The following is a 51,244-nucleotide window of genomic DNA, read 5'->3' on the forward strand; positions in this document are numbered from 1 at the left end:
GCGCAGGCTGCTGTATGCGCTGGCAAGTCAGCCGGGCCGCGCCGTGTCGAAAGAGGACTGCGTCCGGGCGATGTGGGACGCGGACTACGACCCGCGGCTCCACGACAACGCGCTGCGCGTCCACGTCAGCCACGCGCGGGGTCTGCTGGAGGGCATGGAGGCCCGCATCGTGTTCGAGCCTCCTGGCTACCGGCTGGAGACCGCCGAGGGCTTCGTCTTCGTGACGGTTTAGCGCGATTTAATCCGGCTTAACTCGCCCAGGCGCCGCGTCCTCATGACAATCCCAGTCGTCGCGGTCGAGGGCTGCCTGTGTTTGTCGGCGGCGCGCGATGCGACCAGTCAAACCAGAGCTGGGGGTAATCACATGAAGTCGACGTTGATGAAGCTGTTTGTCGTTGCGGCGGCGGTCGTGACGGTGGGTTGTGGGGGCGGCATGGAGGAGGAGGCGCCGTTGGACATGGCGCCGCAGGTCTCCGACGAGGGTGGGGTGGCGCAGCAGGACCTGCCGGTGTGCGGGTCGGGTCTGTACTGCAGCCTCAGTCCGGTCTCGGGCGCCTCGATGTGTGTCCAGACGCCCACCTCGACACTGGCCATCTACTGCTGCCCGTCCGGTCGGCGCATCTATCACACCTCGGGCGGCGGTCAGTTCTGCGCCTGAGCGTGGTGAGTCGCCGTTGAGGTGAGGAGCGGGGGCACGAATGACGTGTCCCCCGCTCCGGCCCCCCCGGGCGCAGTCGCATGCGGCGCCGTGGGGCTCCGCCGGTTCAGGCGGCGCGCGGTGTCGAACTCCGGTATTCCGCGCGCGAATCCAACGAATTCCAGGAGCCCCTGGTGCTCGCAGCGGAGCACGTCGTGGCACCTTGTTTGATTCGCGTGAAACAGAAATAATCCCGCGGCACTTCATCGGGACGGTTTCAACGTTGTTGCGGATTCGTGAGTCGCAGATGAGTTCGTTGCGCAGCGCCGCGATGGACAGCCGCGTCTCGCAGCTCGTCACGGCGCTCCTCGCGGAGCCCTCCGCGGTGGAGCCCGCGTGGACCCGCGAGCGGCTCGAGCCGGTGGTGCGCAGGGTGGTGGACCGGGGCATCTTCTCGCTCGGCGACGTGCGCGTGTACGTGCAGCTCGCCGAGTCGCTGGGAGATGACTTCGAGTCGCAGCGTCCCCACGCGTGGATGCGTGCGTGGCTGGATGACGCCTCCGTTTCGGACCCTGTCGCGCGTCTGCACCGCGTGGTGCGTGAGCGCCGCCGCCGCGAGGACGTGGCGGCGCAGAACGAGCGGAAGGAGGCAGCCTTCCGCCTCCGCCACGCCACGGTCGGCGAGGGCCGCTGACCGTTCCACTCCCAGAGAGGCCTCATGTCCCCTTCCTCGACTTCACGGCAGGACCCGGCGGTTGCTCCCTGTCCCTTGCGCGCGGGCAAGGGGCAGGTGGAGGTGGTCGTCGTCGATGACCGCGAGGCGCCGCTGTCCGGCGTGGCGGTGGAGCTGGCGCGGGGGACGGCGGACGAGGCGCTGCGCACGCGCACCGACGAGCACGGCGTCGCGCTGTTCGAGGGGCTCGAGGAGGGGCGCTACCGCTTCCGGTTGCTCGACGTGGAGCCCGCGCTGTGGCGGGTGCTCGGCCGGCTCCCCCTGCCTCCGCGCGCCGCGGGCGCCGCGCCTCGCTGGGGCGCCGCCTCGCAGCCCAGGCCGCTGTCCTGGACGTGCGAAGGGACGGAGTCGCTCGCGGTGCTGGCGGCGAGGCTGGGGGTGCGTCCCTCGCGGCTCATCGACGCGAGCACGGGGCAGCCGCTCACCCCAGAGGTGGCCCCCGCGCCGGGGACGCGTGTGGAGGTGCGGCCGTTCTCCCACGAGTGGACGACGGTGGAGACCGGCTTCCGGCAGGTGGTTCACCGCATCGGGCTGCCCCTGTCCCTGGTGGTGGTGCTGCGCGACGGCACGCACCACCCCCGCGCGCACCAGCCCTACCTGTTGAAGGTGTGGCTGGACGACGAGGAGGAGCTGCCCGCGCGCGAGGGCATGACGGACGCGGAGGGCCGCATGGCGCAGGTGCTGCCCGCGCGCGCGGCGCGTGGAGAGGTGACGGTGTCTCCCGGCCGCGACGACGAGCGCAAGGTGACGCTGCGCTTCGCGGCGCTGCGCGCGACGAGCGCTCCGGAGGGCTTGCAGGAGCGGCTGGAGAACCTGGGGTTCTCCTGTGGTGGCGAGCGTGGCCAGGTCGGCCCGAAGACGCGCCTGGCCGTGGAGTGGTTCCAGTACGCGCTCGGGCTGCCTCCGAGCGGAGAGGCCGACGAGGCGACCTGCGCCGCGCTGGGCCTGTTGCACCGCTCGTAGCATTGGAGGTCTTTTTCCATGCAGTGCCCCAACTGCGCGCCCGGCACCATGCGCGACCTGTCCGTGACGCCACCTCGCTGCCTGGAGTGCGGCGCCGTGCTCGTTCCGGCGCCTCCCAGCGCGCAGTCCTCCTTCGACTCGATGGAGACCGATGTCGAGGAGGAGGACTTCGAGTTCGAGGAGTACGAGACGTATGAGGACCTGCTGGCCTCCCAGGAAGAGGTCGAGCGGCTGGAGAGCGGCGACTACGACGACGTCCTGGACGACTTCCTGGACGACGAGGAGCCGTACCGGCTCTCCAGCGACGAGATGCGAGAGGAGACGCTCCGGGCCTCGCTGGTCACCGACGACCTGACGCCCCCGGAGTCGCCACCGTCCAACGCGATGAGCGACGACGTCGCCGAGGAGCGCTGTGTCCCGCTGGGCGTGGAGACCACTGTCTCCGACAAGCCGGTGGTGCCGCCGAGCTTCCCGGTGCGGATGCTCCTGTGGAACATCGCCGACCTGGGCGGAGGCCCGAGCGGAACGCTCCCGGTGCGCAAGCAGTGGACCATTGACGCCCTGGCCCACGTCATCCGCACGGCGAACGCCGACATCGTCACCATCCTGGAGCTGAAGAAGAAGGGGGGCAGCCGGCTGGTGGAGCCCAAGCCGCCCGCCCAGATGAAGCAACACACCGGCCGCGGGGGCAGCGGGACGAAGCTGCCGGTGTTGATGCGACTGGCGGCCGCCTTCGTTGAGCCCAGGGGCTACCAGGTCAAGACGGCCTCGGGCGCAGAGGTCGGCCAGGTCGCGGCGCGGGAGGCGGCGCTCCTCAATGACCTGGCGAAGCACTTCTCGGAGCGCGTGCGGCGGACCCTCTGGCCACGAGACGAGCAGGGCGAGGACGACGAGGCGCGGGACCCCGTCCCTATCGATTGGAGCGAGACCTCGCAGGAGCTGGACGCCGACAAGCTGGGCATCATCGAGGGCAGGCTCGATGCGGCCTGGGGGGCATGTGAGCCAGACCTGGTGAAGCGCTTCGGCAGGCCCGCGGCGAAGAAGGCGAAGGACGAGGCCGACGAAGAAGACGAGGAGCCGCCCGAGGCGCTCGTCGCGACATCGATTGACGTGTTGGGCAAGAAGCAGGCGAAGCTGGATGCCTACTGCCTGCTCTGCGTGCGGCTGCTCGTGGAGGAGGGCTACTACGATTGGCTCCAGCCCTACGCGAGCCGCTACACGTCGAAGGAGAAGGACGCGAAGAAGGGCGGGCCGGAGGCGACGGAGAAGCGGAAGCGGGACGAGCTGGCGCAGCTCGGGGTCACGCTGCTGCGCGAGCACTGCGGCATCCTGTTCCATCGCTACCTGGCCGTCGTCGCGGGCATGGAAGCCGACGAGGTCCCGGCCACCAAGCAGCTTGTCCTCGAGAACAGCCTGCACCGCTCCAACGACGCGCATCTGCAGCGCGTCTACGAGAAGAAGCTCGCGGAATATCAAGAGCGCAAGAGTGAGGTGGAGGACGCGCCGGAGGCCCACGCGGGCCTGAGCGAGTTCATCCGCATCCGAAATGCGCTGAACGAGCAGTGCAAGGCGCGCGGTGAGGAGGTCTATGCGTCGTGGCCCGCGGAGGTGCCCGACCAGCCCGTCAAGGGGCTCTACACCCAGGATGAGGCGTACGGCGTCCTGTGGCGCAAGTCCAGGTTGGACGTGGATGAAGCGGCCATCTCGTACCTCAGCGCCTACGTGGCGAAGCGCTCGCAGGGGGGCGAATCCCCGTCGATGGATGTCGACACCGTCAAGAGCCTCTACAGCAAGCGGGAGCCCATCCGGATTCCGGTGCGGCTGGCGCAGGTGCAGAGCGCGCCCGAGGTGAGCGTGGTGGCGTGGCATCCCCCCGCGCCGGGAGACCGCAACAAGAACGCGCGCGGCACGGACTTCCGCGCCTTCCTCCAGTACTGCAAGGACGAGCGCCAGGAGAAGGTGCTCGGCGTGGTGCTCTCGGACCTGAACATCGACACCGCCCGGCCCAAGGCCGAACTCGCGAAGGATGGCACGCCGTACATCGACACCTGCGTGGAGCGCTTGTCGTTCCACCAGTTCTTCCAGACGCTGCTGGGGCCCGAGGCGGACGCGAGCCACCTGTACGCCATGGCGCCGCAGCTCTCGACCATCGCCAAGAGCAAGTTCGGGAGCTGGGCCGTGGACAGCGAGAAGGCGTTTGGAGACGGCTCGCTCAAGACGCTCCGGAGCTTCGTCAACAGCAAGGTGAAGCCGGAGCTGTTCGCCCCCTTCAAGACGTCAACGGGCCGCGAGCTGCGGCCCGCGCTCTCCTCCGCGGAGGACGTGCTGGCCCACATCGAGTCGTTCATCACCCCGCCGCAGCAGCGCTACGGGGCGAGCGGCTACGACAAGATTCTCGTGTACTCGCGGCGGACGGATGGCTGGCTGCTGGAGCAGTCGTCGGTCTACGTCATCCCGTTCCCCATGGTGCTCGCGGACGAGCAGGAGAAGGGGCTCTTCTTCATCCACGGCAACCTGCTGCCCAAGCACCTCCAGCCGTTCTGGCGGCTCATCCAGTTGGAGGACGCGAAGCTGCCCGAGGAGAAGCGGATCTTCGACAACCTGCGCGCCCCGGGCGTGAAGCTCACGGGCTCGGAGGACGCGCGCTGGGAAGCGGTCATGGTCGCCGCGAAGAAGCTGAGCGACCACATGCCGCTCGTCTCCGACCTGCGGCTCGTCTACAGCGGCGAGGAGGCGCTGGTCGTGGAGGAGGTGGAGGTCGCCACCGAGACGGTGTCCACCGAGCTGGGTGCGCTGGAGGCGCTGTGTGCCGCCTATCAGAAATCCCACGCCGCGGATGACGAGGCCACGGAGGCGCTGAGCGCGATTCTGGACGCCGCGGAGAGGGTCCCCGCTTCGGACCATGCCCGCTCCAACGCGCTGGTGGCGGAGGCCATGCAGTGGCGGGAGACGTTCGCCGCGCTGCGGAGCGCGGGCTTCGACCCGGAGGAGTACTGGGACAGGCGGCCCGCGCTGAAGTCGGAGAAGGGGAAGGACAAGGGGGGCGGCAACGGCATCTCGCTGGACACCCACCTGGCCTCCATCCACCAGGGGCGGGTTCCCAACTCGGGCGGAGGGGACTGTCTGTTCCGCGCGCTGTCCCAGTTGTTCTTCGGCACGGAGGAGCACCACCGCGAGGTGCGCCAGGCGGTGGTCAATCACCTGGAAGACCTGCTCGCCGGGCAGTCGCTGGACGGTGGAGGGATGGTGGGGCCGGCGGCAGCGGCGACGTTCCGGCAGGACATGGGGTTGCTGCTCGACTGGCACCGCGTGGCCTGGCCCCACGAGCCCGCATACCGCCGCGTCGCGGGCGTGGACCCCTGGCGGCAGTACCTGCGGGCCATGAGCCGGGACCGGGCTTGGGGCGACCACGTGGCGCTGGCGGCGGCGTCCCACCTGTTCCAGGTGCGCTTCGAGATGTTCGCTCGGACGGGGGCGACTTCGTACTGGACGGACCTGGTGGACTTCGTGCCGCGCACCGAGGGACACGCGGCGCGGCCCCTGCTTCGACTGGCGAACCTGGGCAACGCGCACTACGAGGCGGTGGGGCCCACGGATGCGCCGCTCCCCCCGGCCTCGGCCTTCCCTGCCGTGCTGGAAGCGCTCAGCGCGCGCCGCCGCCGCGACGAGGTGCAGGCGCCTCCATCCGGCTCGAAGAAGGTCGAGTCCCCCCAGTCAGCGACCGCGCCCACGAAGCCCGCCACGTCGGATCCATCCACCGTGGGGCCCGTGTGCAAGTGGACGCACACGCACTACTTCAAGTCCGACACGCCCGCCCACCACCCGCACGCGCTCTTCCTCTTCGGAGAGAACGACGCCTCGAAGAAGAAGAAGCACTCCCAGAGCAACACGCAGGCCGTCATCCGGATGAATCCGAACGCGCTGGGGATTCGCACCTGCTGGATCGCGGGCGTGGGCATGCGGGACACGGACCTCGCGAAGAACCAGGTGGCGATTGATCAGGACTGTGACGAGGCCGTCCAGCTCCTGCAGAGCGGCAAGTACACCACCCTGGTGGTGCCGTGGAACCACGCGCTGGACAGCGTGGACATCGGGACGGGGATTGCCGCGCTGCCCGCGAGCGCGCCCAAGACGTGGGCGCACCTGACGAAGCGCATCGACGCGCTCATCACCTGGGCAAGCAAGCACCTGGGCACGGTGCTGGTCGTCCCGCAGGTGAACGCGCTCGTGCCCACCGTGGTGCGGCAGCAGGCGTCGGACCTCCACATTCAGGAGGTCTCGGACGTGATGAGCCAATCCGCGACCATGGGAGATGACTCCAGCACGAGCGTGCTGGGGCAGCCGAACGTCGTGTCCTTGAGGACGCTGCTCTTCTCCGGAGCGACCTCCCCTGAGACAGGGCTGCTGTCGGACAAGGACTACGAGAAGAACAAGGCGATGCTCGACGAGGACCTGGCCGTGCTCACCCAGAAGGTGGAGAGCGGCCAGTACCGCAGGCTCGTGCTCGAACGAGACGAGGAGGGGGATATCGTCCTGGGCACGGCCCTGGGGAAGCTCGACCAGCACGCGCCCCGGACGCTGGACTATCTGCGCGAGCGCCTGGAGGCGTTGTGCAGGCGCTGTGCGGAGGTCCACGTCGAGGACGAGAACTCGATGCAGGGCATCGAGGCGTCGCAGTCCCTGGACTTCCTGTCCGTTGACGATGGCCGTACTTCTTCCGAAGGAGTCAAGCGCAAGAAGCCCAGCTTCGCCTACGAGGACGAGGAGGACGACGACGCCACCCAGGAGATGGACCCATCGGAACGGATTGCGCCGTCGAATCACAAGAAGCGCAAGTTCATGGGGTCGCCTGCGAGCGCCGAGGAGGATGAAGAGGTGCACCTCTTCGATGACGACGTGCCGCCACCGCCTCCCGTCGTGGAGGAGGGGGATGAGGCCAGCCCCAAGAAGCAGAAGAGGGGGCCGACCGAGTAGGGCCTCGGTATGGGGCCGTCATCTTCGTTGCTGAAACCCACGCCAGGCCTGAGCGCCGCTTCCACGACGGCTTCATCACCGCGCGACCCAGGTGCGGGTGGCCTTTTCATCGGGGGCGGTGTTCACCAGGCGATTGAAGTGCACATCATTGAACCTGAGGACGGAGTCCCCGTGGCCGACCGCCTGCTCCCCCAGGTCCACTGGCAGCCGCCACGCCCAACGCCGCCCTGGAAGACGCCCTCATGGCAAACCCAAGAGCACGCGCCCTCGATGAGTACACCGCCCTTTTGGGGCAGCAGCAGTCGCAGGCCCTGAGTGCCGAGCAGCAACAGCGCCTCGAACTGCTCCGAGACGTCCTCCTGGAGCTGGGGGCGCTCCCGCCTGAAGGGAGCGCCCTTCCCGTCCGGCCGGTGAGGGCGGACGCGGTGCTCGAGCTGTCGTTCGCCACCCAGGACGACATGGTGCGTGCCTTCAGCAAGAACATTGGAGCCGGGGGGCTGGCCATCCGCACCCCGCGCGCGCTGCCGGTGGGCAGCAGGCTGGAGCTGCGAATCACGCTGCCAGATGCTCCCGAGCTCCTCATCGCCCATGGCCAGGTCGCCTGGTCGCGGGAGGAGGGGATGGGCGTGGCCTTCACCCAGCTCCCGGCCGAGGGTGAGCGCAGGCTGAAGGAGCTGCTGGTGAAGGACGCCTCGCTGCTCAAGCGCGTGCGCAACGTCCTGCGCACGGACGTCCGGGAGTTGCTGACGTCGGACGTCCGCGAGCTCGGAAACGCCCCGACCGCCGCTCCCAAGGCAGCGGAGGCGGTGGAGGTGGATACGCGGCCACTCGTCCTGGTGCGCCTCTCCGACGCGCGGCTGATGACGCTGGTCTCGGAGCTGTTCGCGCAGAAGGGCATTCGCGTGGTGACGGAGAGCGACACGCCCGTGCCGCTCGTCGTCGTCGACGCGAGCTCGGCCCTGGATGTCCTCACGTCCGCGGCCCGCATCGGCACGCGCAGCGTCATGGTGAACGTGAGCGGGCCGGACTCGTTGGTGGGCCGGCTCTCCCACCTGAATCCCGCGGCGTACGTGAGGCACCCTGCCAATGCGGCCGCCGTGTTCCACGCCGTGGAGCGGCTGCTCGCGGCTTCGCCAGGACAGTCGGCCCGGGGTTCGCGCAAGTAGGAGAACTTGGGGTGACTGCCTGGCGCACGCCTCGGGGCGCCGCGACCCTGCCAGCGCCCCGATACGCGGCTCAGGCGACGCGGGGGAAGTCCACCTCGGTGCCGGCCACCACGTTGAGGTAATTGGTGAGCACGTTCTGCGCGACGGCGGCCACCACCTCCACCAGCTCCGCGTCGCTCAGCCCCTCCCTGCGCGCCTGCGCGAGCTGCGGGCCCACGTCCGCCGCCCGCGTACGGGCGATGGCGACGGCGAGGTCCAGGATGGCCTGCTCGCGCGGGTCCGCCGAGCGGCCCGAGCGAAAGCCACTCAGCTCCTCCTGCTTCACGCCGTGCCCCTTCGCCAACGCCGTGTGCGCGGAGAGGCAGTAGGTGCAGCGGTTCAGCTCCGCCACCGCGATGGCGATGGCCTCCTGCGTGCGCGGCGACAGCGTCGCGCCGCCCATGGCGTTGAAGTAGCCCGCCACGGCGTCGAGCGCCGCGGGGGAGTGGGCGAAGGTGGAGAACATCTTCGGCACAGTCCCGAACTTCGCCTTCAGCGTGGCGAGCGTGGGCTCGGAGGCGGCGGGCGTATTCGTGGAGCCAACAGGGGCAATGAGGGGCGTCGTCATGGGGTGCTCCCAGGGACAGCGGGTTGTGTGGCAGGTCGATTTGTTTCGACTCGATACCAAATGCGCCCGCCGTCTCCGCTTGTCAAGTAGGTGTCGACACGATACCTTATGTTCATGGCTGGAGACCGCCTCTACGTGCTGCTGGAGCGACTCGGGAACCTGCTCCGTACGGAGGAGCGGGCCGCGGGGCTGCCCCACGGGCTGCAGCCGGTGCACCTGCAAGCGCTGCGCTACTTGCAGGCGTGCAATCGCTACAGCAACACGCCCGCCGCGCTGACGGAGTACCTGGGGCTCACCAAGGGCACCGTGTCCCAGACGCTCCTGTTGCTGGAGGAGAAGGGGCTGTTGCGGAAGGAGGCCGATACGGAGGACCGGCGCGTCATCCACCTGCTGTTGACGGAGGAGGGCCGCGCGGTGCTGAAAGAGGCCTTGCCCCCCGAGCTCTTCAAGCGGGCCCTCACGCGGTTGCCGGGTGATGGCGCGGCACTCGAAGAGGCCCTCTCCGAGCTGTTGAGCTCCCTGCAGGCCGCGAATGACCAGCGCAGCTTCGGCGTCTGCGGCACCTGCAAGCATTTCCAGCGAGAGGGCTCGGGGCGCTTCCGCTGCGGCCTGACGCGGGAGCCGCTGTCACGCGAGGACAGCGAGCTGCTGTGCAGGGAGCATGCGGCCCTCCCGGCGGGCCACTGACGCCCGGATCGAGCCGCTCGCCGGGTTTGATTCGATTCCGACGTTGATGGTTACCAAGAAGCGCAGATTTCTGGCCATGGACGGCGAGGAGTTCGGAAACCGCGCGGCTGGCGCAGCGCAGGGCCGGCACGTCTCCACTGCCTTTTCTGATGTGCCGTCCGATTCGCTCAGGATCCTGGTGGAGTCCCTCACGCCCGGGGTGCGGCGCGGGGAGCTGGGCATCCGCCTGGCGTTGGGCGCGAGGGCGGCGCAGGTGGCTGGCATGGTGGTGCTCCAGTCGCAGTGCTTCACCGTGCTGGGCTTGTTGGGCGCCTTGTCGATGGGGCAGGTGCTGAGCGCGTTGCTCTTCGAGATGAGCCCGACGGACCCGCTCGTGCTGACGGGCGTCTGCGGATTGCTCATGACCCTGGCGGTGGTGGCCAGCTATGCGCCCGCGCGCCCGCCGATCTCCGGGAAGCGCTCGTAGGCCCGCTTCAGCGCGTCCAGGTGCGCGGGGTTGTCCAGGTCGAGCGGCGCATCCGTGAGTTGCACGACCCACCCGCCCGATGCCGTGCGCCGCGCTCGTGAAAGCAGGTCCGCGTCCCGGGCTGGGTCCGGGAACCCGATGGCCTGTGCGGCAGCGGCAGACCAATAGTTCAGCCACGCGAGGAAGCAGGGAATCTCAGGCGCGGGGAGCTTCTCAGGCAGGTTGAGCATGGGAAGCCCACGAGGTGAATACTCGGGTCCATGAGGCGATCGGCGTAACTGCTGCGCGACTTCCGAGCCGTAACCATACCTTGACGCGTGCCCCCAGAACGAGCGCGCCCCCTCCGCCACGGCTTCAAGCACAGCCGCCGCTGCCGCGATCACAGGCTCGTCCAGCGGCGTTTCCGCGTGGACTTCAAACTGGGGCTGCTCGCCTGGGCTGAAGAGTCCTGAACGTTCCCTTCCAAAAACCGTCACGGGGTAACTCTCGTCCCCGTTGCACACAATAGGGAATTCCCCGTCCTCAATACTTTCTACGAGCCATGCGTCGCGCTGTGGCAATGGAATGGGACGCCCGCTGTCTGAGAGCCGCCACCCAAGCCGCAAGCCGGGGAGCGCCTTTTCCATCCCATGGATGACGTCGACCGTGCGTCCGTCTTTGCCTACGAGTGCGGGCGCGTAGACGATGAGGGTGAGCGCTTTACGCCTGGTCATCGTTTGCACCCCGTGACGACGACATTGAGTGAGAAATCCGCTTCGAGCAGCGCTTCTTTGTGAGCCTGAGTGCTCACCCCGATGACGAAGTCATATCCACACGCCATGGCTATGTCTTGCTCCTTCTTGATTTGCTTGAGCTCCTTTGGGATCTCCATCCTCTGGATGAAGGAGTTGTATTTATCAAATTGATGGGTCTTGATCTCCCACAGCACGCGCACGCCGACTTGCAGCGCATCGAAGCGTATTCCTCCCACGCTCACGTCCATGCCGGGAAAACGGTTGGGCGGAAACGTGTCGGCGCAGTCGTTATGCGGACCATCTTTGGATGCGCGCGGCACCGGGACGGGCCTGCACTCCGGGCGGCGATTTCGCTCCAATGGCTCGGTAGGCACCGGAGGGAACCCGTCTTGCCCTGATGGCTCGGGCTTGGGCTTTCGATTCGCGGAGGGCTCCTGCGGCGCGGGCTTCGTTTGGGGCGCGGGCTCGACTTCCTCCTGGCTGCTCCCTCTCAGCTCATACGCATCCAGTGCTTCCTTGATAACGACTCCCACCACCACGACGCCCACGACGATCACCGCGCCCATGACGATTTCGGGAGCAGCCAAGACACAGAGGCCGATTCCCAGGGCCATTGTGCCCGTCGAGGCGACCGCGCATCTTCCCGTCCGGTCGTTGAACCGGACCCGGTCATGGTCGAGGGCTGCAAAGCACCGCTCGGCCAGCACGGGCCAAGGTTGGGAAGCCTCGCGGACGACGCACTGTCCCCCGTCTGTCCACGGCAGCGTCGCCGCGCGTTGGAGGTTGGCGATCCTTGTGTTCCGGGACACGCGTGCTCTTGGGCTCGGTGCCAACGTAGCGCACGCCGAGAGAAAGAGTAGAAGTGCGGCGCAGGCGCGGAGTCGCATGTCACGTCCTTTGAATCAAGTACGGGCGCTGTGGGGCAAGGCAGGTCCGTTCGGAGTATGCCGGCACGCGCCGACGGCGAGATTGCTCAGCGCAGGAGATCACCAGCGGCGCGGAGTTCGGCAGCAGTGGCGCGCGCCAGCAAGCGGCGCGGCAGCGGGCGCGGGGCCTCTCTTTTGGCAGCGCACGACGCTACCGGTCATGTGCGTTCGTGTTCGACTCGCGCGACTCGACCTGACGGGAGCGGACCTTCCACGTTGTGCCGTTAAGGTCATCCAGGCGCCGATGGACCACGCCAACATCGCAATGACGATTCGGTCCGCCCACCTCGCGTTGGATGCCCGGGAGCGCGCGGTGCAGCAGTTTGACCGGCCTGCGCCCCGCCAGCGCACACCGCGCCGGCCAGAGACACAGGGAGCGCACACCGCGGGCACGCAGGAAAAGAAAAAGCCCAGCAACCCCGAAGGATTGCTGGGCTTCATCTAGCGAGGAGTACGGGACTTGAACCCGTGGCCTCCGGCGTGACAGGCCGGCGTTCTAACCAACTGAACTAACTCCCCAGACGGTTACCGCGAGCGGCAGGGTCAAAAACCGAGCCTCTCACTAAAAGGCGAAGGGCCCGGAACCTTGCGATTCCGGGCCCTTCTTATTGGCGAGGAGTACGGGACTTGAACCCGTGGCCTCCGGCGTGACAGGCCGGCGTTCTAACCAACTGAACTAACTCCCCACATCGGTACGACAGTGGGCGGAACAGGGATTGAACCTGTGACCATCGCCTTGTAAGGGCGCCGCTCTACCGCTGAGCTATCCGCCCGTCAGGCGTCCGCCGCGCTTCGGTGAGGCGGGCTTTTATCGGCCTCATCCGACACTGTCAAGCATACGCTTTAGCAGCCCCGATCATTCCGGGAGGCCGCCCGGGCCCTGGTGGGCATCCGGGCGGCCAGCCTGAACGCCGCCTGGCTACGGGATGACCGTGCCGATGTCCCCACCGCTGAAGCCGTTGGTGCTGCCACCCCGGTCGTTCCGGTCGCCGTAGCAGAACGGCCCGCCGTTGAGCGAGTAGCGGTACGTGTAGGACGTCCCGGCCGGCACGCCCGTGGGCAGGCTCACGGCGTACTGGTCATTGTCGCCCTCGTCGCTGAGGTACGTCGCCGCCACCCACGTCCAGCCGGAGACGCCCGGGTCGCTGCTCGCGGGGCCATGGCCGAGCTCCGCGACGACGCCCGCGCCCTGGCCTCCTCCGGGCGTGACGCCTTCCGCCCACAACTGGCCGTAGACGATACGCGGGTCTCCTTCGGCGCCCGCCGCGATTTCAAAGGGCCACTGGAGGTTGCAGTAGCCAATCCCCGCGTGGTTGCCCACCGTGAGGGCGTGCTGCTGGCCCAGCGTGTAGCCGCCCACGTCGCTGCCGTCCTTGTCGCAGTACGTCCACGCGGTGCCATCCGTGGAGTAGCGCAGGCTGACGGCGCGGTCGCCGGTGTAGGCCGGCGTCACGGTGGTGGAGAACTCATCCGTGTCCGCCTCGCCATCCGCCTCGCCGGTGTACTCCGCGGCCTTCCAGGTGAATGAGGCTGCATGGGTGGACGCGTTGGCGTCCGCGGCGCCCACGCCCACCTGGACCTGGATGCCAGCGCCCGCACCAGTCCCCGCGGTGACGCCCGGGATGTGCACCCGGCCCACCACGGTGACGGTGTCGCCGCTGCCCACCGTCGTGCCGCTCACGCTCTGGAGGCGGCAGTAGGCATCCGTGGGCTCGGGGTCCTCGCTCACCGCCAGGCTGCCCGTCAGCGCCGCGTCAAAGCCGTCCGGGCCGGTGCTGTTGCCGTCCGAGTCGCAGTAGAGGAACTCCCCACCGTTCACCTGGAAGCGGTAGGCGAACCGGTAGCCGCCCACCACGCCCGGGTTGGGCAGCGTGGCCTGGTACCGGTCGTTGTCGAAGAAGTCCTCCGCGAACTGGCCCGTCGTGCTCCAGTCCCACGCACCGGACGTGGTCGGGTCCTCACCGGCGGGGCCCCAGCCGAGCTGGCCCACGATGTCCGCGCCCTCGCCCGTGGTGGTGTCGGTGATGCCCGCCACGTTCACGTCTGCGACGATGACGTGGCTGGCCGCCTCACCGGCGGTGTACGCCAGCGACTGCGGCGTGTTGTTCCCGTCCAGCCCCAGCTTGCAGTAGTTGACGACGTTGATGGCCTGCGCCTCCGTCACCGTGAGCGTGCCCGTCAGCGCGGCGTCGAAGCCGTCCGGGCCTCCGCTGTTGCCGTTCGCGTCGCACAGCAGGAACTCGCCGTCGTTCACTTGGAAGCGATAGGCGAACCGGTAGCTGCCCACCGTGCCCGGGTTGGGCAGCGTGGCCTCGTACACGTCATTGCTGCCGAGGTCCGACGCGTATTCGCCGCTCGTGGTCCAACTCCACTGTGAGGACGTGGTGGGGTCCTCACCGGCGGGCCCCCAGCCCAGCTGACCGACGATGCCTTCGCCCTCGCCCGCGGAATTCGTCACGCCCTGCACGAACACCTGCGCCTCCACGCGGCGGCTGGGCGTGGTGGCCGTCGTGTACGTCACCGTCTCCGGGGTGTCGTTCCCATCCGGCCCCAGCTTGCAGTAGCCGATGACGCGCGGGATGACGGGCTGGCCCGTCACGTTGAGCGTGCCGAGTTGGTCCAGCTCGAAGTCCTGGCCGCCGTCGTCCACGCCGTTGCCGTCGCACACGCGGATGGGGCCGCCGTCGTGGCTGAAGCGCACCGCGTAGCGGTACTCGCCGTTGATGGCCGGGTTGGGCAGCGTGCCCTTCCACTGGTCGTTGACCTCGAAGTTGTCCTGGTCGAACGTCAACTGGGCCGACCAGTTCCACAGCGGTGAGGTGCGCGGGTCCTCACCCACGGGGCCCCAGCCGAGCTGGCCCGACAGGCCCGGTCCCGCGCCTTCGCGGTCCGTGACGCCCGGCAGGTTGACCTGGGCATGCACCGTCTTCAGGCCCGAGGTCTGCGTCGTCGTGTAGTTGATGACCTCCGGTGGCGTCTGGTCGAGGCCAATCTTGCACCACGTCACCGGCGGCTTCGGCGCCTCGTCGCCCACGGTGAGCGTGCCCAGCTTGGACAGGCTGAAGGTCAGCTCGCCCTCGGTGCTGTCATTGACGCCGTCCACGTCGCAGAAGCGCCACGCGTTCTCACTGATGCTGAAGCGGTAGGCGACGCGCCAGGTGCCCTCGGTGCCCGGGTTGGGCAGGTCGGCTTCCCACTCGTCGTTGTTGCCGTGGTCCGTCTTGTACGTGGCGTTCACCCACGTCCAGCCGCCGTCGGTGCGCGGATCCGAGTCCGCCGGGCCGTAGCCGAGCTGCGCCACCAGGCCCGAGCCCGCGCCGCTGCCCTGGGTGACGCCCGCCGCGTACACCTGGCCGGCCACCTTGATGAGCGTGGCGTCGCCCGGCCGGTAGAACACGTTGAGCGGCCCGCGGTTGTTGTCCGGGCCCAGCTTGCAGTAGTCCACGCGCGGCCGGGAGATGAACACCCGGCGCAGCATGTCCTCCGACACGCCGTTGGCGCTGCCATCGCCGTCCGCCATCACCCACGTGGCGCCGTTGTCGATGGAGAAGCGCATGGTGATGACCCACTCGCGGCTCTCACCGCCAATGGCCGGCTGGAGCAGCACGGTGCCCTGGTAGATGTCCGCCTCGCGGCTGTCCGAGTCCGCCTCGTAGGTGGCCTCTTCCCAGGTGTAGCCCTCCGGGTCGAGCAGCTCCGCGTCCGCGGGGGCGAAGCCCACCTGCGCGCGGATGCCGCCGCCCTGGCCCGTGCCGCGGGTGATGCCGGCCACGGTGACGGCGCCGCGCACGGTGGTGCCCACCGGCTGGCCGCTGCTGACCGCGTCCACGTTGCCGTTGAGCACCTCGGCCTGGTCGATGTTCGCCGACGGCGCGCCTTCGTAGGTGAAGCCGCCCACCAGGGTGCCGTGGGCGCTGTCGGGGTTCACCACGCGCACGTCCACCACGCCGGAGGTGGCCGTGGGGGTGTAGCCGTAGATGCGGTTGGTGTTGACCACCACCACCCGCAGGGCCTCCTGCTGGCCGAAGTACAGCTTCGCGCCTTCCTTGAAGCCGGAGCCGTAGACGTTGATGAGGGTGTTTCCCGCGACGGGGCCGCCCGAGGGCTGGACCTCCCGCACGATGGGCGCGTTGTCGCTGGGAGGAGGGCCTCCGTCTGAGTCATCGCCACAGGCGACGACCAGCAGAGGCAGGACGAGGAAGAGGGCACGGAGGCAGCGAGACGACATCGACATCACCCCTTGACGCCGCCAGCGGTCAACCCGCCGACGAGGTGTTTCTGGAGAGCGAAGAACAAAGCCATGACCGGCGCGGAGACGATGAGCGCGCCCGCGGCGAACTTGCCCCACTCCACCTTGTGCTCGCCGACGAAGCGCTGGAGCGCGACGGGCAGGGTGAAGCGGGACGGGTCATTGAGCAGCGTGGCGGCGAGGATGAACTCGTTCCACGCCGTCATGAAGGAGAAGAGCGCCGTCACGGCCAGCGCGGGCCGGGCCAGCGGGAGCACCACGCGCACGAACACCTGGAAGGTGGAGGCGCCGTCCATCACCGCCGCCTCTTCCAGCTCGCGCGGCAGCGTGTCGAAGTAGCCCTTGAGGTTCCAGATGCAGAAGGGCAGGGCGGTGGTGGCGTAGACGAGGACGAGCCCCGTGAGGCTGTCCAGCAGGTGCAGCTTCTGGAGGATGCTGTAGATGGGCACCATCATCAGCGTCGCCGGGAACATCTGCGTCACCAGCAGCGCCTGCATCCCGCCTTCCTTGCCGGGGAAGCGGAAGCGCGACAGCGCGTAGGCCGCGGACACCGCCAGCGTCAGGCCCACCAGCGTGGTGGCGCCGGCCACGACGATGCTCGCCAGGAGCTGCCGGCCGAACACCCACCGCCCCGCCGCGTCCGTGCCGGAGAGCACCTGCCGGAAGTGCTCCAGCGTGACGGTGTCGGGGAAGGGGTTGGCGGTGAGCGCCAGCCCATCCGTGGGCGACAGCGCCATCTTCACCACCCAGAGCACCGGGTAGAGCGTGGCCATGCACAACAGCGTCAGCCCGGCGTGGATGGCGGCCATCTTCAAGCGCGAGGGGCGGTTCATCCCATCACCTCCGAGGACGACCGCATCAGGCGCTTGGTGAAGGCGGACCAGGCCAGCAACACCACGAAGATGAGGACCGAGTACGCCGCCGCGAAGCCGTACTGCTCGTTGCGCTGGAAGGCCCAACGGTAGGCTTCGGACACCAGGATGTCGGTGCCGCCGCCCGGCTCACCGCCGGACACCAGGTAGATGATGTTGAACATGTTGAAGGTCCACACGCTGCCCAGGATGACGGCCGGCAGCATGGCGGGCCTCAGCAGCGGCAGGGTGATGCGGCGGAACTGCGTCCACTTGCTCGCGCCGTCCACCTCCGCGGCCTCGTAGAGCTCCTGGGGGATGGACTGGAGCGCGCCCAGCGCCACCACCATCATGAAGGGGAAGCCCAGCCAGGTGTTGGTGGCCACGTTGGCCGCGAAGGCGGTGGAGAAGCGGGTGAACCAGCTCACCGGCTCCAACTCCAGGGCCACCAGCAGGCCGTTGATGGCGCCGAACTGCCGGTGGAACATGCCCTTCCACATGAGCGCGGTGATGTAGTTGGGCACCGCCCAGGGGATGATGAGCAGCACCCGGTAGACCCCCCGCAGCTTCAGCAGCGGATCCTTCAACAGCAGCGCCAGGAACAGGCCGATGCTGACGTGGAGCACCACGTTGACCACCGCCCACAGCAGCGTCACGGCCAGCGTGAAGTAGAAGGACAGGGGCTCGGTGAGGCTGTAGCCGCGGCTGGCCAGGATGTCCACGAAGTTGGCCAGGCCCACGAAGGAGTACGCCCCTGCCTCGTGGTGGAACAGCGACAGGCTGAGGCCCACCGCGAAGGGGACGAACACCAGCACCGCCACGCCGGCCGCCGCGGGGGTGATGTACGCCACCGCCTGCGCCACGTCCGGATACCGCCGCTTGAAGGGCAGCGTCGCCGCGGGGCGCCGCAGCACATAGACGGAGCCGCCCAGCGCCATGGCGCCCACCAATCCCAGCCAGGGCAGCGGGCTGGCCTCGGGCGGACGCTCGCGGTGCAGCGCGCGGTAGCGCCGGTCCGCCAGCGCGCCCGCGTCCTGGGGCTCGGTGCCGCCCTGGAGCACCGCGCGCAGCGCCAGCTTCATGGGCTCCCACACACGCGCCATCTCCAGCGTGTTGGGCATGGGCGTCGCGTGGCGGGCCGCCTCACGGAAGGAGGAGATGAGCGTGTCCTCCCGCACCTCGCGCAAGCGGTACGCGGCCACGTCCGCCGGAATCTGCCGGCCCACCGTGGCGCGCACGCGTGAGGCCTCGCCCAGCGAGATGAAGCGCGCCAGCGCCTGGGCCTGCTCCCCGCGCGCGGAGCGCGAGGACACGTAGGCCGTCTCCACGCCCAGGAAGGGGCGGATGGGGATGTTCGTGGCGCTCACCACCGGCAGCCCCACCACGCGGTAGTCCACGTCCGGGCCAATCTCCCCGGCGAACCAGGGCCCGCTGATGACCATGGCGGCGCGGCCGTCGTTGAAGAGGCTCTTCACCAGCGCGCCCGATGCCTCCTGGGGAATGAAGCGCCGGTCCTGCAGGTCCTTCACGAAGGCCAGCGAGCGGGCCATGCCCTGCGTGTCGAAGCTCGCGCGGCCGGAGGCGTCGAACAGCTCGCCGCCGAAGCCGAAGACGAAGCCCGCGTGGAAGTAGAAGTCACCACTCTCGTACGCCATGCCGAAGCGGCCCTCGCCCGCGTCCGACAGCGCGGGCAGCATCGCCAGCAGCGCGTCCGTCGTCTCCGGCGGCTGGAGCACGAGCTTCGTGTTGACGTACAGCGCCAGCGACTTGAGCGACATGGGATAGCCGTACACCTGGCCATCCACCTCCAGCGCCTCGATGGCATTGGGGAAATAGTCGTCGCGCGCCAGGCCGCTGGCGGGAGCCACCAGGTGCTGCGCGTGGAAGTTGCGCAGCCGCTCGTGGTTGAAGATGAAGACGTCCGGGCCCACGCCATGCGGAATGGCGTTGGTCAGCTTGGCCGCGTAGGCGTCGTAGGGCAGGGCGAGCAGCTCCACCTGGACGCCCGTCTTCGCGGTGAAGAGCTCCGTGGCCTGGACGAGCGCCGTCTCCTCGCCGCCGCGGTACGCGTGCCACAGCTTCAGCGGCTTCGCCGGCTCGGGCGCCGCGTGCGCGCTCAGCGCCGTGGCGAGCAGCGCCAGCCCGAACCACCGGCTCACGACGCGACCTCCAACGGGGCGCGCTGCTCCGGATGGCGCAGCGCCACCGCGCCGTCCTGGGAGAAGACGTGCAGGGCGTCCGCCACGGGGGCCAGGTGCACCTGGTCACCCACCGCGACGTTGACGCCCTTGTCGAAGCGCGCGGCCACCAGTCCGGCCTCCGTGGTGACGAAGGCGTACCCGTCGAAGCCCAGGCGCTCCACCGCGTCCACGGTGCCGGTGAGCGGCCCCTGGGCCCCCACGCGCAGGTCCTGGGGCCGCAGGCCCAGCAGCACCGTGGCGTGCGCGGTGGGCACGTCCGCGGGACAGGGCAGGGTGAAGCCCTTGCCGGTCAACAGCGCCCCCTCGCGCCGCGCCTCCAGGAAGTTCATGGCGGGCGAGCCGAGGAACCCCGCGACGAATCGGTTGGCGGGGCGGTTGTAGAGCTCCAGCGGCGGTCCCACCTGCTGGAGGAGCCCGCCATTGAAGACGGCCACGCGGGTGGCCAGCGTCATGGCCTCCACCTGGTCGTGGGTGACGTAGATCATCGTCGCGCCCAGCCGGCGGTGCAGCCGCGCCAACTCGCCGCGCATCTGGACGCGGAGCGCGGTGTCCAGGTTGGAGAGGGGCTCGTCGAAGAGGAAGACCTTGGGCCTGCGGACGATGGCGCGCCCCATGGCCACGCGCTGGCGCTGGCCGCCGGACAGGGCCTTGGGCTTGCGCTCCAAGAGGTGACTCAGCTCCAGCATCCCGGCCACCTCCTGCACGCGCGCGTCAATCTCCGCCGCGGGGAACTTCCGGAGCGTCAGGCCGAAGGCCAGGTTCTCCCGCACCGTCATGTGCGGGTAGAGCGCGTAGGACTGGAACACCATCGCCACGTCGCGATCACGCGGCGGCACGTCGTTCACCCGGGCGCCGCCAATGCGCACCTCGCCCGCGTCCACCTGCTCCAGGCCCGCGATGAGCCGAAGCAGGGTCGTCTTCCCGCACCCGGAGGGGCCGACCATCACCAGGAATTCGCCTTCGCCCACCTGAAGGTCCACGCCCTTCACGATGAGGTTCTGGCCAAACGACTTCTTGATCCCGCTCAGGGTGACTTCGGACAAGTCGTGCTCGGAAATTGATGGGGAGACGGTCGCGCACCTTACCCGGACGCTCGTCTCTTCCTCAAACCTCCTTGGTTGAACGCACTGCGTCATCCAGGGGTGTGCACCACTGAACGGAGGGCCGCTCCCGAGGTGAAGCCGGGGCCCTGCCTTGTCAGCCACGGAAGGCGCTTGTTATGGAAGCGGAGCTTTATTGCCGGGCCGAGTCATGTCCGGACCTCGAGGTCAGCCTCCCTGATGCGCACTCCCAGAATGTTCCGTCTCGTGGGCGCGGCGCTGTCCACCGCCCTGTTCGCCGCTGGCTGTAGCGAGAGCGACTACGTCCGGCTGTACCACGGTGAGGCTCGGGCCCCGAGCTACTCGGTGGACGACATCGAGTCCCTTCGCCAGATTGGCCCCACGTACGTGGACAAGGGCGTGAACTTCGCCCTGTATTCGGAGAACGCCACCCGGCTGGAGCTGCTGCTCTTCGAGGATCCGGAGAGCAACCGCCCGGCGCGCACCTACGAGATGACGCGCTACGGGGACGTGTGGAGCGTCTACGTGGAAGGCGTGGGCCCGGGGCAGCACTACGGCTTCCGCGCGTGGGGCCCCAACTGGGAGTACGACCCGCGGTGGTTCCCCGGGTCCATCCACGGCTTCAAGGCGGACGCGGACGTCTACGGCAACCGCTTCAATCCGAACAAGCTCCTGACGGACCCGTACTCCAAGGCCCTGCACCGCGACCACGACTGGGGCAAGGGCAGCACGGCCAGTGGCCCTGCCCGCACGGAGGTGACGTACGCGGCCTCCGCCAAGAGCGTGCTCGTCAAGGACGGCGACTACGCGTGGGGCGAGGTGGAGCAGCAGTGGCGCGCCAACCGCCAGGACGAGCACTGGCAGGGGCACGGCTGGCAGGACCTCATCGTCTACGAGGTCCACGCCAAGGGCTTCACGGCGGACCCCGCCAGCGGCGTGCGCTTCCCCGGCACCTACCGCGGCTTCGGTGAGAAGGCGGCCTACCTGGCCGAGCTGGGCATCACCGCGGTGGAGCTGCTGCCCATCCACGAGAAGCCGCTGGACGGTGGCTACTGGGGCTACCAGACCATCAACTTCTTCGCGCCCGAGGTGTCCTACGCGGCCTTCAAGGAGCCGCACCAGGTCATCAACGAGTTCAAGTGGATGGTGGAGCAGCTCCACAAGCACGGCATCGAGGTGCTGGTCGACGTCGTCTACAACCACACCGGCGAAGGCGGCCTGTGGCGCGAGAAGCTGGAGACGGATGACGTCATGCCCGGCGAGCCGCTGGAGTCCCTGGACCCCGCGGAGACGGCCGGCCTCTATTCGTTCCGCGGCATCGACAACCAGGCGTACTACGCGCTCAACCCGGACCGCCGCACGTACTGGAACAACACGGGCGTCGGCAACCAGACGCGGCCCAACCACCGGCCCACGCGCAAGCTCATCATCGACAGCCTGCGCTTCTACGTGGAAGAGCTCCACGTGGACGGCTTCCGCTTCGACCTGGCGCCCATCCTGGGCGAGCGCGACGGCGACTACAACCGCTGGGACGACCCGCGCAACACCGTGCTCCAGGACGTCATCGACGACCCGGTGCTCCAGAAGTACAACACCCGCATCATCGCCGAGCCTTGGAGCGCGGGCGGCTGGTACTGCATGCCGCTGGGCGAGTTCCCCAACGCCAGGACGCAGCCGGGCAACGGCTGGTACGAGTGGAACGGCCGCTTCCGTGACTGGTGGCGCGCGTTCATCAACCAGGACGGCTGGAAGCTCAACTCCAACGAGGGCTCGCTGTGCGGCCGGCCCGGCACGGTGGACGGCGGCTTCCTGATGTACGGCAGCCAGGAGTGGTTCGAGCGCAACGGCCGCCGCCCGTATCACTCCATGAACTTCATCACCGTGCACGACGGCTTCACGATGTACGACCTGTTCGCGTACGACGAGAAGCAGAACCGCTGCGGTCCGCTGAACCCGGTGTGCTGTGACAACCCGAACAGCCCCTTCTGCGACAAGGTCAGCGGCGAGGAGCACAACCGCTCCCGCAACTGGGGGCCCATTGGCGACGAGCGCGCGGAGAGCATGCGCCGGCAGATGATTCGCAATGCCTTCATGTCGATGATGATCAGCCACGGCACGCCGATGATTCTCGGCGGCGACGAGTGGATGCGCACGCAGCTGGGCAACAACAACGCCTACTCCACGCTGTCCGACAACGCCTTCAACTGGTACCAGTGGGGCGCGTACCTGGCGCGCGACGAACGCCACCGCATGTTCGAGTTCGTGAAGGCAGCCATCCGCCTGCGCAAGGAGCACGCCTACGCCTTCGCGCCGAAGGACTACGGCACGGGCGCGCCGCTGGCCTGGAAGAGCGCCCAGAACACCGAGGCGGCGTGGGACAGCAAGCAATTGATGATTCACTACCACGACGCGTCCTACGGGCCGGAGCTGCTGGTGCTCATCAACATGGAGCCCCGCGCGGTGGAGTTCACGCTGCCCGAAGGCCGCAAGTGGACGCGGCTCATCGACACGCAGGCGTACTTCGACAGCCCGGCCTATCTCACGACCGCGGGGCTGGCCAGCCGGTCCACGGGCAACGCGTGGCTGGATGTCCCGTCGCCCGTGAACGGCCCGACGTATGGGATGCCGGAAAGAACCATCGTCGTCCTGCGCGCGGAGTAGGGCAGGCAGCCGAGGTTGCGCTATAAGCAGGGCCCGCCCATGCGAGTCCTGCCTGCGCGCCTCGGCGCCCTCCTGTTGACGTTCCTCCCACTCGTTGCCCTGGCCGATGCTCCTCGGGATCGCTTCGGGGCCGCGGGTTACTTCCGCATCATGACCCGCCCGGACTTCTCGGGCGGCTCCGGTCAGTTGGGCTATTACTGGCTCTACGGCCGGCTCCTCAACGAGAGCCCTTACGGCGAGCTCAACCTCCGGCTGGATGCGCTCCAGGCCACGCCGGGGTCCGATGAGGTGTGGGCCGAGGTCCACTCCCGCATCTCCGGCACTTCGTTCCGTTCAGCGGACCCCGGCAACGGCTCGCTGGTGAACTTCAGCGCCGACTACCTCTTCGTCCGCGCCGGCAACATTCTGCTGGACCGGGTGACGTGGCAGTTGGGCACGCTCGAGGACCGCTGGAACGACCTGCACATCTACGACCAGCGTCCCGGCACGGTGCTCTGGGACACGGTGGGCCTGTCCGGCACGTACCAGGGCGACCGCTACGACGTCCTCCTGGCGGTCGGTGACAGCGGCTACACGCTGCGGCCCCGGAACTACAACACGGTGCTGACGGGCGCCGCGTCGTTCCGCTACCGGCTGATTCCCGGGCACCTGGAGGTGGGTATCCGCGGCCAGGTGGGCTACGAGCCCGCGGTGAGCGGCAACCGGAACGCGCTCTACGCGTCGCCCAATACCAACTACGAGAACTTCGCGCGGCGCGAGGTGGTGCGGCGCTACTTCGAGGCAAACCCGGGCGTGGAGGACCTGGTCCCGGACCTCCAGGCGCGCAGCGCGCTGTCCTACCGGGCCATGGGCTACCTGGGCTTCGGCAATGTGGGGCCGCTGGTGTGGAGCAACATGTACCTGACGTTCGAGAAGCGCCACCCACAGCCCTTCTACACGGAGAACTTCCGGGGCCGGGACTGGACCGTGTATGTCACGGACCAGACCGACGAGCGCTACGACGCCAACCTCGGCAACGAGGCCTACCTGCGTATCATCCCCGACAAGCTGGAGGCGCTCTGGGGCGTGTGGGCCGGCTACTCGTTCAACAAGGACAACGAGATTGTCGCGGGCGAGGACAACCGCGTCATCGCCTCCACGGTGCTTCGCCTCCAGTACTTCCTCACCGACAGGGTCCACCTCCTGGTGGAGAGCAGCCTCGCGCGCGAGAAGAGCCTGAACGGCAACCTCTACCGCAACCACGTGGACTCGGTGTTCACCAGCACCGGCGGCATGGCGGACGCGCGCGGCCTGGAGTTCGGTGACAGCGACACGCGCGACACCTGGCAGTTCAAGGCCGGCGTGGTGCTCAACCCCACGGGCCGCAGCATCTACGCCCGCCCCAGCCTGCGGCTGCTGTACGGGCTCCAGCGCTCCACCCAGCACGCGGCGTTCGGCAACTCCTTCGTGGACAGCCTGGACCAGTACAACGTTTACGTCGGCCCCGAGCGTCACTGGCACTCGGTGGTCGCGATCGAGGCCGAAGGATGGTTCTGACAAGGCGATGGAGCGTGGTGGTCTCCCTCACGGCGGCGCTGGCCGCGGTGACGCTGGCGGCGTGTCTGCCCCGCGCGGCGCCGCCGCCCCTGGCGCCTATCGGCACGGTGGTCGCCGTGGCCTACGTGCGGGATGACGCGCGGCGGGCCGGCGTGGTGGCGGACGTCCCGGAGGGGCTCAAGCAGCGCATCGCGGAGACCCTGGCCAAACGCAACCTGCGCGCGGAGGTGGTGCCCTACGCGGACTACGCCGCCTACTTCGCGAAGGTGCGCGACTCGCAGCGCCGCTTCGAGATGCTGAAGGCGCTGACGCCGGAGGCGCCGCTGCACCTGCTGGTGGAGACGCGGGTGACCTTCTTCAGCCAGGTGGGCGGCCGCTTCTCGTGGGACATCTCGGTGCGGACCACGGGCGCGCGCGCGGACTCCGCCATGGCGCCCACCGTCGTCAGCCAGGACTACGGCGCCGCGCTCCAGTTCGACCAGCAGCGCGAGGACGACGCGCAGCTGGAGGTGGCCCCGCAAATCGCCAGTCAGGCGGGCGCGCTGTTCGACTCCTTCCTGGCCTCGCCTTTCCTGGTGCCGGACACGGACGGTGGTCCGGGCACGGTGCCGGGCCTCAACGCGCCGGCCGGGCCGGGTATCGAGCCGGGCAAGGGCACGCCGCCCACGCCCGCGCCCTACCGCGGCTCGTGGGAGCCGCCGGCGGGAGACGCGGTCTACTTCGTGATGGTGGACCGCTTCTCCAATGGAGACCCGAAGAACGACGGCGCAGTGGACCTGGAGGACGCGCAGGCCTTTCACGGCGGAGACCTGCAAGGTGTCATTGACCGGCTGGACGGGCTTCAGCAGCTCGGTGTCCGCACGGTGTGGCTTTCACCTGTCTTCCAGATGCGCACCGACACGTTCTACGGGTACGGCGCCTTCCACGGGTACTGGGTGGAGGACTTCGGCCGGGTGGAGCCGCGCTTCGGAGACGAGGCGCTGCTGAAGACGCTGTCGGCGGAGCTGCGCCGCCGGGACATGCGGCTGGTGCTGGACGTGGTGCTCAACCACGTGGGGCCGGAGACGCGCCTGTCGCGTGAGCGGCCCGACTGGTTCCATGGCCAGGGCCCCATCAAGGACTGGAGCGATTCGCGTGAGCTGGTGATGGGGGACGTGCACGGCCTGCCGGACCTCGCCGTGGAGAAGGAAGAGGTGTACGCGCACCTGCTGGCGCATTCGCGCCGGTGGGTGGACGTGCTCAAGCCCGCGGGCTTCCGGCTGGACGCGGTGAAGCACATGCCCACCTCCTTCTGGGCTCGCTACAACGACGACCTTCGCCAGCACGCGGGGCCGGGCTTCCTGCTGCTGGGGGAGATGCTGGACGGCGACCCGGTGCTGCTGTCGGACACGATGAAGGAAGGTCGCTTCGGGACGATGTTCGACTTCCCGCTGGCCTTCGCGCTGGTGGACGTCTTCTGCAGGGACCGCTCCCCGTCGCACCTGGGCGCCATCCTCTTCAACGACCGGCTGTACCCGGCGCCGGGCGCGCTGGTGACGATGGTGGACAACCACGACCTGCCCCGGGTCATGAGTGAGTGCGGCGGCGACGTGGAGCGGGTGAAGCGGGCGCTGGCGGTGCAGCTCACCGCGCGCGGCGTGCCGGCGCTCACCTACGGCACCGAGGAGGGCCTGACGGGCGCGAAGGAGCCGGAGAACCGAGGCGACATGCGCTTCACGAACCACCCGCTGCGGTCGTGGATTGGCGGGCTGCTGGCGTTGCGGCGGGGCAGTGAGGCCCTCCAGCGTGGCGAGACGTTGATGCTCGCCGCCCGGGAGGACCTCTTCGCCTACGCGCGCGTCACCGCCAACGAGGCCGTCGTCATCGCCGTGAATACCCGTGACAGCGCCGTGGACGTGCCGCTGCCGGACGGGCTGGCCGGCTCGAAGCTGGAGCCGCTGGCCCTGGCGCCGCCGCTGGCCGCCGGAGATGTGGGCTCCGTGCGCGTGCCCGCCGGTGAGGTGGCCCTGGCGCGGCTGACGCCCCAGACGGCGGGCGGCTTCGCCCCGGCGGCGAAGCTCGCGGGCCTGCGGTGGCGGGGGATGGGCTCGCGGCGCAGGGTGGAGCTGGCCGTGGAGGACCCGGCGGTGCGGCTGGTGGGCAGCGGGCCGGAGCTGGGCGGGTGGAAGCCCGAGCGCTCGCTTCGTCCAGGGCCTGACGGCTTCGCGCTGTCGCTGCCCGTGGGCGCCGTCTTCGAGTACAAGCTCCTGCGCGACGGCTCCCAGGGCACGTTCGACTGGGAGGACGGCGCCAACCGCCTGTTGTTCGTGGACGAAGGCACCGGACCGCTGCGCCAGACCCTGGCGTGGAGCCGGCGCTGACCGCACCTGCTTCCTTTCGCCCCGCCTGGAGCGGGGCCCACTCCGAGGTTCGAAGTGAACGACCGACTCCTCCGCGCGGCGCGCCGCCAGCCCACTGACACGACGCCGGTCTGGTTGATGCGCCAGGCCGGCCGCTACCTGCCCGAGTACCGGGCCATCCGCGGCAACATCGCCTTCCTGGACCTGTGCAAGCACCCGGACCTGGCGGCGGAAGTCACGGTGCAGCCGGTGACGCGCCTGGGCGTGGACGCGGCCATCATCTTCTCCGACATCCTCATCCCCGTGGAGGCCATGGGCATCACCCTGGAGCTGGGGGACAAGGGGCCGCACTTCCCCAATCCCGTGCGCACCGCGGCGGACATCGACAAGCTGGGCGTGCCGGACCCGGTGGAGGGCACCGGCTTCGTGGCCGAGGCCATCCGCCGCACGCGCAAGGCGCTCAATGACTCCGTGCCCGTCATCGGCTTTGCGGGCGCGCCCTTCACCCTGGCCGCGTACATGGTGGAGGGGGGCGGCTCCAAGAGCTACATCCTCATCAAGCGGCTGATGTTCGAGCAGCCCGAGCTGGCGCACCGCCTCTTCGGCAAGCTCACCGACACGCTCATCCCCTACCTGAAGATGCAGGTGGAGGCGGGCGCGAGCATCGTCCAGATTTTCGACTCGTGGGGCGGCGAGCTGTCGCCGTGGGACTACGAGCGCTTCTGCATGCCGTACCTCAAGCGCATGGTGTCCGAGCTGAAGGCCACCGGCGTGCCCGTCATCGTCTTCGGCGTGGGCATGTCCACGCACCTGTCGCTGCTCAAGAGCACCGGCGCGGACGTGGTGGGCCTGGACTGGACGCTGCCCATGGACGAGGGCCGGAAGGTGCTGGGGCCGGACGTGGCGGTGCAGGGCAACCTGGACCCGCTGCACCTGTTCCTCCCCCGGGAGGAGCTGGACGGCCGCGTGAAGGACATCCTCCGCCGCGCGGGCCCGGTGGGGCACATCTTCAACCTGGGCCACGGCATCCTCCCCCCCACGGACCCCGAGTCCGCGAAGTTCCTGGTGGAGGCCGTCCACCGCCACGGCGTGGCGCTGCGCCAGGGCACGCTGGGGGCGTAGGGTCGCTTTCACCCCCACGGGCAGCCCCGTAGGGAGTGTCCACCGATTGATTTTTGAATCAACGGACGATTGACGCGGCGCATTGCCGCTCGTTAGATGCCCACCTCCCGACGTCGCAGGAGGTGAGGCACACATGGCAAGCGAGAAGCGCAACGGCCCCCGAAGGGTGGCCATCGTCCGCGGCCTGCGGACCCCGTTCGTCAAGGCGGGCTCCGTCTTCTCGGCGCTGACGGCGCTGGATTTGGGCCGCTTGGTGGTCCAGGAGCTGGTGCAGAAGACGGACCTGGACCCGAACGTCATCGACCAGGTGGTGTTCGGTCAGGTCATCCCCACGTTGACGGCGCCGTCCATTGCCCGCGAGGTCGTCATCGCGGCGGGGCTGCCGAAGACGATTGATGCCTTCACGGTGTCGCGCGCGTGCGCCACGTCCATCCAGGCGATGACGACGGCGGCCAACGCGATTGCCATGGGTGAGGCGGACGTCATCATCGCCGGCGGCACCGAGTCCATGTCGGACGCGCCGATCTTCACCAGCCGGCCGCTGGCCCACGCGCTGGTGGCGGCGTCCAAGGGGCGCTCGCTGCCGGACAAGCTCAAGCCCTTCCAGCGCCTCAAGGCCAAGGACTTGCTGCCGGTGCCCCCGGCCATCGCCGAGTACTCCACCGGCATGACGATGGGGGAGAGCGCGGAGAAGATGGCCAAGGAGAACGGCATCTCCCGCGAGGAGCAGGACCGCATCGCCTGGAACTCGCACCGCAACGCGGCCAAGGCGTGGAAGGACGGCCTGTTCGACAACGAGGTCATGCACGTCGTCGTGCCGCCGAAGTTCGACAAGACGGCGGAGCGCGACAACATCGTCCGTGAGGACGCCAGCCTGGAGGCGCTGGGGCAGCTCCGGCCGGCGTTCGACCGCAAGTACGGCACGATTACGGCGGGCAACGCGTCGCCGCTGACGGACGGCGCCGCGGCGCTGCTGCTGATGAGCGAGGAGAAGGCGCGCGCGCTGGGCTACGAGCCGCTGGGCTTCCTGCGCAGCCACGCCTACGCCGCCACGGACCCGGGTGACCAGCTGCTCCAGGGTCCGGCCTACGCGGTGCCCACGGCGCTCAAGCGCGCGGGCATGAAGCTTTCGGACATCGACCTGGTGGAGATGCACGAGGCCTTCGCCGCGCAGGTGGCCAGCAACCTCCAGGCGCTGGCGTCCCCGGCCTTCGCGAAGAAGGCGGGCTGGAGCGCGCCGGTGGGCGAAGTCGACCGCGAGCGGCTGAACGTGACGGGCGGCTCCATCGCCATTGGCCATCCCTTCGGGGCCACGGGGGCGCGCATCGTCACCCAGGCCCTCAACGAGCTGAAGCGTCGGAACAAGAACACGGTGATGTGCACCGTCTGCGCGGCGGGCGGCCTGGGCGCCGTCGTCATCCTGGAGCGTGCGTGATGGCCACCAAGGCGGAAGAGCTCGAGGTGAAGCAGGGCTTCTCGTACCAGGTGGAGGACGGCGTCGCCGTCATCACCTTCGATTTGCCGGACTCCCCGGTGAATACGCTGTCGCCGGAGACGGGCGAGGCCTTCCTGCGCGTCATGACGCGCGCGGAGCGCGAGCCCGAGGTGAAGGCCGTCGTCTTCACGTCCGGCAAGAAGGACTCGTTCGTCGCCGGGGCGAAAATCGACTTCCTGCAGACCATCAAGACGGCGGAGGAGGCCACCGCCATCAGCCGCAACGGACAGGAGGGCTTCGACAGGCTGGACGCCTTCCCCAAGCCCGTCGTCGCGGCCATCCACGGCGCCTGTCTGGGCGGCGGCCTGGAGTGGGCGCTGGCGTGTGACTACCGCATCGCCACCGACAGCCCGAAGACGTCGCTGGGTCTGCCGGAGGTGCAGCTGGGCCTGATTCCGGGCGCGGGCGGCACCCAGCGGCTGCCGGCGCTGATTGGCGTGCAGGCGGCGCTGGACCTCATCCTCACCGGCAAGAGCCTCAAGCCCGCGAAGGCGAAGAAGCTGGGCGTGGTGGATGAAGTGGTGCCGGCGCCCATCCTCCGCGCCATCGCCGTGCGGCGCGCGAAGGAGCTGGCCGAAGGGAAGCTGAAGGTGGACCGCCGTCACGGCCAGGGCTTCAAGGGCGTGGCCGCGAGCGGCAAGGCGAAGGGGCTGGCGGGCTTCATCCAGGGCCTGGCCAACAAGGAGCTGTGGGCGGAGGTGGCGCTGGAGGACAACCCGCTGGGCCGCAAGGTCCTCTTCGACCAGGCGCGCAAGCAGCTCCTGAAGAAGACGCGCGGCAAGTTCCCCGCGCCGGAGAAGGCGCTTCAAGTCGTGCGCGTGGGCCTGGAGTCCGGGCACAAGGCGGGCCAGGAGGCGGAGGCGAAGGCCTTTGGCGAGCTGGTGGTGTCGGACGTCTCCAAGCGGCTGGTCGAAATCTTCTTCGCCACCACGGCGCTGAAGAAGGAGAACGGCACCTCCAACCCCGACGCGAAGCCGCGCGAGGTGAAGAAGGTGGCGGTGCTGGGCGGCGGGCTGATGGGCGGCGGCATCGCCTATGTCACCAGCGTGCTGCAGGGCGTGCCCGTGCGCGTGAAGGACAAGGACGACGCGGGCGTGGGCCGGGCCATGAAGCAGGTGCAGTCCATCCTGGATGAGCGCGTGAAGCGGCGCTCGCTCACGCGCCGCGAGGCCACGGCGAAGTCCGCCCTGGTGACGGCGGGCACGGACTACAGCGGCTTCAAGTCGGCGGACCTCGTCATCGAGGCGGTGTTCGAGGACCTCAAGCTCAAGCACCGCATCATCGCGGAGGTGGAGGCCGTCACCGGCGACCAGACCATCTTCGCGTCCAACACCTCCAGCATCCCGATTACGGAGCTGGCCAAGGGCAGCCGCCGGCCGGCGCAAGTCATTGGCATGCATTACTTCAGCCCGGTCCACAAGATGCCGCTGCTGGAGGTCATCACCCACGCGGGCACCGCGGACTGGGTGACGGCCACCTGCGTGGAGGTGGGGCGCAAGCAGGGCAAGACGGTCATCGTCGTCAACGACGGGCCGGGCTTCTACACCTCGCGCATCCTCGCGCCGTACATGAACGAGGCGGCGTACCTGCTGGCGGAGGGCGCGGACATCGCGGAGCTGGACCGGGCGCTGGTCGAGTTCGGCTTCCCCGTGGGCCCGATTACCCTCCTGGACGAGGTGGGCATCGACGTGGCGCAGAAGGTGGGCCCCATCATGGAGGCCGCCTTCGGCAAGCGCATGGCGGCGCCCAAGGCCCTGGAGAAGGTGGTGGCCGACGGCCGCCTGGGCCGCAAGACGCAGAAGGGCTTCTATCTGTACGAGGACGGGAAGAAGCAGGAGGTGGACAGCTCCATCTACGCCTTGCTGCCGCACGGCACGGAGCGCCGCTCCTTCGACCGCGCGGAGATGGCGGAGCGCGTGGTGCTGCAGATGGTCAACGAGGCCATCCGCTGCCTGGGCGAGGGCATCCTCCGCAGCGCGCGTGACGGCGACGTGGGCGCCATCTTCGGCCTGGGCTTCCCGCCCTTCCTCGGTGGCCCCTTCCACTACGTGGACAGCCGCGGTCCGGCCGAGGTGCTGCGCAAGCTGGAGCACTACCACGACAAGCTCGGGGAGCGGTTCGCCCCCGCGCCGCACCTGGTGGAGATGGTGAAGGCGGGCAAGACGTTCTACCCGCGCTGAGTCATTCCAGTGTCTGCATCCGGGAGCCCGCGTATCAGGGGCTCCCGGGCTTGACCGGAGGCCGTCACTGGCCCGAGCCTCCCGGGCCGAATGGCACGCTCCGCGTCCCGCACCATCGCCCTCGTCGTCCTGTCGGCAGTCGTGGCCTGTGGCGCGGCCGCCACCGCCGGGGCCTGGCGCTTCTTCCACAAGGACCCCAACCACCCCGTCGTCCGGCTCGACGAGTACTTCACCATGGGCTGGGTGGCCTGGGATTCCAGCTGGTACATGCGGATTGCCCAGGAGGGCTACCAGTTCGTCCCGGGGCAGCAGAGCTCGGTGGCGTTCTTCCCGCTGTACCCGCTGCTCATCCGCGCGGTGGAGTCGCTGGGGCCCAACGTGTACCAGTCCGGCGTGTTCATCACGCTGCTGTGCGGCCCGCTGGCGCTGGTGCTCTTCACCGTCTGGGCGCGCAAGCTGACGGACGAGGACACGGCGCTGAAGGCCGGGCTGCTGATGGCCTGCTACCCCTTCACGCTCTACTTCTACGGCGCCATGTATTCGGACGCGCTGTTCGTGATGCTGGTGGTGGCGGCCTTCCTGCTGCTGGAGCGCGGGCACCTGGGGCCGGCCGTCCTCGTCGCGGCGGTGGCCACCGCGGCCCGGCCCGTGGCGCCCGCGGTGGTGCTGGGCCTGCTGGTGCGCCGGCTGGAGTGGAAGCACGCGCGAGGCGAGAAGTGGAGCGCGGTGGACTTCCTGCCGGTGCTGTCGGGCCTGGGCTTCGGCGCGTACATGCTCTTCTTGTGGCACCAGTTCGGTGACCCGGTGGCCTTCGTGAAGGTGCAGGGCGCGCCCGGCTGGGAGCAGATTCCCGGCTGGCACACGTGGCTGAAGGTGAGCTGGTTCGAGCGCGTCGTGCTGGCGCCGCGGGACACGCGCGAGGCCCTCCGGCTGGCCGCGCACGCCTTCTTCACGGTGCTGGCGCTGGCGCTGGTGTGGCCCACGCGCAAGCTGCTGGGGTGGGGCTACGCCGTCTACGTGCTGGCCATCGTCGGGTTGCCCGCGTGGTCCACCAAGGACTTCATGGGCATGGGGCGCTACCTGCTGTCCGCCTTCCCCGTCTTCCTCACCGCGGCGATGCTGCTGCGCGAGCGGCCCTTGCTGCTGCGCGGGGCGCTGGCGGTGGGCGCCGCGTCGCTGCTCGTCCTCTCGTGGGCCTTCGGCGCGGACTACTACGTCTCATGAGCGCACTCCTCGAACAGGCCCTCCTTCGCTACGACGGGCTGCCCGTCGCCGAGCGCTTCCACGTCCACGCGCGGGCCTTCTCCGCGCCGCTGCTGGCCATGGCCGCGCGCACGCCGGGCGGCACCGTGGCGGACATCGGCTGTGGGCATGGGCTGCTGTCCGCGCTGCTGGCCCTGGAGGACTCGGGCCGCATCGTGCATGGCGTGGACCCGGACTCGCGCAAGGTGGCCTGGGCTCGGCGGGCGCTCGCGGGCCAGCCCAACGTGCGCATCGAGGAAGGCACCGTGGAGGAGACGCTGGCCCGAGGGGCTTCGGGTCGCTTCGACGCGGCGGTGGTGTGCGACGTGCTGTACCTGCTGCCGGAGTCGAAGTGGCCCGGCTTCCTTGCCACCGTGCGGGGCCTGCTGAAGCCCGGCGGGCGGCTGCTGCTCAAGGAGGTGGAAGGAGACGGCTCCTGGAAGCACCGCAAGGCGCTGGCGCAGGAGTGGGTGATGGTGTCGTTGCTGGGCCGAACGAAGGCCAGCGGCGGTATGGCGCTGAAGCCGCGCGCGGAGATGGCGCGCTACCTGGAGGACGCGGGCTTCGAGGTGCGTGAGGTGGTGGACCTGGGCCAGGGCTACACCACGCCGCACGTCCTCTACGTGGCGGAGAACAGCGTCCCGTAGCTGTGAAGCTCGATGCCGCGCTCACGTAGCCGCGCCTTCACCCGCGGGCTGGTGAGCGCCGCCAGCTCCGCTTCCCAGCCGTAGCGCCACGCCGGGTCTTCGGGGACGTCTGGCGTGCCTTCACCCGGATGGCAGCCCAGCTCGAAGTCGCCCGCGGGCAGCGCGTCCACCACCGCGAGCAGGGCGGCCTCGTCCAGCATCCCCGCCTCGAAGACGCCGCCCGCGCTCACCCGGCGCACGCCCTGGGGCGCGCGAGGCGCGGCGTGTGCGAGCACGGCCAGCACCGTGGCCTTCAGCGCGGGGCCCGGCGCCTTCAGCCAGCGAGGGCGGGGGAGGGCGTCCGGCCAGCGCAGGGGCAGCCCTTCGCGCGCGGCCAGCGCCTCCACCAGGGGGCGCACGCCGGGCAGCAGGTGCAGGTGCTGGTGTCCGTCCAGGTGGTCCACCGCCACGCCCAGCGCGCGGGCCCGCTGAAGCTGCGCGGAGAGCTCGCGCGCCAGCTCGTCCCGGCGCACCTGTCCGGTGAGCCACGCGCGGGCGAAGTCGGCCCAGCCGCCCCGCATCCGGCCGTCCGGCGCCACCGTGGGCACCTCATGCGCGGGCGCCGCGGGAGGCAGCCGCGTGGAGAGGGCCAGATGCAGTCCCACCGCGAGCCGCGCTTCCTTCGCGCGGGCGGCGGCCTCGGGCGCGGTGGGGCCCGTGGCCAGCAGCGTGGCGCTGGTGACGATGCCTTCGCGGTGCGCGCGGAGGATGCCCGCGTCCAGTGAGGCGTGGAGCCCCAGGTCGTCCGCGTTCACCACCAGGCGCGTGAGGGGGCGCGTCATGCGAAGGGCTCAGCCTCGCGCCGTGCGGCCCGGCGGCGCCGCGTGGAGCTGCTGCACGGAGGGCGGCAGGCGCACCGGGTGTACCGGCGGCTGCGGCGCGCGCATCTTCGGGTAGAGCCGCATCAGCTCGCGCACCATCTTCGCGATGACGGAGGGCGAGGCCAGCGTGGACACGCCGCGTGTGCGCGGGAAGTAGTCCACGCCCATCTGGAACACGCGGAAGCCCTGGCGGATGGCCTTCACCACGAGCTCCGCGTCAATGAACGAGCCCTGGCTGTGCAGCTCCATGGCCTCCAGCACGCGGCGGTGCATCACCTTGAAGCTGAAGTTGACGTCCTTTATCTGGATGTCGAACAGCGACCGGATGAGCATGTTGTAGACGAACGAGTAGACGATGCGCTTGGGGCCCTCGCTCGTGCGGTCGAACCGGAAGGCGCAAATCATGTCCGCCTCCAGGTACGACATCAGGTGCAGCGCCCGCTCCAGCTCGCGCATGTCCCAGGGCAGGTCCACATCGGAGTACACGACGATGTCCTTCGTCGAGGCCGCCAGCCCCGTGCGCATGGCGCCACCCAGCTTCAGATTCACGGGGTGGTGGATGACACGCAGCTGGGGAACCTTCAGGGCCAGCGCCTCGCAGACCTCACGGGTACGGTCCGTGGACGCGTCGTTGACGACGATGATTTCGAAGTCGTCCGTCAACGCCGGGAGGACCTCCAGCGCCCGGCTGACGGCACGCTCGACGTAGTCCTCTTCGTTCCAGGCGGGGAAGAACAGGCTGATGCTCGGGTATTGGGCCACGGGCGACCTCGGCGGACGGACCTGCGGAGTTGGCGGCTCGCTAGCAGAGAATCCGGTTTTTATCCATTGGCAGGGGTCGCACTCCGTCGCACTTCTGTGCTACCGTGAAATCATCATTTTGCGGGGACACTGTGAACTCCAGGCCCTTCACCCTGCTGGTAGTGGACGACTCGCAGTCGACGTTGCCTCGGTTGGCCCGCGCGCTGGGCCCGGAGGAGTTCGCCCTCCGAATCACCGCCCACGGCCCGGAGGTGCCGAGGTTGGCGCGGGAGGTATCGCTGGTGGTGCTCTGCCCGGGCGAGGACGCCCAGGCCAGCCTGGACCTGCTCGAACGCCTGATACCCGGGGAAGGCCCGGTGGGTCCCCCCGTGGTGCTCCTGGCCCCACCCGAGCCCAGGGAACTCGGGCTGGAGGCCCTGCGTCGCGGCGCTGAGGTCATGTTTGACCCATGGGCGCCGGATGAACTGGTGGCGCGGGTGCACCGCGCCCTGTCCGCGCAGACCCGGATGGAGGCGCTCGCCGCCCAGGTGAGCGAGCTGCAGCGGCTGTCGTCGACGGACGGCCTCACGGGCGTCCACAACCACCGGCATTTCCAGGAGCGGCTGAGGGAGGAGTTCCGCCGCGCCCAGCGCTACGACGACGCCCTGTCGCTCATCCTGCTGGACTTGGATTACTTCAAGGAAATCAACGACAAGTACGGCCACTCCGCGGGCGACGGCGTGCTGCGCGACGTGGCCGCCGCGCTCACCCGGGGCGTGCGCGAGACGGACCTGGTGGCCCGCTATGGCGGGGAGGAGTTCGCGGTGCTGCTGCCCCGCACCCACCTCACCGGGGCGCTCACCGTCGCCGAGCGGGTCCGCCGCGAGCTGCGGGCCCTGCGGCTGGAGGTGGAGGACGGCCTGCAAGTCACCGCCTCATTTGGGGTTTCCTGCTTCCCCCACCGCACCGTCCTCACTCCGGAGCAGCTGCTCCTGACGGCTGACGAGGCCCTCTACCAGGCCAAACGGGATGGCAGGGATCGCATCTGCCTGCATCCCCAGCTCCCGGTCGGTCCGCTCGGAACCTAGCCCGGGTCAAAGACCCGGGGTCTGAATTGACCCATTTGGTGGGGATGGGTCTAATGAGACTCGGTGTTGTTTCGCGCCAGGGAAATGTCAAGGCCCGTGATTCCAGACTGTTGGGCAGGGAGTTTCTGCTGGCAGGGTCATTGCACTTGTCCAGAGGCGGAAACAATTCATGGGTTCTCAAGCCGCACATGTCCACGGCCAGCCGGCCGAATCGCCACGAGGGCGGCTGCTCCTGGTCGACGACGAGGAGAACATCCTCAAGTCCATCCGCCGGGTGCTGCGCCGCGGCGACTGGGACATCGAGACGGCGACGGACGCCGAGCAGGGCTTGCGGGCGGTGGAGGCGTTCCACCCCGAGGTCGTCATCTCCGATTTCCGCATGCCGGGGATGAATGGCGTCGATTTCCTCACCCGGGTGAAGCAGCAGGAGCCGCGGGCCCAGCGCATCATGCTGACGGGCCAGGCGGATCAGCAGGCCATCGAAGAGGCCATCAACCGGTCGGAAATCTTCCGCTTCATCTCCAAGCCCTGGAACGACAGCCACCTGGTGCTGACGGTGAAGAGCGCCTTCGAGCAGTACGCGCTCCAGGCGGAGAACGAGCGGCTGTACACGGTGACGCAGGCGCAGAACGCGGAGCTGAAGCTGCTCAACGCGGACCTGGAGGAGCGCGTCGCCCAGCGCACGCGCATGCTCAGCCAGGCCAAGCGCGAGTGGGAGCTGTCCTTCGACTGCATGGAGACGCCGCTGTGCGTGGTGCGCGCGCGGGACTTCGCGGTGCGGCGGGCGAACCTCGCGTACGCGGACGTGGCGGGGCGCTCCATCGAGGAGATTCCCTCCGACACCACGTGCTACCGCTACCTCTTCGGCCGCAACGAGCCCTGCACGGGCTGCCCGCTGCCGGCGGCGGTGGAGAGCGGCAAGGGCGCGCGCGGTGAGGTCCGCCAGGGCGGGCGCACCTTCGTGGTGGCCGCCTACCCCATGGCGGGGGACGAGCGCGTCGTCTGCACCTACCGGGACGTCACCGAGGAGCAGTCGATGACGCGGCGGCTCATCGAGACGGAGAAGATGGCCGCGGTGGGCCAGCTCGCCGGCGGGGTGGCGCACGAAATCAACAACCCGCTGGGCGGCATCCTCGCCTTCGCGCAGCTGATGTCGCGCGACGCGGGCCGCAGCAAGGCGGACCTGGAGTCGCTGGGCCTCATCGAGGAGAGCGCGCTGCGCTGCAAGCGCATCGTGGAGAGCCTGCTCAAGTTCAGCCGCCACAGCCGCGTGGAGGACCGGCGGCCCTTCGACTTGTCCAAGTGCGTGGAGGACGCGGCGGTGCTGTTCCGCGCGCAGCTCAAGTCCATGCCCACGGTGGAGCTGTCGCTGGGGCTCGCGGACGGCCTGCCCCAGGTGTACGGCGATCCCGGCCAGCTCGCCCAGGTGGTGCTCAACCTGCTGCAGAACGGCCTCCAGTCGCTGCCCACGCGTGAGGGCAAGCTGAAGCTGGAGACGGGTCGCGAGGGCGACCGCTGCTTCTTCGCGGTGACGGACACCGGCACGGGAATCGAGCAGAAGCACCTGCCGCGCATCTTCGAGCCGTCGTTCACCACCAAGGCCCCGGGTGAAGGCACCGGCCTGGGGCTCTCCATCGCCTACCGCATCGTCCAGGACCACGGGGGCAGCTTCCACGTGGACACCCAGGTCAGCCAAGGCTCCTGCTTCACCGTTTTTCTGCCCATCCCCCTGCAGCTCGAGAGGTTGCCGTGAACCAAGTCAAGCGCGCCAAAGTCCTCGTCGTGGATGACGACTCCGTCGTCCTCAAGGCCGTGACGCAGATTCTCCAGCGCGAGGGCCACCCGGTGGTGGCCATTGACGACGCGGTGGAGGGCCTGACGGCGGCGAAGGACCCCACCATCGACGTGGTCGTCCTCGACATCAAGATGCCCAACCTGTCTGGCATGGACCTCTTGCGCGGCATCAAGGCGGACCGCCCGGACGTGGAGGTCATCATGATGACGGCCTTCGCCACCGTGGAGACGGCGGTGGAGGCGGTGAAGGCGGGCGCGTACGACTACCTCACCAAGCCCTTCGAGAACATCGACGAGGTCAGCCTCACGGTGGCCAAGGCGGCCGAGCGCAAGGCGCTCAAGGACCGCACCCGCGCGCTGGAGGAGGCCCTCACGGTCCGCAGCCAGTTCGAGGACCTCATCGGCCAGTCCACGCAGATGCGCTCCGTCTTCAAGCTGGTGGAGACGGTGAGCCACTCCACGGCCACGGTGCTCATCCAGGGTGAGAGCGGCACCGGCAAGGAGCTGGTGGCCCGCGCCATCCACTACCGCAGCGCGCGCAAGGACAAGCCCTTCGTGGCCGTCAACTGTTCGGCGCTGACGGAGACGCTGCTGGAGAGCGAGCTCTTCGGCCACGTGAAGGGCAGCTTCACCGGCGCCACCGGCAACAAGAAGGGCCTCTTCGAGGCGGCCGACGGCGGCACCATCTTCCTGGATGAAATTGGCGACGTGCCCCCGGCCACCCAGGTCCGCCTGCTGCGCGTGCTCCAGGAGGGCGAAGTCAAACGCGTGGGCGCCAACGAGCCGGTGAAGGTGGACGTGCGCGTCATCGCCGCCACCCACGTGGACCTGTCCCGCGCCAAGGAGCAGGGCAAGTTCCGCGAGGACCTCTTCTACCGCCTCAACGTCATCACCATCGACCTGCCGCCCCTGCGGGACAGGCCCGAGGACGTGCCCCTGCTGGCGCACCACTTCCTGAAGGTCTACGCCTCCAAGGCGGACAAGAAGGTGACGGGCATCTCCCCGCGCGCCATGGAGGCCCTCACCTGCAACCGGTGGACGGGCAACGTGCGCGAGCTGGAGAACGTCATCGAGCGCGCGGTGGTGCTGACGGGCAACGAGGTCATCGACGTGGAGGACCTGCCGCCGGGCTTCCAGTCCTCGCCCCAGCCGGACTCCACGGTGGAGGTGTTCAGCCTGGCACACCTGCCCTACGCCCAGGCCAAGCGCCTGGCGATGCGCGCCTTCGAGCGCCGGTACCTGTCCGCCCTGCTGGAGAAGAACAACCAGAACGTCTCCAGCGCCGCGCGCGCGGCGGGCGTGGACCGCTCCAACTTCCGCCGTCTGCTCAAGCAGTACGAGGTGGCCGGCCGGTCCATGAAGCCCCGCGTGGCCTCCCAGGACGACGGCGAGGCGCTGGAGGCCGCGTCCTGACGTGTGTCAGCCGGCGGGCACCCGGGCGTTTCCCATGCCCGCCCGGGGCCCTCCTGGACTAGAAGGCGGGGTTGCGTGCAGACCCTGGCAATCGTCGCGAAGAGGGACAAGCCCGAGGCGGCAGCGCTCGCGGCTCAAATCCGTGAGCGGTACCCCCACCTGACGGTGCTGGCGGACCGCTCGCTGGCCCATGAGCTGGGCTGGCCACGGGTGGAGGACCGGGAGCTGGTGGCCCGGGCGGACCTGATGGTGGTGCTGGGCGGTGACGGCACGCTCATCTACGCGGCGCGCCTGCTGGGCGGCCGCGGGGTTCCCATTCTGGGCGTCAACCTGGGCAGCCTGGGCTTCATGACGGAAGTCCCGGTGGAAGAGCTGTACCCCATGCTGGACCAGGTGCTCGCGGGGCGCTCCCAGGTGGACTCCCGGATGAAGCTCACCTGCCGGCTGCTGCGCGGCGGCAGGGTGCTCATCGAGGACGAGGTCCTCAACGACGTGGTCATCAACAAGGGCGCGCTGGCGCGCATCGCGGACCATGAGACGGCCATCGACGGGGTGCCGATTACGACCTACAAGTCGGACGGCGTCATCCTGGCCACGCCCACCGGCTCCACGGCGTACTCGCTGTCGGCGGGGGGGCCCATCGTCCATCCGTCCGTGGACTGCACCGTGCTGTCGCCCATCTGCTCGCACGCGCTCACGCAGCGCTCCATCGTCGTGCCGGCGGACCGGACCATCCGGGTGACGCTGCGCAGCGAGACGGCGGACACGTACCTGACCATTGACGGGCAGACGGGCCACGGGCTGCAGGGCGGGGACTGCATCGAGGTGGTTCGCTCGCCCAACCGGGTGAACCTGGTGCGCAACCCGAAGGTGGCCTACTTCTCCATCCTCCGGCAGAAGCTCCACTGGGGCGAGCGCTGAGGGGCGCCGGGCGCCGTGTTCCTGTTCCTGTCAAAGGTGCTGGACCTGCTGCTGGCGCCGCTCTCCTGGGCGCTGCTGCTGTGGCTGGCGGCCTGGGGGCTGCGGCGGCGCCGTGAGCGGCTGTCGCGGGTGCTGAGCGTGCTGGGCGGGGGCGTGCTGTACGCCTTCTCCACCGAGCCGGTGGCCATGGGGCTGATGCGGGCGACGGAGGCGGGGGCGGCGCGGACCTTCCAGCCGGGCACCCCGTATGACGCCGTCATCGTCCTGGGCGGAGGGTTGGACCCGGCCGCCACGGAGCGCACCGGCGTGCCGGAGTACAACGCGGCGGTGGAGCGGGTGCTGCGGGGCTTCGAGCTGCTGCGCGAGGGCCGGGCGCGGCAGGTGCTCATCTCCGGCGGTTCGCTGGACCCGAGGCCCGAGGCGGTGGTGGAGGCGGACGTGCTGCTTCGGCAGCTCCAACAGTGGGGCATTCCGGAGGGGCGCATCGTCACGGAGGGGCGCAGCCGCAATACGCGGGAGAACGCGGTGGAGTCGGCGCGCATCATCCAGGAGCGCGGGTGGAAGTCCCTGCTGCTGGTGACGAGCGCCGCGCACATGCCGCGCGCCGCGGGGTGCTTCGCGGCGGTGGGGCTGCGGCCGGACCTGTTGCCGGTGGACTCACGGGCATCGAAGACGCCGCTGCGGCGAATGAGCTGGTTGCCGAGGGCAGGGGCGCTCAACCTGAGCACCGACGCCCTGCGCGAGCTGGCGGGGCGCGCGGTGTATCGCGTGCGAGGCTGGACGGCGCCTTGAGCGCCGCGCCCGTCCTACTTCAGCGGCGCGAGCGGCTGACGCGCGTCAGGCGCCAGTGCGCCGGTGCCAAGCCGGGAGATGCGGCCATCCGCCTGGGCATGCGGTGACGGCGTGCCGGTGCGGAACGCCTCCGCCAGCACGTCCAGCGGCGAGTTGCCCGTCAGCCTGGCCGGCGTGGACGGCTGGTTCTTCAGCATGTCGTAGCCGTCCTTTCCGCTGGCGAGGAAGCTCAGCGTGGCCAGCCGGTACGTGGCCGCGGTGTCCAGTGGCTTGCCGCCCACCTTCACGCCCAGCACCCGCTGTCCGGCGGGCCGGTCCGAATCGAAGGTGAACGCCAGCCCGGACACCTGCGGAAAGCGGCCCGGGCGTGAGTCCTCGCGGCTGAGGCTGACGCCGTTCTCCAGCGCCGCGCGCAGCGTGTCGCCCTTCACCTCCAGCACCACCAGCTCATCCGCGTAGGGGAAGATGGCGTGCAAATCCCGCCGCGTCACCCGGCCCGCGGGCAGCACCGCGTCCGCGCGCAGCGCCCCGGCGTTGACCAGCGCCACGTCCGCCCCGGCCGCCGCGCGGAAGGCATCCGCGACGAACGAGCCCAGGTTCGTCTCCTGCGTGCGCACCAGCGCGGACCGCGCCTCCAGCGCCACCGGGGTGCGGCCCACGTGCTCGGACAGCCGGTTGAACAGCGCGGCATAGGGCTGCATCGCCGCGTTGAAGGCCGCGTCCTCCGGCACCTGGCGCGTCACCGGCAGCGTCTGCCACGTCACCTGGCGCACCGTGGCCGTCGCCGCGTCCACGTCCAGCGTGAGCCGGCCCAGGTCCACCGCGTCCGCCGCCACCTTGAAGATGGGCGTGCCCGTGCCGCGGTCCTCCAGCGCCTCGTGGTCATGCCCCCCCAGCACCGCGTCCACCTTGACGCAGCGGGCGAGCGCCCGGTCCTGGTCCGCCGTCAAGTGGGTGAGGGCCACCACCACCTGGGCGCCGGCCTCGCGCAGCTTCGCCACCGCGCCCTGGGCCGCCTCGCAGACGTCCCCGAAGTGCGTGTCCTTGCCGGCCTTGGTGGTGCCCTTCGTCTCCTGGAGCACCACGCCGAAGAGGCCCAGCTTGATGCCACCCAGCTCGCGCACCGCGGAGGCCCGCACTCCCGCGAAGAGCCCCCCCGACGTCGCGTCCCGCACGTTGGCGCCAAGCCACGTGAAGCGGGACTCGCGGATGCGCTCGCGCAGCACGTCGTCGCCGAAGTCGAACTCGTGGTTGCCCAGCACCGCGTAGTCCAGGCCGAACGCATTCCACGCGTCCACCATGTGCCGTCCCTTGAGCGCCTTGCCGTCCACCTCCACCAGCGACTCCACGGAGGGAGACAGCGTGTCGCCCCCCATCACCGTCAGGACGTGGGGCGTCTCGCGAAGCACCTGCTTGCGCAGCGTGGCGGCGCGGGCCATTCCGCCCCGTCCTCCCTCGTCGGCCTGCACCTGGTAGACGTCCGCCAGGTGCAGGAGCGTCAGGCGCACCGTGCCGGAGGGCTGCGTGGGTGTAGGGGAGGGGGCGCTCGTGGCGCATCCGCTGGCAAGGACGGCGGCCAACGCGAGCAGGGCCTCACGTCGGGCCAGCGCGGTCTTCTTCGTCATCGTGCGTCGCTCTCCCCAGCGCGCTCCCTGGGTGGGGCGCAACGTGCGGGGCGTATCGCACTCAGGCGTGGATGGCGAGCACCGGGGCCTTCACGCGCCGTGTCACCCCGCGGCCCGGGTGGGCCGGCTGATACCTCCCTCGTGACTCGGTATGGTGGAAAGTTACAGATTCCGGGCAGAGCCGTTTGCGCTGGATTCACGCCGGTTGCTAGGACGCTCCCTGACCAAGGGAGGTTGTCATCCATGATGCACTGCAACAGGTGGGGCGCGCTCCTGCTGGCCGGTCTGGTGGCCGGCTGCGGGGAGTCCGCGTTCGAAGCGCAGCAGGGTTCGACGGAAGAGACGGCCGTCATCAGCCAGCAGCTCAGCTCGTCCACGCGGCCCGGCATGGGCGCCACCGTCTATGCGGGTGGCACCACGTTCCGGACCTGGGCACCGCTGGCGAGCCGGGTGTTCGTCTCCGGCGATTTCAACGGCTGGGGCACCTGGATTGAGCTGGGCAACGAGTTCAACGGCAACTTCTCCGGCGACGTCGCGGGCGCGGTGAAGGGCCAGAAGTACAAGTTCATCACCCGCAACCAGTGGGGCAGCGACGCGTGGCGGGCGGACCCCCGCTCGGCGTGGCAGGAGAACTCCACTGGCTCCAGCATCATCTACGACCACGGCGAGTACTGGTGGAACGCGCAGCAGTTCAGCACGCCGGCCTTCAACGAGATGATCATCTACGAGCTGCACGTCGGCACGTTCAATGACTCGCCTGGCTGGGGCCCCGGCAACTGGAACAGCGCGATTGCCAGGCTCAACCACATCCGGGACCTGGGCGCGAACATGGTCAAGGTCATGCCCGCGTACGAGTTCGCCGGTGACTTCTCCTGGGGCTACAACGCGGCCTTCCCGTTCGCGCCGGAGAGCGCCTACGGCCACCCCAACGACATGAAGCGCTTCGTGGACGAGGCGCACATGCGCGGCATCGGCGTCATCTTCGACGTGGTGCACAACCACTACGGCCCCAGCGACCTGCCCATGTGGTGCTTCAGCGGTGACTGCCTGGGCTCGGGCGGCGAGTACTTCTACAACGACTCGCGCAAGAGCACGCCGTGGGGGGACACGCGTCCGGACTACGGCCGCCCCGAGGTGCGCGCGTACATCCGCGACTCGATGATGAACCTGCTCCACAACTTCCGTGGCGACGGCCTGCGCTGGGACGCCACCAAGTACATGCGCACGCAGAATGGCAGCGACGCCACCGCCATCCCCGACGCGTGGCGCGTGTTCCGCTCCATCAACCGGGAAATCAACTCCACGCAGCCCTGGAAGATCAGCATCGCCGAGGACTTCGGCGGCGGTGACTCCATCACCAACGGCTCCTCGTCCGACACCTCGGGCGGCGCGGACTTCGACTCGCAGTGGGGCGGCGACTTCGTGCACGCCATCCGCGCGGCGGTCATCGCGCCGAACGACAGCGGCCGTGACATGAACTCGGTGAAGAACGCCATCACCCAGCGCTACAGCGGGCGGCACACCGCGCGCGTCATCTACTCGGAGAGCCACGACGAAGTGGCCAACGGCAAGGCGCGCGTCCCGGAGGAGATCTGGCCGGGCAACGCGGGCAGCTGGGCCGCCAAGAAGCGCTCCACGCTGGCCGCGGGCGTCGTCTTCACCTCGCCCGGCATCCCCATGATCTTCCAGGGGCAGGAGTTCCTCGAGGACGGCTACTTCCAGGACACGGACCCGGTGGACTGGGGCAAGAACAGCACCTACGGCGGCATCCGGACGCTGTACCGCGACCTCATCCGCCTGCGCCGCAACTGGTTCAACAACACGCGCGGCCTGCGCGGCGGCAACGTCAACGTCCACCACGTCAACAACAGCGGCAAGGTGATTGCGTACCACCGTTGGGAGAGCGGCGGGCCGGGGGATGACGTCGTCATCGTCGCCAACTTCAGCGGCACGTACTTCCCCAGCTACAACATCGGCTTCCCGCGCGGGGGCATGTGGTACACGCGCTTCAACAGCGACTGGAACGGGTACTCGGGCGACTTCGGCAACACGGCATCGATTGACACCGTGGCCTACAGCGGCGCGAAGGACGGCCTGTCGCACAACGCGTCGTTCGCCATCGGTCCCTACTCGCTGGTCATCTTCTCGCAGTAGCGCCTGACGGTGCCGGGCGCCCGGGGTGGAGTCTCCCGGGCGCTCGCTTGCGCCTCAGACGTTGTAGCGCCGGCCCTGCGCGAGCGGTTCAATGACGCTCGCGCTGGTGTCGAAGTCATCCGGGTAGTGGATGAGCCGCATCCGGGCGCGCAGCTCGGCGGGCAGCGCCGCCAGCTTCTCGTAGGGTGTGTGCACGCCATGGTTCGTCTCATGGATGATGAGGTCCGCCTTGGAGAGCCAGTCGATGAGGCCCTCGTCGTAGGCGGTGTCCGCGCTGTACCCCAGGCAGCGGCCCCCCGCGTGGATGCGCAGCGCGGTGGTGGGGACGTGGTGGTACGTCATCCGGCTCTCGATGAGGAAGGGCCCGTGCCGCACGGCGGCCTCCGTGGAGAGCGGCGTGTGGTCGAAGTAGTCCTCGAAGTGCTTGTCGTTCGGCGGCTCCCCGCGCCGCTCGATGAGGCACTCCATGCCCGCGGCCAGGTTTCCTTCCCACAGTCGGTCCGCGACGGCGGGGTGGGCCAGCACCTCCAGCTTCCGCTGCAGGACGAAGAAGGAGAAGTAGCCCAGGCTCTCCAGGCCCGACGCGTGGTCCGCGTGCAGGTGGGTGAGGGCCACGGCGCTGACGCGGTCCGCGTCCAGGGGCACGCCGGAGGACTCGGACGCCTCGCGCATCATCTTCCGGATGGGGTGCGGGCAGTCCACCAGCAGGACCTGGTCCTCCGCCTCCACGGCGAAGCAGGACGAATAGCGCAGGGCGGAGAAGGCGTCGCCGATGCCAAGGGTGATGAAGGACATGCTCAAGGCAGGCTCCGGAGGGAAGGGTCGAGTCGCTCCCGAAGCTTCGCCGCGACGGCCGGTGGACAGAAGGCGGAAACGTCCTCGCCGCGCGCCACGCGCGCCTTGAGTCCGCTGCTGCTCACCTCGGCCAGGTGGGCTTCGGCTGGAAGGAAGAGGGTGGACAGCTCGGGCGCCAGCGCGCGGTTGTTCTGCGCCAGCGTCGTCTCGAACTGGGCGTCCGTGGCGCCGCGCACGCCTCGCAGCAGGACGCTGGCGCCGATGTCCCGCGCGAAGTCGACGATGAGCCCCTGCGTGCGGGCCACGGTGACGTTGGGATGGTGCGCCACGGCCTCGCGCAGGAGGGCCACGCGCTCGTCGGCGGACAGCAGGCCCTCCTTGTCCGGGTTGACGGCCACCACCACGACGACGTGGCCGAAGAGGCGGGCCGCCTGCCGGACGACGGACATGTGGCCGGCGGTGACGGGGTCGAAGCTGCCGGCGTAGACGGCGATGGTCATCACGACACCTCGGGAGCGGCCTCGGAGGCCAGGCTCCGGGGCGGGTGGAAGGTGAGGGCGGCGTACAGTGTGCCCGCCGCGCACAGGAACGCGGCCAGCGTGAAGTGGCCGGCGTAGCCCAGGGCCTGGGCGCTGAAGCCACTCAGCGCGGCGGCGGCGCCCGTGGCCAGCACCACCAGGGAGGCCTGCACGGTGTAGTCCGTGGCGGCGTGCTCCGGGCGGCAGGCGTCCATCATCGCGGTGAAGACGGCCGCGGTGGCCATGCCGCTGGCCACGTGCTCGACGCCGCAGACGAGGGTGAGCACGGGCAGGGACGTGGGGCCTTGGGCCGCCAGGGCGTAGAGCAGCACCGCGCCGGCCTGGAGGACGCCAAAGACGAGCAGCGCCCGGCGCCGTCCGAGCCGCACCACCAGTCCGCCGCCCAGCAGCGCGCCCACGAGCCCCGCGGTGAAGCCCACGCCGCCGAGCATCCAGCCGATGGACGTCAGCGACAGGCCCACGTCGACCAGGAAGGTGCGCAGCATCCCGGTGGCCAGGGCTTCACCCGCCTTGTAGACGACGAGCAGCGTGAGCCACGCGCCAGCCCCTGGACGCTTCAGCCACCACCGCAGTCCCAGGCTCTGCGCGGGCGGCGGCGCGGTGTGCGGCTCGCGGAAGCGGGCGATGGGTACGGTGGCCAGGAGCAGCAGCGCGCCCAGCGCGAGGAACGTGGGGCGCCAGCCCACCGCGTCGAAGACGGCGAGCATCACGCCTCCGCCCAGAATCATCCCGACGCGGTAGGCCGCCACCTGGACGCCGTTGCCCCAGCCGCGCTCGGATGGCGCGAGCAGCTCCACCGCCAGTCCGTCCGTGGCCACGTCCTGCGTGGCGGCCAGGAGGTTGATGCCCAGCACCGCGGCCATCAGCAGTCGCGTGTCCAGGCCGCCTTCGGGGAGCGCGAGCGCGAGCAGGAGCCCCGATGACAGGCACTGCAGCGGCAGGATGTAGCCGCGCCGCCGGCCCCACCTCGCCGAGCCGTGCCGGTCCATGGGCGGGGCCCAGAGGAACTTGAGCGCCCAGGGCAGGGCCAGCAGGTGTGCCAGTCCGATGGAGGGCAGCGACAGGCCCTGGTGGCGCAGCAGCACGGGCAGGGCCTGGGTGAAGAAGCCGAACGGGAGCCCCTGCGACAGGTAGAGGCTGGAGAGCAGCCCCAGCTTGGTGGCCATCCTCATGCGTCCTCCTTCGCGCCGGCCGAGTCCAGCAGCCCCGCGGCCATGCGCTTCACCGTGCTGGCGGCGGAGCCCGCGGGAACGAGCCCCGGGACGCTGGCGGCGAGCACGAAGTAGCCCTGCACGGCGGCGAACAGCCCGGCGGCCAGCGCGGGCGCCTTGCGCCGCCCCACCACGGCGGCGACGAGCGACGTCAGGTGCTCCAGGTCGGCGCGCACCACCTGCTCGTAGACGGCTTGGACTTCGGGCTGACGGATGGCCTCCGCGCTGATGGTGACCCAGCTCGCGACGGCCGCCGGGGCCGCGTCGTCGCCCGTGGCGAGGAAGGCCTCCACGAAGGCCTCCACGCGGGCTCGGGCGTCCGGGCCCTTCACCCGCTCCAGCCGCGCCGCCACCCGCTGCCGCGCCCGCGCCGCGAGCTGCTCCACCAGCGTGAGGAGAATCTCCTGCTTGTCGCTGAAGTGGTAGTGCACCAGCCCCGGGCTCAACCCCGCCGCCTTCGCGATTTCACCCACGGAGGCGCGCTCGTAGCCGCGCTCCGACATGACCTTCAGCAGGCCCGCGACAATCTGCTGACGGCGCTCCTCGGTGTTGGATGGACGGGGCATGATGGCCTGTTTATTGGTTGATTGACCAACCTATAAACAGGGCAGGGCCGGACGTCAATCCCACCTGCCCCCGGGGGCGAGTGCCCGAATATGGATGGCGTCCCAGGCGCTGCTAGCGTGGGGTGCATGACACGAACCGCCCTCCGCCGCCGCACGGTGATGCTGACGGGAGTCATGGTGGGCCTCTGCCTGGGCGTGCCGGGAGCCACCTGGGCCCTGCCGCCGCCGTGCGGCCCCAATGACCCGCCTGTTTCCTGCGACGCGAAGATGGTCGCTCTGAAGGTACAGGATGGCCGGGGGACAACCGCCCTCCGCGTCGAGTCCGGAAACGAGGTCCATGTGCGCTGGCCTGACTGGAAGGGCACGTTGCGCGTGGTGACGACTCGCAATGATTCTGGGAGCTACGAGGTCTCCGTGGGATTGCCGGGAGAGACTGCGTCCCTGAAGCGCGCGGTCCTCAAGAAGAAAGGAGCGGCGCTCACGCTCGTTCCCGGCAAAGACGTGCCCGCGGGCTACTTCGGCGCGGCGGGGCACCCCGTGAAGTTCATTCTCGATGAATGAGGTGTGGCCATGAAACTGCTTCGCTTCGCGCTCCTGGGGCTCGTCGTGGCCTTGGCATTCTCCGCCGGGGTCTGGTTCAGCAGTGATTCCGTCACGTCGCAGGTGCCGGCCGTGCCGGCCGGGGAAGCCGCCGTCCAGGCCTCCGCCGCTGTCGCACCCGCCGCGCGCCCCGCACCTCGTCCGTCGGAGGCTCCGAAGCGGGCCGCGTCCGTGACCGCGCCGGCGGTGGCACGTGAAGCCACCGTGCTTCGCAGGCTCCCGGAGCCGGTCACGCCTCCCTCGGTCGAGCCCAAGTCCGAGCAGGACACGGCGCCCGAAGAACGGCCCCTCGCCTTCGCGCCCGAGCTGCCCGAGCCCTTCACGCCCAAGGGCTTCGAGCGCGTGGCCTTCCGTGCCGCCAACGAGTGCGGGATGGGGCTCGACGTGGTGGCGGTGGACTGCTCCGAATTCCCCTGCATTGCCTGGACGCAGGCGAAGGACGACACCGTGCGGAAGTTCTCCATGTCGGAGTGCGCCCCCTGGGAAGAAGCCTTCGAGCACCGGACGATGGTCGTCGCGAGTACGCAGTCCAAAGAAGGCGGCTCCGGTGCCCGGTACCTGGCGTGGATGCCGCTACCCGTGGACCCCGAACTCCGGCGCATCGCCATGCGGCGCGCCCGGGAGCGCACCGATGGCATGAAGGAAGCCCTGGGGTTGCGGTAGTCCCCGCGCCGCCTCAGGCCGGAACGGCGCCCGCGTGGATGAGGACCTCGCGCACGGAGACGAGCGCCTCGATGCCCGCGGCCACCATGTCCGGCACCTCCAGCGCCGGGAAGTGGCTGGTGGCGGGGAGCTTCAGCACGTGGAAGCCCGGATGCGCCACGCCGAAGTCCACCTGCGCCGCCAGGTAGTCGTGTGACTCCGGCCGCGCATACAGGTGCATCGTGAGCGGCATCGGCTCCAGCGCCGCGAGCGCTCGCAGGGGAGAGCGCTCGCGGGCGTAGGCCGCTTCAATCTCCCGCCCGGCGCGGGCCCACATGGCTTCGTCGAACGCGCCCATGTCATCACACACGAAGCGGCGGATGGCGTCGTCGTCGAGCCCCTCCAGCCAGCCCCGGAGCAGGCCGTCTCGCACCTCGCGCCAGCGCTCCGTCTGGAGCCCTCGCACGGCGCGGAGGAAGGTCGGGGTGGGCTCGGTGGCAATCCAGTCCAAGAGCACCATCCGCGGCACACGCGCGGGGCCCAACGCCCGCCGCAGCTCGAGCGCCCACCAGCCCGCGTGGGACATGGCCACGGGGACGATGTGCCGCGCGCCGCTGGCCTCCACGACCGCGAGCAGGTCCTCCAGCACCGTGGTGCTGTCGAAGTCGGTGCCGCCGCCTTCGGACTCGCCGTGCCCCCGGAGGTCCACGGACAGGACGCGCCGGAAGGCGGAGCAGCGGGGAAGCAGCTTCTGGAAGCTGGCCCGGGTGGTGCACCACTCTGGGATGAAGAGGAGCGCGGGCTCGCCCTGGCCCACGTCGTCGTAGCGGATGCGGGCGCCGCCGCGGGTGTGTACTTTCGGCATGTCGTCCCCTCCGTGGAAGCGTTGGTTGGTGCTCGTCGGAGGGTGCGCAGGCCCGGTCCTCATGTCAGCAGGCGACACGGCAGGGGCCGCTCCGGTCGGGCGGAGGGCCGCTGTCTCAATTATTTCATGTTTCGCGTATTATCCTGCTTCGTTTCCCGGGATGACCCCGGCAGGAGACATTCGCATGCAACTGAAGTCGCTCATGGGGAGTTGTGTACTCGCGGTCGCCGTGCTGCTGGCGGGCTGTGGTGGGACGGAGCTGGAGACGGCCGTCTCCGAGGACCTGGGTGTCCAGGAGAGCGCCATCAGCCTCTGTCAGCCGGGAGCTCCCTCGGGTTCGCTCTGTGGCAACGGCGGCACCTGCGTCTACGAATATCGGAACCAGACCGCAGCGCCCTGCCGCCCGAAGTGCTCGACGAGCGGAACGTGTAGCGGCTCGCAGGTGTGTTGCCCCGGGCCAAACCTCCCGTACTGCATGCCGGCTTACCCGGGTTGCTTGCCGCTCATCCCCCTGCCCGAGCCGTAGCCCGAGCGCGGCGTCGCGCTCCGGCGGGAGACGCCGGAGCGCTGCACCGTCCGCAAGCGCCGCTCAGAAGGTCAGCAGCGTCGTCACGCGCTCGCGCCCCAGCCGATTGGGGCCTTCGAGGAAGTCCAGGCTGAGGAGGAAGCTGAAGCCCACCAGCTCGCCGCCGAGCCGGGACACCAGCTTCGCGGTGGCCTCCGCCGTGCCTCCCGTGGCCAGCACGTCATCCACGACGAGCACGCGCTCGCCCTGGAGGATGGCGTCCTCGTGCATCTCCACGCCGTCGGAGCCGTACTCCAGCGAGTAGCGCTCCACCACCGAGCGGTGCGGCAGCTTCCCCGGCTTGCGCGCGGGCACGAAGCCCGCGTTGAGCGCCAGCGCGATGGGGGCGCCCAGCAGGAAGCCTCGGGCCTCCACGCCCACCACCTTCGTGATGTGCTGCCCCCGGAAGGGCGCCGACATGGCGTTGACGACGCGGCCGAACAGGCGCGGATCCGCCAGCACGGGGGTGATGTCCTTGAAGACGATGCCGGGCTTGGGGAAGTCCGGCACGTCCCGGAGCCGGGCCTTCAGGTCGGCGACGAGGGTGGGGTCGGTCAGGCTCGGGACGGGCAGGTTCATGGCGTGCGCTCCAGCGG

General features: G+C 69.5%; 42 protein-coding genes and 3 tRNA genes. 26 read left to right on the forward strand and 19 right to left on the reverse strand.

What is annotated here, in order from left to right; translation table 11 throughout:
* The 6 genes from G4D87_RS01225 to G4D87_RS01250 form a co-directional block, all read left to right on the forward strand.
* Window positions 1-232 (forward strand): winged helix-turn-helix domain-containing protein (locus G4D87_RS01225; protein ID WP_163777470.1); only part of this gene is annotated, 232 nt, incomplete at its 5' end.
* Window positions 233-364: 132 nt separating this feature from the next.
* Complete coding sequence (locus tag G4D87_RS01230; protein WP_163777473.1) at window positions 365-658, forward strand: hypothetical protein; 294 nt, start codon at window positions 365-367, stop codon at window positions 656-658.
* Window positions 659-944: 286 nt separating this feature from the next.
* Window positions 945-1,331 (forward strand): hypothetical protein, encoded by a 387-nt coding sequence (locus G4D87_RS01235; protein WP_240357924.1) that lies wholly within the window; start codon window positions 945-947, stop codon window positions 1,329-1,331.
* Between the two features lie 24 nt (window positions 1,332-1,355).
* Window positions 1,356-2,333 carry a peptidoglycan-binding protein gene (locus G4D87_RS01240; protein WP_240357925.1) on the forward strand — a complete coding sequence of 326 codons (978 nt, stop codon included), beginning with the start codon at window positions 1,356-1,358 and terminating at the stop codon, window positions 2,331-2,333.
* An 18-nt stretch (window positions 2,334-2,351) separates the two neighbouring features.
* Entirely contained in the window at window positions 2,352-7,307 is a 4,956-nt protein-coding gene (locus tag G4D87_RS01245) for an OTU domain-containing protein (protein WP_163777476.1), read from the forward strand.
* Between the two features lie 242 nt (window positions 7,308-7,549).
* Window positions 7,550-8,473, forward strand: a complete 924-nt coding sequence (locus tag G4D87_RS01250) for a PilZ domain-containing protein (protein WP_163777479.1) — start codon at window positions 7,550-7,552, stop codon at window positions 8,471-8,473.
* A 70-nt stretch (window positions 8,474-8,543) separates the two neighbouring features.
* On the opposite strand, the gene G4D87_RS01255 is transcribed toward G4D87_RS01250, so the two are convergent.
* A complete protein-coding gene (locus tag G4D87_RS01255) occupies window positions 8,544-9,080 on the reverse strand; it encodes a carboxymuconolactone decarboxylase family protein (protein ID WP_163777481.1) in 537 nt (178 codons plus the stop codon).
* Window positions 9,081-9,194: 114 nt separating this feature from the next.
* Between G4D87_RS01255 and G4D87_RS01260 the strand changes: the two genes are divergently transcribed.
* The gene (locus tag G4D87_RS01260; protein ID WP_163777483.1) at window positions 9,195-9,767 is read left to right on the forward strand and encodes a MarR family winged helix-turn-helix transcriptional regulator; all 573 of its coding nucleotides are present in this window, start codon (window positions 9,195-9,197) and stop codon (window positions 9,765-9,767) included.
* A gap of 76 nt (window positions 9,768-9,843) precedes the next feature.
* Window positions 9,844-10,233, forward strand: coding sequence for an FtsX-like permease family protein (locus G4D87_RS01265; protein WP_163777486.1), 390 nt, complete (start codon window positions 9,844-9,846; stop codon window positions 10,231-10,233).
* On the opposite strand, the gene G4D87_RS01270 is transcribed toward G4D87_RS01265, so the two are convergent.
* A complete protein-coding gene (locus tag G4D87_RS01270) occupies window positions 10,191-10,946 on the reverse strand; it encodes a DUF5953 family protein (protein ID WP_163777584.1) in 756 nt (251 codons plus the stop codon). The genes G4D87_RS01265 and G4D87_RS01270 overlap by 43 nt on opposite strands.
* Complete coding sequence (locus G4D87_RS01275) at window positions 10,943-11,674, reverse strand: DUF6310 domain-containing protein (RefSeq protein WP_338044875.1); 732 nt, start codon at window positions 11,672-11,674, stop codon at window positions 10,943-10,945. Before G4D87_RS01275 ends, G4D87_RS01270 begins: the two co-directional genes overlap by 4 nt.
* A 379-nt stretch (window positions 11,675-12,053) precedes the next feature.
* Here G4D87_RS01275 and G4D87_RS01280 point away from each other — a divergent pair, with 379 nt between their 5' ends.
* On the forward strand, window positions 12,054-12,338 hold the full coding sequence (locus G4D87_RS01280) for a hypothetical protein (protein WP_163777491.1): 285 nt from the start codon (window positions 12,054-12,056) through the stop codon (window positions 12,336-12,338).
* Here the strand turns inward: G4D87_RS01280 and G4D87_RS01285 are convergent.
* From G4D87_RS01285 to G4D87_RS01315, 7 genes are all read right to left on the reverse strand, one after another.
* Window positions 12,339-12,412: transfer RNA gene (locus G4D87_RS01285), tRNA-Asp, on the reverse strand. It abuts the gene before it with no gap.
* 90 nt (window positions 12,413-12,502) lie between these two features.
* Window positions 12,503-12,579 (reverse strand) — tRNA-Asp (locus tag G4D87_RS01290).
* 15 nt (window positions 12,580-12,594) lie between these two features.
* Window positions 12,595-12,666 (reverse strand) — tRNA-Val (locus G4D87_RS01295).
* Between the two features lie 146 nt (window positions 12,667-12,812).
* Entirely contained in the window at window positions 12,813-16,121 is a 3,309-nt protein-coding gene (locus tag G4D87_RS01300; RefSeq protein WP_240357926.1) for an IPT/TIG domain-containing protein, read from the reverse strand.
* A 5-nt stretch (window positions 16,122-16,126) separates the two neighbouring features.
* On the reverse strand, window positions 16,127-16,975 hold the full coding sequence (locus G4D87_RS01305) for a sugar ABC transporter permease (protein ID WP_163777498.1): 849 nt from the start codon (window positions 16,973-16,975) through the stop codon (window positions 16,127-16,129).
* Window positions 16,972-19,152, reverse strand: a complete 2,181-nt coding sequence (locus G4D87_RS01310; RefSeq protein ID WP_163777501.1) for an extracellular solute-binding protein — start codon at window positions 19,150-19,152, stop codon at window positions 16,972-16,974. The genes G4D87_RS01305 and G4D87_RS01310 overlap by 4 nt, the downstream gene beginning before the upstream one ends.
* Complete coding sequence (locus G4D87_RS01315) at window positions 19,149-20,237, reverse strand: ABC transporter ATP-binding protein (protein ID WP_163777504.1); 1,089 nt, start codon at window positions 20,235-20,237, stop codon at window positions 19,149-19,151. The genes G4D87_RS01310 and G4D87_RS01315 overlap by 4 nt, the downstream gene beginning before the upstream one ends.
* A 252-nt stretch (window positions 20,238-20,489) precedes the next feature.
* Between G4D87_RS01315 and G4D87_RS01320 the strand changes: the two genes are divergently transcribed.
* From G4D87_RS01320 to G4D87_RS01355, 8 genes are all read left to right on the forward strand, one after another.
* Window positions 20,490-22,916 carry a glycogen debranching protein gene (locus tag G4D87_RS01320; protein ID WP_240357927.1) on the forward strand — a complete coding sequence of 809 codons (2,427 nt, stop codon included), beginning with the start codon at window positions 20,490-20,492 and terminating at the stop codon, window positions 22,914-22,916.
* Window positions 22,917-23,066: 150 nt separating this feature from the next.
* Window positions 23,067-24,452 carry a hypothetical protein gene (locus tag G4D87_RS01325; RefSeq protein ID WP_240357928.1) on the forward strand — a complete coding sequence of 462 codons (1,386 nt, stop codon included), beginning with the start codon at window positions 23,067-23,069 and terminating at the stop codon, window positions 24,450-24,452.
* A gap of 14 nt (window positions 24,453-24,466) precedes the next feature.
* On the forward strand, window positions 24,467-26,812 hold the full coding sequence (locus tag G4D87_RS01330; RefSeq protein ID WP_240357929.1) for an alpha-amylase family glycosyl hydrolase: 2,346 nt from the start codon (window positions 24,467-24,469) through the stop codon (window positions 26,810-26,812).
* Window positions 26,813-26,866: 54 nt separating this feature from the next.
* The gene (gene hemE, locus G4D87_RS01335; RefSeq protein ID WP_163777516.1) at window positions 26,867-27,913 is read left to right on the forward strand and encodes a uroporphyrinogen decarboxylase; all 1,047 of its coding nucleotides are present in this window, start codon (window positions 26,867-26,869) and stop codon (window positions 27,911-27,913) included.
* A gap of 133 nt (window positions 27,914-28,046) precedes the next feature.
* Window positions 28,047-29,348 carry an acetyl-CoA C-acyltransferase FadI gene (fadI, locus tag G4D87_RS01340; protein WP_163777520.1) on the forward strand — a complete coding sequence of 434 codons (1,302 nt, stop codon included), beginning with the start codon at window positions 28,047-28,049 and terminating at the stop codon, window positions 29,346-29,348.
* On the forward strand, window positions 29,348-31,588 hold the full coding sequence (fadJ, locus tag G4D87_RS01345; protein ID WP_163777523.1) for a fatty acid oxidation complex subunit alpha FadJ: 2,241 nt from the start codon (window positions 29,348-29,350) through the stop codon (window positions 31,586-31,588). Before fadI ends, fadJ begins: the two co-directional genes overlap by 1 nt.
* Before the next feature lie 90 nt (window positions 31,589-31,678).
* Window positions 31,679-32,812, forward strand: a complete 1,134-nt coding sequence (locus G4D87_RS01350; RefSeq protein WP_163777526.1) for a mannosyltransferase family protein — start codon at window positions 31,679-31,681, stop codon at window positions 32,810-32,812.
* The gene (locus G4D87_RS01355; RefSeq protein WP_163777529.1) at window positions 32,809-33,477 is read left to right on the forward strand and encodes a class I SAM-dependent methyltransferase; all 669 of its coding nucleotides are present in this window, start codon (window positions 32,809-32,811) and stop codon (window positions 33,475-33,477) included. The genes G4D87_RS01350 and G4D87_RS01355 overlap by 4 nt, the downstream gene beginning before the upstream one ends.
* Here the strand turns inward: G4D87_RS01355 and G4D87_RS01360 are convergent.
* On the reverse strand, window positions 33,450-34,298 hold the full coding sequence (locus G4D87_RS01360; protein ID WP_163777531.1) for a ChbG/HpnK family deacetylase: 849 nt from the start codon (window positions 34,296-34,298) through the stop codon (window positions 33,450-33,452). The genes G4D87_RS01355 and G4D87_RS01360 overlap by 28 nt on opposite strands.
* 9 nt (window positions 34,299-34,307) lie before the next feature.
* Window positions 34,308-35,099, reverse strand: a complete 792-nt coding sequence (locus tag G4D87_RS01365) for a glycosyltransferase family 2 protein (protein WP_163777534.1) — start codon at window positions 35,097-35,099, stop codon at window positions 34,308-34,310.
* Window positions 35,100-35,203: 104 nt separating this feature from the next.
* Here G4D87_RS01365 and G4D87_RS01370 point away from each other — a divergent pair, with 104 nt between their 5' ends.
* The 5 genes from G4D87_RS01370 (at window position 35,204) to G4D87_RS01390 (ending at window position 41,086) form a co-directional block, all read left to right on the forward strand.
* A complete protein-coding gene (locus G4D87_RS01370; protein WP_163777537.1) occupies window positions 35,204-36,166 on the forward strand; it encodes a diguanylate cyclase in 963 nt (320 codons plus the stop codon).
* 169 nt (window positions 36,167-36,335) lie between these two features.
* Window positions 36,336-37,919 carry an ATP-binding protein gene (locus G4D87_RS01375; RefSeq protein WP_163777540.1) on the forward strand — a complete coding sequence of 528 codons (1,584 nt, stop codon included), beginning with the start codon at window positions 36,336-36,338 and terminating at the stop codon, window positions 37,917-37,919.
* Window positions 37,916-39,373: a sigma-54-dependent transcriptional regulator gene (locus tag G4D87_RS01380; protein ID WP_163777542.1), complete on the forward strand. Its 1,458-nt coding sequence runs from the start codon at window positions 37,916-37,918 to the stop codon at window positions 39,371-39,373. Before G4D87_RS01375 ends, G4D87_RS01380 begins: the two co-directional genes overlap by 4 nt.
* Window positions 39,374-39,448: 75 nt before the next feature.
* Window positions 39,449-40,294, forward strand: coding sequence for an NAD(+)/NADH kinase (locus tag G4D87_RS01385; protein ID WP_163777546.1), 846 nt, complete (start codon window positions 39,449-39,451; stop codon window positions 40,292-40,294).
* Between the two features lie 15 nt (window positions 40,295-40,309).
* The gene (locus G4D87_RS01390) at window positions 40,310-41,086 is read left to right on the forward strand and encodes a YdcF family protein (RefSeq protein ID WP_163777549.1); all 777 of its coding nucleotides are present in this window, start codon (window positions 40,310-40,312) and stop codon (window positions 41,084-41,086) included.
* A gap of 14 nt (window positions 41,087-41,100) precedes the next feature.
* On the opposite strand, the gene G4D87_RS01395 is transcribed toward G4D87_RS01390, so the two are convergent.
* On the reverse strand, window positions 41,101-42,711 hold the full coding sequence (locus G4D87_RS01395) for a bifunctional metallophosphatase/5'-nucleotidase (protein ID WP_163777551.1): 1,611 nt from the start codon (window positions 42,709-42,711) through the stop codon (window positions 41,101-41,103).
* 243 nt (window positions 42,712-42,954) lie between these two features.
* Between G4D87_RS01395 and G4D87_RS01400 the strand changes: the two genes are divergently transcribed.
* On the forward strand, window positions 42,955-44,865 hold the full coding sequence (locus G4D87_RS01400; protein ID WP_163777555.1) for an alpha-amylase family glycosyl hydrolase: 1,911 nt from the start codon (window positions 42,955-42,957) through the stop codon (window positions 44,863-44,865).
* Between the two features lie 54 nt (window positions 44,866-44,919).
* Here the strand turns inward: G4D87_RS01400 and G4D87_RS01405 are convergent, their stop codons facing one another.
* The 4 genes from G4D87_RS01405 to G4D87_RS01420 are packed head-to-tail and all read right to left on the reverse strand — an operon-like array spanning window position 44,920 to window position 47,976.
* Complete coding sequence (locus G4D87_RS01405) at window positions 44,920-45,666, reverse strand: MBL fold metallo-hydrolase (RefSeq protein WP_163777558.1); 747 nt, start codon at window positions 45,664-45,666, stop codon at window positions 44,920-44,922.
* Window positions 45,663-46,160 carry a pantetheine-phosphate adenylyltransferase gene (gene coaD, locus G4D87_RS01410; protein WP_163777561.1) on the reverse strand — a complete coding sequence of 166 codons (498 nt, stop codon included), beginning with the start codon at window positions 46,158-46,160 and terminating at the stop codon, window positions 45,663-45,665. The genes G4D87_RS01405 and coaD overlap by 4 nt, the downstream gene beginning before the upstream one ends.
* Window positions 46,160-47,371 (reverse strand): MFS transporter, encoded by a 1,212-nt coding sequence (locus tag G4D87_RS01415; protein WP_163777564.1) that lies wholly within the window; start codon window positions 47,369-47,371, stop codon window positions 46,160-46,162. The genes coaD and G4D87_RS01415 overlap by 1 nt, the downstream gene beginning before the upstream one ends.
* On the reverse strand, window positions 47,368-47,976 hold the full coding sequence (locus G4D87_RS01420; protein WP_163777566.1) for a TetR/AcrR family transcriptional regulator: 609 nt from the start codon (window positions 47,974-47,976) through the stop codon (window positions 47,368-47,370). The genes G4D87_RS01415 and G4D87_RS01420 overlap by 4 nt, the downstream gene beginning before the upstream one ends.
* Window positions 47,977-48,102: 126 nt before the next feature.
* On the opposite strand from G4D87_RS01420, the gene G4D87_RS01425 reads away from it, so the two are divergent.
* Complete coding sequence (locus tag G4D87_RS01425; RefSeq protein ID WP_163777468.1) at window positions 48,103-48,537, forward strand: sialidase/neuraminidase family protein; 435 nt, start codon at window positions 48,103-48,105, stop codon at window positions 48,535-48,537.
* Window positions 48,538-48,546: 9 nt separating this feature from the next.
* Window positions 48,547-49,239 carry a hypothetical protein gene (locus G4D87_RS01430; RefSeq protein ID WP_240357930.1) on the forward strand — a complete coding sequence of 231 codons (693 nt, stop codon included), beginning with the start codon at window positions 48,547-48,549 and terminating at the stop codon, window positions 49,237-49,239.
* A gap of 13 nt (window positions 49,240-49,252) precedes the next feature.
* On the opposite strand, the gene G4D87_RS01435 is transcribed toward G4D87_RS01430, so the two are convergent.
* Window positions 49,253-50,083: an alpha/beta fold hydrolase gene (locus G4D87_RS01435; protein ID WP_163777568.1), complete on the reverse strand. Its 831-nt coding sequence runs from the start codon at window positions 50,081-50,083 to the stop codon at window positions 49,253-49,255.
* A 184-nt stretch (window positions 50,084-50,267) separates the two neighbouring features.
* Between G4D87_RS01435 and G4D87_RS01440 the strand changes: the two genes are divergently transcribed.
* On the forward strand, window positions 50,268-50,609 hold the full coding sequence (locus tag G4D87_RS01440) for a hypothetical protein (RefSeq protein ID WP_163777571.1): 342 nt from the start codon (window positions 50,268-50,270) through the stop codon (window positions 50,607-50,609).
* Window positions 50,610-50,672: 63 nt separating this feature from the next.
* On the opposite strand, the gene G4D87_RS01445 is transcribed toward G4D87_RS01440, so the two are convergent.
* On the reverse strand, window positions 50,673-51,227 hold the full coding sequence (locus G4D87_RS01445; RefSeq protein WP_163777574.1) for an adenine phosphoribosyltransferase: 555 nt from the start codon (window positions 51,225-51,227) through the stop codon (window positions 50,673-50,675).
* Window positions 51,228-51,244 lie beyond the last annotated feature (17 nt).

Origin of the sequence: Myxococcus vastator, assembly GCF_010894475.1 — a bacterium.
Lineage (GTDB): Bacteria > Myxococcota > Myxococcia > Myxococcales > Myxococcaceae > Myxococcus > Myxococcus vastator.

Coding starts and splice junctions, on each gene's coding strand:
- G4D87_RS01230 (WP_163777473.1), top strand. CDS start 365: ATGAAGTCGACGTTGATGAAGCTGTTTGTCGTTGCGGCGGCGGTCGTG.
- G4D87_RS01250 (WP_163777479.1), top strand. CDS start 7,550: ATGGCAAACCCAAGAGCACGCGCCCTCGATGAGTACACCGCCCTTTTG.
- G4D87_RS01265 (WP_163777486.1), top strand. CDS start 9,844: ATGGACGGCGAGGAGTTCGGAAACCGCGCGGCTGGCGCAGCGCAGGGC.
- G4D87_RS01420 (WP_163777566.1), bottom strand. CDS start 47,976: ATGCCCCGTCCATCCAACACCGAGGAGCGCCGTCAGCAGATTGTCGCG.
- G4D87_RS01400 (WP_163777555.1), top strand. CDS start 42,955: ATGATGCACTGCAACAGGTGGGGCGCGCTCCTGCTGGCCGGTCTGGTG.
- G4D87_RS01320 (WP_240357927.1), top strand. CDS start 20,490: ATGTTCCGTCTCGTGGGCGCGGCGCTGTCCACCGCCCTGTTCGCCGCT.
- G4D87_RS01255 (WP_163777481.1), bottom strand. CDS start 9,080: ATGACGACGCCCCTCATTGCCCCTGTTGGCTCCACGAATACGCCCGCC.
- coaD (WP_163777561.1), bottom strand. CDS start 46,160: ATGACCATCGCCGTCTACGCCGGCAGCTTCGACCCCGTCACCGCCGGC.
- G4D87_RS01240 (WP_240357925.1), top strand. CDS start 1,356: ATGTCCCCTTCCTCGACTTCACGGCAGGACCCGGCGGTTGCTCCCTGT.
- G4D87_RS01270 (WP_163777584.1), bottom strand. CDS start 10,946: ATGACCAGGCGTAAAGCGCTCACCCTCATCGTCTACGCGCCCGCACTC.
- G4D87_RS01305 (WP_163777498.1), bottom strand. CDS start 16,975: ATGAACCGCCCCTCGCGCTTGAAGATGGCCGCCATCCACGCCGGGCTG.
- G4D87_RS01245 (WP_163777476.1), top strand. CDS start 2,352: ATGCAGTGCCCCAACTGCGCGCCCGGCACCATGCGCGACCTGTCCGTG.
- G4D87_RS01440 (WP_163777571.1), top strand. CDS start 50,268: ATGCAACTGAAGTCGCTCATGGGGAGTTGTGTACTCGCGGTCGCCGTG.
- G4D87_RS01415 (WP_163777564.1), bottom strand. CDS start 47,371: ATGAGGATGGCCACCAAGCTGGGGCTGCTCTCCAGCCTCTACCTGTCG.
- G4D87_RS01445 (WP_163777574.1), bottom strand. CDS start 51,227: ATGAACCTGCCCGTCCCGAGCCTGACCGACCCCACCCTCGTCGCCGAC.
- G4D87_RS01325 (WP_240357928.1), top strand. CDS start 23,067: ATGACCCGCCCGGACTTCTCGGGCGGCTCCGGTCAGTTGGGCTATTAC.
- G4D87_RS01375 (WP_163777540.1), top strand. CDS start 36,336: ATGGGTTCTCAAGCCGCACATGTCCACGGCCAGCCGGCCGAATCGCCA.
- fadI (WP_163777520.1), top strand. CDS start 28,047: ATGGCAAGCGAGAAGCGCAACGGCCCCCGAAGGGTGGCCATCGTCCGC.
- G4D87_RS01300 (WP_240357926.1), bottom strand. CDS start 16,121: ATGTCGTCTCGCTGCCTCCGTGCCCTCTTCCTCGTCCTGCCTCTGCTG.
- G4D87_RS01430 (WP_240357930.1), top strand. CDS start 48,547: ATGAAACTGCTTCGCTTCGCGCTCCTGGGGCTCGTCGTGGCCTTGGCA.
- G4D87_RS01355 (WP_163777529.1), top strand. CDS start 32,809: ATGAGCGCACTCCTCGAACAGGCCCTCCTTCGCTACGACGGGCTGCCC.
- G4D87_RS01235 (WP_240357924.1), top strand. CDS start 945: ATGAGTTCGTTGCGCAGCGCCGCGATGGACAGCCGCGTCTCGCAGCTC.
- G4D87_RS01280 (WP_163777491.1), top strand. CDS start 12,054: ATGTGCGTTCGTGTTCGACTCGCGCGACTCGACCTGACGGGAGCGGAC.
- G4D87_RS01360 (WP_163777531.1), bottom strand. CDS start 34,298: ATGACGCGCCCCCTCACGCGCCTGGTGGTGAACGCGGACGACCTGGGG.
- G4D87_RS01425 (WP_163777468.1), top strand. CDS start 48,103: ATGACACGAACCGCCCTCCGCCGCCGCACGGTGATGCTGACGGGAGTC.
- fadJ (WP_163777523.1), top strand. CDS start 29,348: ATGGCCACCAAGGCGGAAGAGCTCGAGGTGAAGCAGGGCTTCTCGTAC.
- G4D87_RS01260 (WP_163777483.1), top strand. CDS start 9,195: ATGGCTGGAGACCGCCTCTACGTGCTGCTGGAGCGACTCGGGAACCTG.
- G4D87_RS01350 (WP_163777526.1), top strand. CDS start 31,679: ATGGCACGCTCCGCGTCCCGCACCATCGCCCTCGTCGTCCTGTCGGCA.
- G4D87_RS01435 (WP_163777568.1), bottom strand. CDS start 50,083: ATGCCGAAAGTACACACCCGCGGCGGCGCCCGCATCCGCTACGACGAC.
- G4D87_RS01395 (WP_163777551.1), bottom strand. CDS start 42,711: ATGACGAAGAAGACCGCGCTGGCCCGACGTGAGGCCCTGCTCGCGTTG.